The following is a 54,999-nucleotide window of genomic DNA, read 5'->3' as shown; positions in this document are numbered from 1 at the left end:
CGGCCAGATCACCCGCTCCGGCGAGGTCGGCTACCTCCCGCAGGACCCGCGCACCGGGGACCTCGACGTCCTCGCCCGCGACCGCGTCCTGTCCGCGCGCGGCCTGGACGTCCTGATCCGCAAGATGCGCGAGAACGAGCAGCGCATCGCGAACGGCAAGGGCAGCACCCGCGAGAAGGCCCTCAAGCAGTACGAGCGCCAGGAGACGGAGTTCCTCACCAAGGGCGGGTACGCCGCCGAGGCCGAGGCCGCCACCATCGCCGCCGCGCTCAACCTGCCCGACCGGGTGCTCGGCCAGCCGCTGCACACCCTCTCCGGCGGTCAGCGCCGCCGTATCGAACTGGCCCGCATCCTCTTCTCGGACGCGGACACGCTGCTGCTCGACGAGCCCACCAACCACCTCGACGCGGACTCGATCATCTGGCTGCGGGACTACCTGAAGACGTACCGCGGCGGCTTCATCGTGATCTCCCACGACGTCGACCTGGTCGAGACGGTCGTGAACAAGGTGTTCTACCTGGACGCCAACCGCGCCCAGATCGACATCTACAACATGGGCTGGAAGCTCTACCAGCAGCAGCGCGAGGCCGACGAGAAGCGCCGCCGGCGCGAGCGGGCCAACGCCGAGAAGAAGGCCGCCGCACTGCATTCGCAGGCCGACAAGATGCGCGCCAAGGCCACCAAGACCGTCGCCGCGCAGAACATGGCGCGCCGCGCCGACAAGCTGCTCGCCGGTCTGGAGGCCGTCCGCCAGTCGGACAAGGTCGCCAAGCTGCGCTTCCCGGAGCCCGCGCCCTGCGGCAAGACCCCGCTGATGGCCGAGGGCCTGTCGAAGTCGTACGGCTCGCTGGAGATCTTCACCGACGTCGACCTGGCCATCGACAAGGGGTCGCGCGTCGTCATCCTCGGCCTCAACGGCGCGGGAAAGACGACCCTGTTGAGGCTCCTCGCGGGCGTCGAGCAGCCGGACACCGGCGCGGTCGTCCCCGGCCACGGCCTCAAGCTCGGCTACTACGCGCAGGAGCACGAGACCCTGGACCCCGACCGCACGGTCCTGGAGAACATGCGCTCGTCCGCCCCCGACATGGACCTCGTCGAGGTCCGCAAGGTCCTCGGCTCGTTCCTGTTCTCCGGCGACGACGTCGACAAGCCGGCCGGGGTCCTCTCCGGCGGCGAGAAGACCCGGCTGGCGCTCGCGACCCTCGTCGTCTCCGCCGCGAACGTCCTGCTGCTCGACGAGCCCACCAACAACCTCGACCCGGCCAGCCGTGAGGAGATCCTCGGTGCCCTGCGCACGTACCGGGGCGCGGTCGTTCTCGTCACCCACGACGAGGGTGCCGTCGAGGCGCTGCAGCCGGAGCGGATCATTCTGCTTCCGGACGGTGTCGAGGACCTGTGGGGCTCGGACTACGCGGATCTCGTCGCCCTGGCTTGATCGAAAGCGTGATCCACAGCGTATGGATCATTCGGCCCACAGGTGATCCATCATCTGTGTGAGATCTCCTCGTACCGAGGTGTGTCCTACAACGAATACGCGGCCGGGCCCTTTGTCCGCGAGGGCCTCGCCGGCGTACGCCGCTGACCTGCCACTTCGCGGAACAACCCGTTCGGCGGTACGAACGGCGCCGCGTGGAATTCCGGATTCCTCTTGTGGGGATGCGCTCCTGTCGTCACATCCCTGTCTCGCGGACCTTGCCGAATGGGTGGCCATGAAGCCCCGGAGGGGTGATCATGAGGAGACCAGAGCGCACTTCCCATGAGGAGGCACGGGTGGCCGAGACTCTGAAGAAGGGCAGCCGGGTTACCGGCGCCGCGCGCGACAAGCTCGCGGCAGACCTGAAGAAGAAGTACGACTCCGGTGCGAGCATTCGGGCACTGGCCGAGGAAACCGGCCGCTCGTATGGCTTCGTACACCGGATGCTCAGCGAATCGGGCGTCACGCTCCGTGGGCGTGGCGGGGCTACGCGGGGAAAGAAGGCCGCAGGCTGACCCCGGGCGGCCCCTCGGCTCCGATGGTGGCCACCCGGTCGGTCGGACGATCGGCCGGGTGGTTACTGTGCAGTCACTTAGCTCTGCTCTGCTGACCGCACTCATCGGAGGCGCCCCATGGCCACGCCCGCCAAGGACCTCGGTCCCGTACTCGACAAGGACGGCGTACGGCTCACCGTCGACGACGCCATCGCCACGGTGACGCTGACCAACCCGGCCAAGCGCAATGCGCAGAGCCCCGCGATGTGGCGGACGCTCGCCGAGGCCGGGCGGGTCCTGCCGGGGTCGGTCCGCGTCGTCGTGCTGCGTGCCGAGGGCCAGTCGTTCTCGGCCGGCCTCGACCGGCAGATGTTCACGCCCGAAGGCATCGAGGGCGAGCCGACGTTCATCGATCTCGCACGCAGCAGCGACGGTGAACTCGACGCCGCCATCGCCACCTTCCAGGACGGCTTCACCTGGTGGCGGCGCAGCGACCTCGTGTCCATCGCCGCCGTGCAGGGGCACGCCATCGGAGCGGGCTTCCAGCTCGCCCTCGCCTGTGACCTGCGCGTCGTCGCCGACGACGTGCAGTTCGCCATGCGCGAGACCAGCCTCGGGCTGGTGCCGGACCTGACGGGCACGCACCCGCTCGTCGGGCTCGTGGGCTACGCCCGCGCCCTGGAGATCTGCGTCACCGGCCGCTCCGTCCAGGCCGAGGAGGCCGTCAGCACGGGCCTCGCCAACCTCGCGGTCCCGGCCGACCAGCTCGACGGCGCCGTGCACGACCTGGCGTCCGCGATCCTGGCCGCGCCCCGCGACGCCGTCATCGAGACGAAGGCCCTGATCCGCGGAGCGCACGGCCGCTCCTACGACGACCAGCGCGCCGCCGAACGATCGGCCCAGTCCCGCCGCCTGCGCGACCTCGCGGGCCTCGGCGAGTAGCCCCGAGGCGGCCTCCGGGCAGGGCTCGCCGCCACGGTGGTGGTGCGGCCCGGCAGGCAGTCACCCGCCGGGCCGCGTCAGCCGGCGGCGGTCACCAGTACCGCCACCGTCGGGCGGTCCGGCAGGGCGTTGCGGACCGCCGTGCGGACCTGAAGGGCCACGTCCGAGGCGCGGTGGTCCGCGGCCACCGCGAGCTCCACGCGCGCATGGCGGCGGGGCAGGGCGTTCGCGGCGGGGCGCTCCGCCAGCTGGACCGCCCGGCCCAGGCCGGCCGTGAGATGGGCGACTCCCGGGACGGCCAGGGCGGCGGCCGCCGCGCGCCCCTCGTCGTCCGGCCCGGGCTCCGTGGCGCGCGGCGGGTCGGGCTGCCGTACGGGCAGGGGTTCCGGCTCCTCGTCCAGGAGGGCCGTGACCCGCAGGTCCACCTCCGCCACCTCAAGGCCGAGCCGCTCCCGTGCCGCGGCCGTCAGCGTCGTGCGCACCAGGACGGCCGTCGCCGGCAGCGGCACGGCGGCCGTCGCCGCGAACTCCACCGTCACCCGCAGCGGTCCGGGCGGCAGGGCGCTCGGCGGAGGCGGTACCGCCGGATCGCGCGCGTCCTCCGGGTCGGCGAGGGCGATCCGCAGGACGTCCAGCCGTACCCCCGGCATCTTCCCGGCCGCACGGCGCAGTGCCGCCTCGGCCGCCTCCTCCGAGATCCACGCACCGTCGCGCGGGCCGCCCAGGGGCAGCAGTCTGCCCAGACCCACCTGGCGCCGCACCGTCTGCGCCCATCGTTCCGCCGTCATTGCTCCAGCCTGCCGCATCCCTGGCGCGCGGGAGCGCAACCCCACATACGGTGGACTGAGGAGGCCGAACCGAAGGGACCTACGGCGATGACCGACATGACGGAGCAGAACCGGACCAGGACCCCCGGAGGAGACAAGGAGATGCCGGACAACCCCGCGACGGCGCGCAAGACGACGCGGCGCGGCGGCGGTGACCCGGCCACCCGGGGACGGACGACGATCGCCGACGGCGTCGTCGAGAAGATCGCGGGGCTCGCCGCACGGGACGTGGTCGGCGTGCACGCCCTGGGCAGCGGCCTCAGCCGCACCTTCGGGGCCGTGCGCGACCGCGTCCCCGGCGGCTCGAAGTCCGTGACGCGAGGTGTCAAGGCCGAGGTCGGCGAGGTGCAGACGGCGCTCGACCTGGAGATCGTCGTCGACTACGGGGTCTCCATCTCCGACGTCGCCCGCGCCGTGCGCGAGAACGTCATCGCGGCGGTGGAACGCATGGCCGGCCTCGAGGTCGTCGAGGTCAACATCGCGGTGAGCGACGTCAAGCTGCCGGACGAGGAGGACGAGGAGCCGGAGCCCCGGATCCAGTGACGCGCCGGCGACCTGACAACAGCACCGCTGAGGGGAGCGCACGATGAGCATGGCCGTGGTCGGCATGATCGCCGGCATGGCACTGGGCTTCGCCGGATACTTCGGCGGGTTCGGGGCCTTCCTGCTGGTGGCCGCGCTGGGCGCCATCGGTTTCGTGGTCGGCCGGTTCGTGGAGGGGGATCTGGAGGTCGGCGACTTCTTCCGTACGCGTGACGACCGTCGGCGGTGACATCGGTGAGTGAGAGCGTCGGCGAGCTGCGCAGACCCCCGGCCGCCGTCACGCCGGGCGAACGCGGGGCCACCCGGATCGCCGACCGGGTGGTCTCGAAGGTCGCCGCCCAGGCGGCCCGCGAGAAGCTCACCGACCAGTCGGCGGCCGCGGCGCACCCGCGCGCCACGGTGGTCGTGCACCACGCGTCCGCGCACGTCCGCGTCCACATCGAGCTCGACTATCCCTGCGACATCGGTACGCGCTGCGCCGAGGTGCGTCGACATGTCGCTTTGCGGGTACGCGCGTTGGTGGGCATGGAAGTGCCGGAGGTCGCCGTCCACGTGGAGCGGCTGCATCTGACCCCGGCACACGGCGCGGCACAGGGGAGGACGCGATGAGCGAGCCCCAGGGCTCCGAGGGCAGCACGCAGCGGCTGCCGGTCATCGAGAAGCAGTTCGACGACGACCTCGGCGGGGGCGCACCACCCCCGCCGGCCGACGGGGGCGCCCGCGAGGGCCGCTTCTGGTCCGCGCGCCGCGTCCCGGCGGCCGTCGTCGCCGTCCTCGTCCTCGCCGTGGCGGGCCTCTTCCTCTACGACATCGCCGCCGTCCGCGCCGACCGGCCGGCGATGGGCTGGCGCCGCGAGCTCGCCCGGCAGCTCGCCGAGCGCCCCCTCGACGACATCTGGGTGCTCGTCGGCGCCGCGGTCGCCGCGGCCCTCGGCCTCTGGCTGATCGGGCTCGCCCTCACGCCGGGCCTGCGCGAGGTGCTGCCGATGCGGCGCCCGCAGCCCGACGTACGCGCCGGACTGCACCGCGACGCGGCCGCCCTGGTGCTGCGCGACCGCGCCATGGAGGTGGCCGGCGTCCAGTCCGTGCGGGTGCGGATGCGCCGCCGGCGCGCCGACGTCTTCGCCCTCGCGCACTTCCGCGAACTGGACGACGTGCAGGCGGATCTGGACGCCACGCTCGGCGAGGCCGTCAGCGGCATGGGGCTCGCCCGGCCGCCCGCGCTGACGGTGCGCGTACGGCGTCCCGGACGGAAGGGGTGAGGACGGTGCTCAGGACCGTCAACCGCGTGCTGACCGCCCTCGTGGGCCTGGTGCTGCTGGTGCTGGGCGGCGCCGTCCTGGCCGTCGGGCTGGGCGTGCGGCCGCCCTCCTGGTGGATCCACGCCGGCCGGCACGACGTGCTGCTCAGCGATGCCGAACGCACCCACTGGCGGGACGCCGGCTGGTGGTGGCCGACCGTGATCGCCGCACTGGCCGTGCTGGTCCTGGCCGCCCTGTGGTGGCTGACCGCGGTGCTGCGCCGGCGCCGGCTCGCCGAGGTCCTGGTCGACACCGGCGACGGCGAGGGCGCGCTGCTGCGGGGCCGGGCCCTGGAGAACGTCCTGGCGGGCGAGGCGGGCCGGCTGGAGGGCGTGGCGCACGCCCGCGCCCGGCTGACCGGCGGCCGGACCGCCCCGGAGTCGCGCCTCCAGCTCGAACTGGAACCGCACGTGGACCCGGGAACGGCCCTGTACCGCCTGACCACCGAGGCACTGGCGCACGCCCGCCGCTCGGCCGGTCTCGCGGCCTTTCCCGCGGAGGTGCGGATGAAGGCGGTCAAGCACCGGGCGGAGAGGGTGAGTTGAGCGCCGGCCGTCAGAAGCCGTGCCGCATGCCGCCGTCCACCGGGACCATGATCCCCGTCAGGTACGAGGCGGCCGGGGACAGCAGGAACGCCGCCGTACGCCCGAACTCGTCCGGCGTGCCGTAGCGGCGCAGCGGGATACGGGACTCGTTGGCCGCCCGCGTCGCCTCGGGATCGGCGGACAGCCCGTCCAGCTCGCGCACGCGGTCCGTGTCGATCCGGGCCGGGAGCAGTCCGACCACCCGGATGCCCCGCGGCCCCAGCTCGTCCGCGATCGACTTGGCGAAGCCGGCCAGGCCCGGCCGCAGGCCGTTGGAGACGGTCAGCGCGGGGATCGGCTCGTGCACCGAACCGGACAGCACGAACCCGATCACGCCCCCGGCCTCCAGCTCCGCGGCCGCCGCCCGGGCGAGCCGGACCGCGCCCAGGAACACCGACTCGAACGCCGTACGCCACTGCTCGTCCGTGTTGTCCGCGAGGAACCCGGCCGGCGGCCCGCCGACGCTGACGAGGATGCCGTCGAAGCCGCCGAACCGCTGCCGCGCGGCCTCGATGAGCCGTTCCGGCGCGTTCGGGGCGGAGTTGTCCATGGCGATCCCGGCGGCGTTCGGTCCCAGCTCGGCCGCCGCGTCGGCGGCCCGCTTCTCGTCCCGTCCGGTGACGATCACCTTCGCGCCGTCCGCGACGAGCTCGCGCGCGGCGGCGTTGCCGAGGCCGCGCGTGGCCCCGGTGACGACGTACACCCGGTCCTTCAGTCCAAGATCCATGGCCCCTATCCTGCCTTCTCGCCCCCGAACAGGGCGAGGGCGGTGTTCACCAGGCCGACATGGCTGAAGGCCTGCGGGAAGTTCCCGAGCTGCCGGTTCTCCACGGGGTCGTACTCCTCGGACAGCAGCCCCACGTCGTTGGCGAGGCCCACCAGCCGTTCGAACAGCTCACGCGCCTCCTTCCCGCGGCCCGTCAGGTGCAGGGCGTCCGCCAGCCAGAACGAGCACACCAGGAAGGTGCCCTCGTCGCCGGGCAGCCCGTCGACCGCCGTCCCGTTCGTGCTGTAGCGGCGCAGCAGGCCGCCCTGGCCCAGCTCCGCGCGGACCGCGTCGACGGTGCCGAGCACACGCGGGTCGTCGGGCGGCAGGAAGCCGACGCGGGGGATGAGCAGGACCGCGGCGTCGAGTTCGCGCGAGCCGTAGTACTGCGTGAAGGTGTTGCGCCGCGGGTCGAAGCCCTTCTCGCACACCTCGCGGTGCACCTCGTCGCGCATGGTGCGCCAGCCGTCGAGGTCGCCGCTCAGGTCCGGGTTCTCCTCCAGCGTCCGCACCGCGCGGTCGGCGGCCACCCACACCATGACCTTGGAGTGGACGAAGTGGCGTCGGCCGCCGCGGACCTCCCACAGCCCCTCGTCTGGCTGCCGCCACTGATCCCGCAGCCACTCCATCAGGGCGGCCTGGATGTCCCACATGTGCGGCCTGGTGGGCAGGCCCTCGCGCCGGGCCAGATAGAGGGAGTCCATGACCTCGCCGTACACGTCCAGCTGGAGCTGGTCGACGGCCTCGTTGCCGATGCGCACCGGCCGCGAGCCGGCGAAGCCGGACAGCCATGGCAGTTCGACCTCCGGCAGCCGCCGCTCGCCGCCGAGGCCGTACATGATCTGCAGGTCGGCCGGGTCGCCCGCGACCGCGCGCAGCAGCCAGTTCCGCCAGGCCTCGGCCTCCTCGCGGTAGCCCGCCGACAGTCCCACGTTCAGGGTCAGGGTGGAGTCGCGCAGCCAGCAGTAGCGGTAGTCCCAGTTGCGCACGCCGCCGGGCCGCTCGGGCAGCGAGGTGGTGGGGGCGGCGACGATGCCGCCGGTCGGCCGGTAGGTGAGGGCCTTGAGCGTGATCAGGGAGCGGACGACGGTGTCCCGATAGGGGCCGTCGTAGCGGCAGTGCCGTGCCCACTTCCGCCAGTCGTGGACGCTGTGGCGCAGCGCCTCGTACGGGTCGACGAGCCGCGGGCGCGGCTCGTGCGAGGGGTGCCAGGTCAGCACGAACGCGACCTTCTCGCCCTTCTTCACCGTGAACTCCGAGTGCGTGGCGCGGTCCTTGCCCCACGTCTCGACCTGCGGTTCGCTGCGCAGCCACACCGAGTCGGGGCCTGCGACGGCCACCCGGTGGCCGCCGGACCTGCGCATCCAGGGGACGATCGAGCCGTAGTCGAAGCGGATCCGCACGGTGCTGCGCACGGTGACGTGACCGCGCAGACCCTCCACGACGCGTACGAGCTCGGGCGCGTGGTCGCGCTGGGGCATCAGGTCGGTGACCCGGATCGCGCCCTGGTCGGTCTCCCACTCCGTGTCCAGCACGAGGGTGTCGGGGCGGTAGGCGCGGCGGGTGCAGCGTCCCGGGGCGTCCCGGGGCGCGATCCGCCAGTGGCCGTTGTCCTCGTCGCCGAGCAGCCGGGCGAAGCAGGCCCCGGAGTCGAACCGGGGCAGGCACAGCCAGTCCACGGAGCCGTCCCGGCCGACCAGGGCGGCGGTCTGTTCGTCGCCGATGAGGGCGTAGTCCTCGATGTGGTGGGGATGCACGCAGTTGCGGGTTCCCGGCCCGGGCGCCGGGCAATCAGGGCCAGGTCCGGGGGAGTGACACCCGAACGGGGCGGGACGCGCGGGGTCAGACGGTGGCCGGTTCCGCCTCCGCGGACCGTGCCCCGGCCGCCGCCTCCTCGCGGTCGCGGCGCTCGCGCCGCACCAGGACCCACCAGCCCACCGGCACGGCGGCGGCGAACAGCCACCACTGGATCATGTACGCGTAGTTCAGGGGGGCGTCCTCGCGGCCGGGGTCGGAGATCTGCTCGGGGCTGCCGCCCTTCGCCTCCGGCGCCGTCTGCTCGACGTAGCCGCCGAGGACCGTGGCCCCGAGACGGCGCGCCTGCTGCTCGCTGTTGATCAGCATGACCTGCCGGGGAGGCAGTCCCCTGACCTCCTTGATGCCGCTCGCCGCGGTCGTCTCGTCGGCCTTCAGGCGGCCTTTGACGGTGACCTGGCCGGCCGGGGGCGCGGGGATCTTCGGGAAGGCGGTCTGCGCGCCGTTCGCCGGGATCCAGCCGCGGTTGACCAGCAGCACCTTGCCGTCGGTGAGGACCAGGGGGGTCAGGACGTGGAAGCCGACCTCGCCGTCGGAGTTCGTGCGGCGCCGTACGACGACCTCGTGGGCGGTGTCGAAGGTGCCCGTCGCGGTGACGGTGCGGTACTTCTCGGCGGTGGTCACCGCGTGTCCGGGCGAGCTGAGCCGCTCCACGGGTACCGGCTTGGCGTGCAGCGCCGAGGAGACCAGGTCGTTGCGGGCGGTCCGCGTCTCGTAGCGGTGCTTCTGCCAGATGCCCAGCCTGATCATGGTGGGGATCAGCACGAGGGCGACGAGGGTGAGGATCACCCACTGCCGGGACAACAGGAAGCGGTACACCCCACGACCGTACCTCTCGGCCGTGGGGCGCCGGCGCGTGGGGTGCCGCGGGGCGGGCGGGGGTCACACCTTGTCGACGATCCCCGCCCTGCCCTCCTCGCGGGCGCAGTGCCCGCCGCAGTACCAGTGGCCCTCGGCCTCCACGCCCTGGCCGATGATCGGCACCCGGCAGTGCTCGCACTGGGGTGCCATGCGGTGGATCGCGCAGGAGAAGCAGTCGAAGACGTGCACCGCTCCCTGAGCATGCACCTCGAAGGACATTCCGTAGTCATTGCCACATACTTCACAGGTCGCCATGCGCCACAGGGTGGGCCCTCGCCGTCGCACGGGCGAGGGGGCGGCGGGCGAGTCGCGCGGCAATCACCCGTCCGTACGGGTCACCCGTCGAAGGGCTCCACGTCCCTCAGCAGCTGGCCGAACGCCGCCTCGTCCACCACCGGCGTGCCGAACTGCCGGGCCTTGACCACCTTCGAGGTACCCGAGTCCGGATCGTTCGTGACGAGCAGGCTGGTCAGCCGGGACAGGCTCGTCGCGACATGCAGCCCCGCCTCGGTCGCGCGGTCCTCCAGCAGCTCCCGCTCCACGGAGGTGTCGCCGGAGAAGGCGACCCGCATGCCCTGCTTGAGCGGCCGGCCGTCCTCGTAGCGGCCCGGGTTGGGGTAGGGGCACGCGGGCCGCTTGCGGGAGGGGCGCCAACTGGTCGGCCGGTAACCGCCGTAGCCGGCGGACTGGCGCGGCACGGGCCGGTCGGTCCACTCCGTCAGCGGCCGGCACTCCAGCAGCGGCAGCCGCACGTCCCGCCGCGCCGCCGCCCTGAGACTCGGCCGGAACGCCTCGGCCAGCACGCGCGCGTCGTCCAGCGCGTGGTGCGCGCGCTGCTGCACCACGCCGAAGTGCGCGGCCAGCGACTCCAGCTTGTGGTTGGGCAGCGGCAGGCCGAGCTCCTTGGACAGCGCGATGGTGCACAGCCGCTGCCGCACCGGCGCCTCGCGCCGCACGCGCGCGTACTCCCGGGCGATCATCTGCCAGTCGAAGACCGCGTTGTGCGCGACGAGGACCCGGTCCCGCAGCCGGGCCGCGAACTCCTCGGCGATGTCCTGGAAGAGGGGCGCGCCCTCAAGCATCTCGCTCGTCAGTCCGTGGATCCACACCGGCCCCGGGTCCCGCTCGGGGTTGACCGTCGTGTACCAGTGGTCCTCGACCTCGCCGCGCGCGTCCAGCCGGTAGACGGCCGCCGAGATGATCCGGTCGTCCCGGGCCAGGCCGGTGGTCTCCACGTCAACGACCGCGTATCCCTGGGGATACGCGGCCGGCCACGCTGCGGGGGAGGACGCTGCGGTCGTGCGGTCTTCGAGCATGGTCCCTGAGGATACGGGCCGCCACCGACAGTCCTGACCGTCAGGTGGCCTTCCGCGCCACGCCGTTCACGTGCCGCGCTCGGCGCGAAATGTCTGGGCCCGTGGCTATGGACCTTTTCGGTCCCCGGTGCGACCGTGCTGCCCGCCCGGCGTGTGACCCCCGGCGGAAGGACGGTACGGCGTATGGCACGCGTACGGTACGGCGCACGGACCGAGGCGGAGATCGCCGCCGCGCGCACGGCGAGCGCACGGCTTCGCGACATCTGGTCCACCGGGGTCGTGGCCCGGTGGGAGACCGACCCGGACGCACTCGCCGCGGTCCTGCCACCGCCGCTCGAACCCACCGGCAGGCCACTGGTCCGGGTGAACATCAGCACGGTCGAGCTGACCGGACACCCCCTCGGAGCGGGCTCGTTCGCGGTCGCCGCGCGCCACGCGGGCGTGGACGGCTGGTATCCGCTCGTCATGCCGATGACCCACGAGCGGGCCCTGACCGGCGGCCGCGAGGTCTTCGGGGAGCCGAAGAAGCTGGGCGAGGTGGCGGTCGAGCGGGACGGGCCCGTCGTGCACGCGTGGATGGCCCGGCACGGCATCTCCTTCGTCGAGGTGCGCGGCGCGGTGGACGGCGAACTGCCGCTGCCGGGACCGAGCCGCAAGACCGACTTCTACTTCAAGTTCCTGCCCGCGGTGGACGGTTCGGGCTTCGACGCCGACCCGGTGCTCGTGCACTGTCTGCGCCACGAGAGGGTGCGCAGGCTGGAGCGCGTCACCGGGGACGTCGTCCTGCGCGAGTCCGGGTACGACCCGGTCGCCGACCTCCCGGTCCGCCGGCTGGTCGACATCACCGTCGGCGAGAAGACCGGCGACCAGCGGGGCAGGGTCGTCGAACGGGTCGGCGCCGAGGCCCTGCTGCCCTACGTCCACCAGCGCTACGACGATCCGCGGCAGGTCCACGACGCACCGCCCGAGGGGAGCGCCTGATGGAGCTGCGGGCCGGGCAGGTCGCCGTCGTCACCGGCGCCGCGAGCGGGATCGGGCTCGCGATGGCCCGGCGGTTCGCGGCCGAGGGGCTGAAGGTCGTCCTCGCGGACGTCGAGCGGGACGCACTGGACAAGGCCGCCTCCGGCCTGCGCGCCGAGGGCGCCGACGTGCACACGCGCGTGGTGGACGTCGGGGAGCGCCAACAGGTCCTGGATCTCGCCGAGTCGGCGTACGACACCTACGGCGCCGTCCATGTCCTGTGCAACAACGCCGGGGTCGGCTCGGGCGCCGAGGGCCGGATGTGGGAGCACGAGCCGAACGACTGGAAGTGGGCGTTCTCCGTCAACGTGTGGGGTGTCTTCCACGGTGTCCAGGCGTTCGTGCCACGGATGATCGGGTCGGGTCAACCCGGTCATGTCGTCAACACGTCCTCCGGCGACGGCGGCATCGCCCCGCTGCCCACCGCCTCCGTCTACGCCGTCACCAAGGCGGCCGTCGTGACGATGACCGAGTCCCTCTACGCCCATCTGCGGGCCGAGCACGCGCGCGTGGGCGCGTCCGTGCTCTTTCCCGGACCGCACATGCTGCGCACCGGCCTGTGGGAGTCGCACCGCAACCGGCCCGCGCGCTACGCCAAGGAACGGCCGCGCCGGACGCCGTACCGCAGCCTCGGCCAGTGGGAGAGCGCGATGCGCGAGGCGGGGCGGGAGGTGCGCTTCACGCCCGTGGAGGAGGTCGCGGACCTCGTCGTCGAGGGCGTCCGCGCCGGCCGCTTCTGGCTGCTGCCGCCGAGCGAGCACAGCGACGCCCAGATCCGCGCGCGGGCCCGCTCGATGCTCGACCGCACCAACCCGTCGTATCTCGAGAGCTTCATCCTGGACTGACAGGGGGATCGCGTGACCGGCCAGGACCCGCAGGACCCGTACCTGATCATCTCCTCCGACTGCCACGCCGGGCTGCCCACCGAGGAGTACCGGCCCTATCTGGACGCGCGCTTCCACCGGGACTTCGACGACTTCCTCGCCGGCCGCGACCGCCGCCGCGAGGAGATGACACGGCTCGGCATCCGCAACGAGGCGTTCGCGGCGAAGTGGTTCCAGGACAACGAGGAAGGGCTGCGCGGGGGCTGGGACGCGGCGCAGCGGCTCAAGGAGCTCGACGGCGACGGGGTCGCGGCCGAGGTGGTCTTCCCCGACGCGGACGCCGTCGACAGCCGGACCGCCGCTCCCTTCGGGGTCGGCCTCGGCCTGTCCGGCGACCAGGACCCGGAGCTGGGCATGGCGGGCGCGCAGGCGCACAACCGCTGGCTGGCGGACTTCGTCTCGCAGCACCCCGAACGGCACTGCGGGGTCGCCCTGCTGCCGGTCACGGCCGACACGGACCGCGTCGTCGCCGAGGTGCACCGCGCCAGGGAGTCCGGACTGGGCGCCTTGATGATCCCGTCCATGTGGGTCGACAAGGAGCCCTACCACGACCGCCGCTACGAGCCGGTGTGGGCGGCGGCCGCCGAGTGCGCGCTGCCGGTGGTGACGCACTCGGGCGCCGCCCCGCGCCACGAGTACGGCGACCACCTGGGCATCTACGTCTCCGAGGTCACCTGGTGGCCCGCGCGTCCGCTCTGGTTCCTCCTGTGGTCCGGCGTCCTCGAGCGCCATCCGGGCCTCAAGTTCGGTGTGGCGGAGTCGGGTTGCTGGTGGCTGCCGAACCTGCTGTGGTTCATGGACCGCCTCTACCTGGGCGCGCACGGCGGCAAGAAGCTCTCCCCGTTCCAGGAGCTCAGGCGCCCGCCGCACGAGTACCTGGACCGCCAGATCTTCATCTGCGCGACCAACACCAAGCGCCGCGAACTGGCCCAGCGCTACGAGATCGGCGTCGGCAACATCCTCTGGGGCAGCGACTTCCCGCACCCCGAGGGCACCTGGCCCGACACACGCGCGTGGCTGCGGCGCACCTTCCACGACATCCCCGTGGCCGAGACCCGCCGCATCCTGGGCACGGCGGCCGCGGAGGTCTTCGGCTTCGACGTGGACAGGCTGGGCCCGCTGGCCCGCCGTATCGGACCCACCCCGGCCGACCTCGGCCAGCCCGACGACCAGGCGGCCGTGGCGGCGTCCTGGGCGCGCTCGCGCGAGGTGGGCCGGCACTGGCTGACCGGCCACGACTTCCCGACGCTGGGGGTGACGCGGTGAGCGACCGCTACACGGTCGTCTCGGCCGACTGCCACGCCGGAGCCGACCTGCTGGACTACCGGCCGTACCTGGAGAAGCGGTACCACGACGACTTCGACGTCTGGGCGGCGACGTACGTCAATCCGTACGAGGACCTGCTCGCCGACACGGCCGACAAGAACTGGAACTCCGGGCGCCGGGTGGCGGAGCTGGAGGAGGACGGCATCGTCGCGGAGGTCGTGTTCCCGAACACGATCCCGCCGTTCTTCCCCTCCGGCTCCCTGATGGCGCCCGCCCCCACCGCCGGGGAGTTCGCGCGCCGCTGGGCGGGCCTGCGCGCCCACAACCGCTGGCTCGCGGACTTCTGCGCGGCGGCACCGGGCCGCCGGGCGGGCGTCTTCCAGATCCTGCTCAACGACGTGGACGCGGCGGTCGAGGAGATCAGGTGGGCGGCCGGCGCGGGCCTCAAGGGCGGCCTGATGCTGCCCGGCACACCCCCCGGCTGCGGCCTGCCCGAGCTCCACTCGCAGGTGTACGACCCCATCTGGGCGGTCTGCGAGGAGCTGGACGTCCCGGTGAACCACCACGCGGGCTCGGCCTCCCCGCCGCTGGGCGACGAACCGGCGGCCCGCGCCGTCTTCATGGTCGAGACGACCTGGTTCTCCCACCGCGCCCTGTGGCACCTGGTCTTCGGCGGCGCGTTCCGCCGCCACCCCGGCCTGAAGCTGGTGCTGACCGAGCAGGGCTCGGGCTGGATCCCCGGGGTGCTCGACATGCTGGACTACTACCACGGGCGCCTGGTGGCGGCCGCGACCCGGGCGACCACCGCCGAGTCCAGGTTCGGGGCGGGCCTGGCCGCCGGCATGGGCAGGCCGCCGTCCGAGGTGTGGCACGAGAACTGCTTCGTCGGCGCCAGCTTCATGCGCCCTCACGAGGTGCCCCTGCGCGACCGCATCGGCGTCGGCCGGATCATGTGGGGCAGCGACTACCCGCACGACGAGGGGACCTACCCGTACTCCAGGGAGGGCCTGCGCGCCGCCTACGCGGGCGTGCCGCGCGACGAGGTCGCCGCCATGATCGGCGGGAACGCGGCCCGCGTCTACGGCTTCGACCTGGACCTGCTGGACCCGATCGCGGCCAAGGTGGGCCCGACGGTGGCGGAGGTCGCGCGTCCGCTGGAGAGGCCGCCGGCGGACGCGACCAGCCCGGCGTTCGCACGGGGAGCGTCGGTGCGGGTCTGGTGACGCCCGCGGTGGCATCCTCCCGGGTGTGACGGAACCTACGCACGACGAGGCACACGGTGGCGCGCTGGGGCAGCGCCTCAACTGGCTGCGGGCGGCCGTGCTCGGCGCGAACGACGGCATCGTCTCCACGGCGGGCCTCGTCGTGGGCGTGGCGGGCGCGACCGACGACCGGTCCGCGCTGCTCACCGCCGGGCTCGCCGGTCTGCTGGCCGGCTCGATGTCGATGGCCGCGGGCGAGTACGTGTCCGTCTCCACCCAGCGGGACTCGGAGCGGGCCGCACTCGCCCTGGAGCGGCGGGAGCTGCGCGAGGAGCCGGAGGCCGAGCTGGAGGAACTGACCGGACTGCTCGAACAGCGGGGGATGTCGCGCGAGGTGGCGCGCGAGGCGGCCGAGCAGCTGACGGAACGGGACGCGCTCAGGGCGCACGCGCGCGTGGAGCTCGGCATCGATCCCGACGAGCTGACCAACCCCTGGCACGCGGCGTGGGCGAGCTTCCTGTCCTTCACCGTGGGGGCGCTGCTGCCGCTGCTGGCGATCGTGCTGCCGCCACCGGGCCTGCGGCTCGCGGTCACGGTGGTGTCGGTGCTGGCGGCCCTCGCCCTCACGGGCTGGAGCAGCGCACGCCTGGGCGCCGCGAAGCCGCGGCCGGCCATCGTGCGCAACGCGGTCGGCGGAGCCCTCGCCATGGGCGTCACGTACGCGGCCGGAGCCCTGCTGGGGGCCGTAGGCGTCTAGGCGTACGGCTCTGCGTGGTCCTGGCCGTTCTACGTCCCGCTGATCGCCGCCGGCGTGCACCCGGCCGCCCTCGCGTTCTGCTCCTCGGTGAACCTCGTCTACCAGTTCTGGATCCACACCGAGCGGATCGACAAGATGCCGCGCTGGTTCGAGTTCGCCCTCAACACGCCGTCCCACCACCGCGTCCACCACGCCTCCCAGGGCGGCTACCTGGACCGCAACTTCGGCGGCATCCTCATCGTCTGGGACCGGGTGTTCGGCTCGTTCGCGGCCGAGGATGAGCGGCCCGTCTACGGGTTGACCAAGAACATCAACACGTTCAATCCGATCACGGTGGCCACCCACGAGTACGTATCCATCGTCAACGATGTACGGGCGGCAGGGAGTTGGGGCGAGCGGGCCGGACGGGTCCTGCGCGGACCGGGCTGGCGGCCGGCACCGGTGACGCGGCCGGCCGCGGTCGCGGAGCCGTCCGCCGCCGGGGGAACCGCCGCCGCGTGACGAGCCGGCCCGCTGCCTCCGCGGGACCGGGCCCGCACCCGCCGCGCCACGGTTCCCGCAGGTCCGGGCGCCCTCGCCGCGCGGCCCGCACGGGCGGCGGCGTACGGTGAAGTGCGCTCGCCACCCCTGAGCGCGCCCATGAACACAGCACGAGAAGGACCCTCGCCATGCGCGCCACCACCATCCACGCCCCCTACGACATGCGCGTGGAGGACGTGCCCGAGCCCGTGGCGCAGCTGCCCACCGACGCCGTGGTGCGGGTGCTGCGCGCCTGCATCTGCGGCAGCGACCTGTGGGCGTACCGGGGCGAGGCGGCCCGGCAGCCGGGCCAGCGGATCGGGCACGAGTTCCTCGGGGTCGTCGAGGAGACCGGCTCCGAGGTGGGCACGGTGCGCCGCGGCGACCTCGTCGTCGCGCCCTTCATGTGGTCCGACGGCGTCTGCGACTACTGCCGCGAGGGCCTGACCACCTCCTGCGAGCACGGCGGCTTCTGGGGGTCCGTGGGACACGACGGCGGCCAGGGCGAGGCCGTGCGCGTGCCCTTCGCCGACGGCACCCTCGTACGGCTCCCCAAGGAGGCCGCGTCCGACGATCACCTGCTGTCCTCCCTGCTGACCCTCTCCGACGTCCTCGGCACCGGCCACCACGCCGCCCTCGGCGCGGGAACGCGCCCGGGTGCCACGGTCGCCGTCGTCGGTGACGGAGCGGTCGGCCTGTGCGCGGTGCTCGCCGCCCGGCGGCTCGGCGCGGAGCGGATCATCGCCCTCGGCCGTCACCAGGTCCGTACGGACATCGCGCGCCGCTTCGGCGCCACGGACGTCGTCGCCGAGCGCGGGGACGCGGCCGTCGCGGCCGTGCGGGAACTCACCCGCGGACAGGGTGCGCACGCGGTCGTCGAGGCCGTCGGCACCGAGCAGTCCATGCGTACGGCGGTCGGCATCACCCGCGACGGCGGAGCGATCGGCTTCGTCGGCGTGCCGCACGGCAGCGGCACCGGTCTCGATCTCAGCGTCATGTTCGACCGGAACATCGCGCTGCGCGGCGGCGTCGCCCCGGTCCGCGCCTACATCCCGGAACTGCTGCCGGACGTCCTGGACGGCACGGTCGACGCCTCGCCGGTCTTCGACATGACGGTCGCTCTGGAAGGCGTCCCGGACGGCTACAAGGCGATGGACGAGCGCACCGCGCTCAAGGTGCTGGTGACCAGCTGACGCTCACCATCTGATCGGCAGCGGCAGCGCCGTCAGCAGCCCCGACACCGTGACCACCACGCCCAGCACGGCGACCTCCGCGCGCGCGGGGGAGCAGGCGGTCAGCGGGTCGGCGGCCCGGCGCAGGCGCACGCGCGCCCACAGGGCGAGCAGGGCGACGCCGGCCACGAGGATCACCTTGGCGAGCAGGACGCGCCCGTACGCCGTCCCCGTCAGCTGGTCGAGGACGGTGTGCGCCGGCATCCGGCGCAGCGAACTCCACACCCCCGTCGCGGTGATGGCGCCGAGCAGCACGGCCGCCGCGCGCGCGTAGAGCCCCAGCAGGGCGGCTCCCGCCTCCGATGGGCCCCAGCGGCGGAGGGTCCGCAGCACGTGCAGCAGGCCGCCCGTCCACAGGGCGGCACACGTCAGGTGGACCAGCGTCAGCCCCGACCCGAGGAGCGGGGCGTGCTCGGGGGCGGCGTGCGCGCGCAGCGCCTCCGCCACGATCACCGCGGCCAGGGGCCACACCTGGGTCGCCGGGCGGCGCGAGCGGGCGCACAGGCCGGCCGCGAGGAAGGCGTTCACCTCGACCAGCGCCAGCTTGCCGTCCCGGGAGTCGTACAGGCCGCCGACGTCGACCTGGGCGAGGCTGTGCGGCACCAGGTTGCCGGTGGACACGACCGAGGCCAGCCCCAGTGCCGCCAGCACACCGGCGCCGGCCGCGTACGGCGCCCAGCTGCGGGGCGCCGGGGCGCCGGGCAGCGTCCGGGCCAGGCGGTCGACGAACAGCTCGCCCACCGGGACGCACAGCGCGGCGAACAGCACCGCCCGCAGCAGCGCGATGCCGCCCACGCCGGGTGCGGCGGCCTCGCCGGTGCCGTGCAGGGCGGCGGACGGGGCGAGCAGGGGGATCAGCGCCGCCAGCGCCACCAGGACGAGGACGGCCACGGCCCGGACGGTTCCGGGACGCCGTATCGGCCCGCTCGCGCCGGCCGCCCCGGCCGTGGGTCTGGTCAACGTCACCTCGAGATCTTCACCGGCCGTCGCGGAACCGGGCAAGTGAACCAGAACAACTGGCGGTCCGGCATTCCGCCCACGGGTCTGTTTTCGGTCGCGCCGCGACTCGGCGGCCCCGGGCGGCCCATCGGTCCCGGGCGGCTCGTCGGCGACGGCGGCCGGGCCGCTACGGCGGATCGGCGGGCCCGGTTCGGCGCCATCGCGCGGAATCCGTGCCCCAGACGACCGGCGGCCGCGCCCAGTCGGCGGGCCCGCCCGCGAAGGACACCGGCGGCAGGGCGTACCGCAACCGTCCCAGCGCGCTGTCCCGTTCGGCCAGCCAGGGACCGGGACCGTCGTACGCGGCATCCCCGGGGCTCGCCGTCCCGGCGTCGAGGCCGCCGACGAGCCACTGGGCCGTCCGCGCCAGCGCCAGCCGCACGAGCCTGCTGCCGCCGTCGTACGACTGCTCGGTGACCGCTCGCAGCACGGCGGCGGCCAGCAGGTAGCCCGTGCCGTGGTCGAGCGCCTGCGCGGGCAGCGCACCCGGCCGCTCCGCCGAGCCCTCGGTGACGGCGATCCCCGAGGCCACCTGCACCAGGCTGTCGAAGCCCCGCCGGTCACCCCACGGCCCGTACCCGCCCCAGGCCGACACCTGGGCCACCACCAGGCCGGGCCGCCGCTCGGCGAGCGCCCGCGGCGACAGCCCGAACCGGTCCAGCGCGCCGGGCCGATAGCCGGTGACGAGCACGTCCGCGCTCTCCAGGAGGTCCTCGAAGGTGCGCCCGGCGACCGTGAGGTCGACGGTCGCGGAGCGCTTCCCGAACCCCGTGTCGGCGTGCTGGTCGGGCAGTTCGGGCAGGTGCGGCGGGTCCACGCGCAGCACGTCCGCGCCCAGCAGGGCGAGCGTGCGGGTGGCGACCGGGCCCGCGAGCACCCGCGTGAGGTCCAGGACCCGAAGGCCCGCGGCGGGCAGCCGCGGAGTGCCGTCGAGAGGCGCGAGGACGCGCGCGGGCGCGGCGTCCAGCCGCTCGCGCTCCACCAGGGGCCGCGCGGCCACGGCGAGCGCCTGCTCGTGCGAGGCCCACTCCTCGGGTGTCCGCAACGCCACGGCCAGCCCGCCGGCCGCGTACACGGCCTCCTCGATCTCCCGAGAGGACCGCTCGGCCAGGGCCGCCTCGACGGCGGTCACGTCCTCGGGCACGCCCAGCACGTCCAGCAACCGGGCGCGGTGGTGCGGGTAGTTGGCGTGGGTCCGTACCCACCCGTCGGCCGTCCGCCACAGCCGCGACAACGGCGCGAAGGTGACCGGCTGCCGCCCGTCCACCAGCAGGTTCCGCTCACTGTGGAAGGCCGTGGCGACGGCACCGTCGTCCACCAGCACCCCGGGCACCTCGGCGAGCCCGTCCCGCCGCACCGCCAGCTCGGCGGCGGCCAGCGCACAGGCTCCGACACACGCCCGCGCCAGCTCCCGCACGGGAAGGCGTGATTCGAGTGCTCCCCGGCGGGCGACGGTGGAGGCCCGCGCGGCCAGGGCGGGATCGCCGCCCAGCTCCGTCCATGCCGTCTTGATTTCCATCATGACAGCACGATGCATTATTGATTCAATCAATATGTGGAGAGGTGTGAACCATGCTGAGCCGGACGGGGCGACCGACACGACGGGGCCGGACGGATGTGCTCCGTCCGGCCCCTCGCCTCACCGGTGCGGTCCGTGCCGCGCCCTCTACCGCACCGCGCGCAACGCGTTCACGATGCCGAATCCGTAGAAGCCGTTGACGCGCTTGCCGCCCACGCAGGTCGCGTCGACGACGCCGTCGCCGTTGCCGTCGTACGGGGCCGTCGGGCAGCCCGGGTTGTCGGCCTGCGCCTTGAGGAGCACCTGCAGCTGCGCCGGGGTGGCGTGCGGGTGCCTCGACTTCAGCAGCGCCGCGACGGCCGCGACGTGCGGCGAGGCCATCGAGGTGCCCTGCAGGAAGCCGTACTGGTTGTTCGGCAGCGTGGACAGGATGCGGCCGTTCTGCGACGGGGTGTCCGGCACCTGGTACTTGTCGCCGCCGGGCGCCGCGACGTCGATGACGTGGTCGCCGTAGCTGGAGTAGTACGACTTGGCCTTCGTGACGCCCGTCGCGCTGACCGTGACGACACCTGGCAGCTGGGTCGGCACGTCGAAGCACTCGTGCGGGTCGACCGTCCGGGTCACCGCCGTCGAGTCGTCGGGGCTGGAGGCGTCGACGAGGGCGTGCGAGTCGAGGTCGTCGTTGGAGTTGCCCGCCGAGGCGACATTGAGCGTGCCCTTGCGCTGGGCGTACAACTGGGCCCTGTTGACCGCGTCCACGATGGCGCGTTGATCGGGGTCGTCCATGCAGTTGTACAGCCACGGGTCGACGTAGTAGCTGTTGTTGGTGACCTCGATGCCGTGATCGGCGGCGAACACGAAGGCGCACACGACGCTCTCCGGGTAGAACAGCTGGTTCGCGTCCGGCTGCGCCACCGTGATGCTCGCGACCTTCACGCCCGGGGCGACGCCCGCGACACCGATGCCGTTGCGGGCCGCGGCGATCTCGCCCGCCACATGCGTGCCGTGGTAGTGGTCGGCGTCCACCGGCCGCCAGGCGCCGTACGTCGTGTCGGCCTTGCCGCTCACGCAGTTCGCGGACTGCGAGGCGGAGAAGTTGGGCGCGATGTCCGGGTGGGTGTCGTCCACGCCGGTGTCGATGACGCCGACGGTCACCCTCCTGCTGCCCGGGTCGATCCGCGACGCCTTGTCGGCGCCGATCGCCCTGAGGTCCCACTGGTCGGCCTCGAGCGGCTCCTGGCCGGTCGCCGACGTCCCGGTGAGCTTCGCGGCCTCGGCCTTGGAGAGGTACTGGACCGCTCCCTCGTCCGTCGTCCCGGCCGCGGTCACCGGCGAGGTGCGCGAGGCGCCCGCCGACTGCACGCCGCGTACCTTGCGTATCTTCGCGGCGAAATCGGGGTTCGCCGAATGCGCGACGATGACGCCGATCTTCTCGTACGCGACGACGACGCTGCCGCCGTCGGCCGCGATCGCCTTCTTCACCGACGCGATGGTGTGACGGTCCGTCCTCGTGTTGACGAGGTACGCGTAGGTTCCCGCGTCTGCCGCCTGTGCCGTGGACTCCACGTACGGGGCGGCCTGCGCCGCCGCCGGCAGGAAGCCGAGCGAGGCCGTCAGGGACAGCACGACCGGTACGGCGAGGGCGAGCCGGCGTCTGGAACGCAGATGAGCCATGGGGTCTCCACATCATCCGGAAACGGAACCGCCCGAGACACGGTGGCATTCGGGCAGGTACATGACGGGCGGTGCAGGCCAGAAACTAACCCCCGAAGGCGCTGGTCAGCAATGAGCTGCCCAAGACGAGTTCGAAAACTGGTCAAGCGAGTTGAACCCGCCATCGCGTGGCGCCGTGACCTTGAGCAGGGAGCACATGGACACTCGCCCCCGATCCCCGTCACCACCGCACCCGCAACGCGAGGAGACTCCGTGGCCACCGAGACACCGCCCCCCTCGAAAACCCAAGCCCGGCTACCTTCCACCGAGGAGTTCGTCGCGGAGCAGGAGGGCGCGGAGTTCGGTGAACTGCGCCGCTCCTACCGCTCCTTCGCCTTCCCGCTGACCATCGCCTTCATCGCCTGGTACCTGCTCTACGTCCTGTTGTCGAACTACGCGGGCGACTTCATGGGCACCAAGCTGTTCGGCAACGTCAACGTCGCCCTCGTGCTGGGCCTCGCCCAGTTCCTCACCACGTTCCTCATCGCCTGGTGGTACTCGCGGCACGCCGCCGCGAAGCTCGACCCCAAGGCCGAGGCCGTCAAGTCCCGTATGGAGGGCGGCGCATGAGCCCCGTTCAGAGCACCCTGCTGGCGGCCGGAGAAGCGAGCGAGCACCGGCCGCTGATCATCACCCTGTTCTCGGTGTTCGTCGTCGCGACCCTCGTCATCACCGTGTGGGCCGGCCGCCAGACCAAGGACGCGGCCGACTTCTACGCCGGCGGACGGCAGTTCACCGCCTTCCAGAACGGCCTCGCGGTCTCCGGCGACTACATGTCCGCGGCGTCCTTCCTCGGCATCGCCGGCGCGATCGCGCTCGCCGGGTACGACGGCTTCCTGTACTCCATCGGCTTCCTGGTCGCCTGGCTGGTGGCCCTGCTCCTGGTCGCCGAGCCACTGCGCAACTCGGGCCGCTACACGATGGGCGACGTCCTCGCCTACCGGATGCGCCAGCGCCCCGTCCGCACGGCGGCCGGCACCTCCACGATCGTCGTGTCGATCTTCTACCTGCTCGCGCAGATGGCGGGCGCCGGCGTCCTGGTCTCGCTGCTGCTGGGCATCACCAGCGACGGCGGCAAGATCGGCATCGTGGCCCTGGTCGGCGTCCTGATGATCGTCTACGTCACCATCGGCGGCATGAAGGGCACCACCTGGGTCCAGATGGTCAAGGCCGTCCTGCTGATCGTCGGCGCCCTGCTGCTGACCTTCCTGGTGCTGCTGAAGTTCCACTTCAACATCTCCGACCTGCTCGGCTCGGCCGCCGACAACAGCGGCAAGGGATCGGCGTTCCTGGAGCCCGGCCTGAAGTACGGCCTGACCTCGACCTCGAAACTTGACTTCATCTCCCTGGGCATCGCCCTGGTCCTCGGCACCGCGGGCCTGCCGCACATCCTGATCCGCTTCTACACCGTGCCCACGGCCAAGGCCGCCCGTAAGTCCGTCAACTGGGCGATCGGCCTCATCGGCGCCTTCTACCTGATGACGCTGGCGCTGGGCTTCGGCGCAGCGGCGCTCATCAAGCCGGACGAGATCATCGGCTCCAACAAGGCGGGCAACACGGCCGCCCCTCTGCTGGCGCTGCATCTGGGCGGCGTCGACTCCAACTGGGGCGCGATCCTGCTCGCCTCCATCTCCGCGGTCGCCTTCGCCACGATCCTCGCGGTCGTCGCCGGACTGACCCTGGCCTCGTCCTCGTCGTTCGCCCACGACATCTACGTGAACGTCATCAAGAAGGGCGAGGCGAGCGAGAAGCAGGAGCTGCGGGCGGCCCGCTGGGCCACGGTCGGCATCGGCGCCGTCTCCATCGTGCTCGGCGCCCTGGCCCGCGACCTGAACGTGGCCGGACTGGTCGCCCTCGCGTTCGCGGTCGCCGCCTCCGCCAACCTGCCGACCATCCTCTACAGCCTCTTCTGGAAGCGGTTCACCACCTCCGGAGCGCTGTGGTCGATCTACGGCGGCCTGGTCACCGCGGTCGGCCTGGTGCTGTTCTCGACGGTGGTCTCCGGCAAGGAGACGTCGATGTTCCCCGACGTCGACTTCCACTGGTTCCCGCTGGAGAACCCCGGCATCGTCTCCATCCCGGTCGGCTTCCTGCTGGGCGTCATCGGCACCTACCTGTCCAAGGAGGAGCCGGACGCCGGCAAGTACGCGGAGCTGGAGGTCCGGTCCCTGACCGGCACCGGCGCCCACTGACCACCAGCCGGAAACGTCCCCCGAGCGGCCGCGTCGTAGATCTCTACGACGCGGCCGTGGCGTACCTCGTCGGATCGGGCCGATGTCGTTGTCAGTCGTGTCACGTAGGCTCACACGTGACGGGAAATGATTGCCGGGTATCGATCCGCTACGAGGGAGGGGCCACGTGCTTATCGACACCTACGGCCGAGTGGCCACCGACCTGAGGGTCTCGCTGACCGACCGGTGCAACCTGCGGTGCACGTACTGCATGCCGGAAGAGGGGCTGCAGTGGCTGGCCAAGCCGGACCTGCTCACCGACGACGAGATCGTCCGCCTGATCGGCATCGCCGTCACCTCGCTGGGCATCAAGGAGGTCCGCTTCACCGGCGGCGAGCCCCTGCTCCGCCCGGGCCTGGTCGGCATCGTCGAGCGGGTCGCCGGGCTGGAGAACCGGCCCCGGATGTCCCTGACGACCAACGGCATCGGCCTCAAGCGCACGGCGGCGGCGCTGAAGGCGGCCGGCCTGGACCGGGTGAACGTCTCGCTGGACACCCTGCGCCCGGACGTCTTCAAGACCCTCACCCGCCGGGACCGGCACAAGGACGTCCTCGACGGTCTCGAGGCGGCCCGCGCCGCGGAGCTGACCCCGGTCAAGGTCAACTCCGTCCTGATGCCGGGGCTGAACGAGGACGAGGCCCCCGACCTCCTCGCCTGGGCCGTGGAGCACGACTACGAACTGCGCTTCATCGAGCAGATGCCCCTGGACGCGCAGCACGGCTGGAAGCGCGAGGGCATGGTCACCGCGGGCGACATCCTCGCCAGCCTGCGCACCCGCTTCGAGCTGGCCCCGGAGGGCTCCCAGGAGCGTGGCTCGGCCCCCGCCGAGCGCTGGATCGTGGACGGCGGCCCGCACCGCGTCGGCGTCATCGCCTCCGTCACCCGCCCGTTCTGCGCGGCCTGCGACCGCACCCGCCTCACCGCGGACGGCCAGATACGCACCTGCCTGTTCGCGACGGAGGAGACGGACCTGCGCGCCGCCCTGCGCTCCGACGCCCCCGACGAGGAGATCGCCCGCATCTGGCGTCTGGCCATGTGGGGCAAGAAGGCCGGTTCGGGCCTGGACGACCCCTCGTTCCTCCAGCCGGACCGCCCCATGTCGGCGATCGGCGGCTGAGGACTCGCGCAGCAGGGCCTAGGACCCCGCGGAGGACTCCCACTCCCTCAGCAGGACGACGTCCTTCAGGAACCCACGGACCCCGAGGAACTGCGACAGATGCTCCCGGTGCTCGTCGCAGGCCAGCCACGTCTTCCGCCGCTCCGGCGTGTGGATCTTGGGATTGTTCCAGGCCAGTACCCAGACAGCATCGGCACGGCAGCCCTTGGCGGAACAGATGGGGGTTTCGTCACTCACGGATTTCGTCTCACACGTACGGCAGACAAGGCGACGCCGAGCAGCCACGGGGGGAGCTGCCCGGCGTCGGTCTGTCGCTCCGACGGGGGATGCGGAGCGCTTAGGAAGTATGTCACGGGTAGCCCGTCGCCCGGCACTGGAACAACATGATTGATCTGAGCATTTCTTGAGCTTGCCGCGGGGCCCGCGCGTGTCTGCGCGGCGCCCCCCGTGATCACGCCCGGTCGCGCGGCTCGCTCCCGACCCCCGGCGCGGGCTCGGACACGACATCGTCCGCGACCGGTTCCGAGGCACGGTCGTCCGCCCGCGGCGGCGCAATCATCGGACGCGTGGGGACGCCGAGGAACGACGACGGCAGCGACGGCGCGTTCTCCCGTCCCGCGTTCGCGATCACCACGGCGACGTAGGGGAGGACCAGCCCGAGCACCAACGCCACGACCGCCACATACCGTTCGATGTTCCACAGCGAGGCCGCGAGGATCACCGCCAGCGTACGGATGGACATCGAGATCACGTACCTGCGCTGGCGCCCGCGTACGTCCTCGTCCAGGCTCGTCCGGGCGCCGGTGATCCGGAACACCTGGCCGTTGCCGTCGCCATGCTGCTTCCGCATCAGATTCCACCATCCGCCCGCATCGGACTCTCCCCGTCCCCGTACCCGGTCCGCCCCCGGTCGAGGGACGACTTCGGACACGTCCCACGGTACGCCGCGCCTGCGCCGCCTACGAGACCGGGGCATCTCCTGCCTGGGCGGACGCTCTCAGCCGTAGCGCGTACGGCCGCACCCGACATGCGCCGTACGGTGCACGGGCCGACACTGGGCGTAGTGCTCACGTCGAGCCGTACGAGGAGGCAGCCATGGGCTGGTTGTGGGCGATCATCGTGGGATTCGTACTGGGGCTGATCGCCAAGGCGATCATTCCCGGCAAGCAGCACAGCCCCCTCTGGCTCACCACCATCTGCGGCATGCTCGGCGCGATCGTGGGCAACGCGATCGCCCGCGCCGTCGGCGTCGAGTCGACCCCGGGCATCGACTGGAGCCGGCACGCCTTCCAGCTGGTGGCCGCGGTCGTCATCGTCTTCGTGGTCGACATGATGTACATGGCGACGCTGGGCAAGCGCAAACAGCAACGCGCCTGAGCACCGGAAAGGGTGCGGACCCGCGTCGACACGCGGTCCCGCACCCATGAGGCCGCTTTGTGGCGCCTACGCCCCGGTCACCTCGACCGCGGCCAGGTTCTTCTTGCCCCGGCGCAGCACCAGCCACCGCCCGTGCAGCAGCTCCTCCTTGGCGGGCACGGCGTCCTCGGCGGCGACCTTCGCGTTGTTCACGTAGGCCCCGCCCTCCTTCACGGTCCGCCGCGCGGCCGACTTGCTGGCCACCAGCCCGACCTCGGCGAACAGGTCGACGACCGGGCCCAGCTCGGTGACCTGGACGTGCGGCAGCTCGGACAGGGACGCGGCCAGCGTCTTCTCGTCCAGCTCCGCCAGCTCGCCCTGACCGAACAGCGCCTTGGACGCGGCGACGACGGCGGCCGTCTGGCCGGCGCCGTGCACCAGCGTGGTCAGCTCCTCCGCCAGCGCGCGCTGCGCGGCACGGGCCTGCGGACGCTCCGCGGTCTGCTGCTCCAGCTCCTCGATCTCCGCGTGGGACCGGAAGCTGAAGATGCGCAGGAACTTGGAGACGTCCCGGTCGTCCGCGTTCAGCCAGAACTGGTAGAAGGCGTACGGCGTGGTCATCTCGGGGTCGAGCCAGACCGTGCCGGACTCCGTCTTGCCGAACTTGGTGCCGTCGGCCTTGGTGATCAGCGGTGTGCCCAGCGCGTGCACCACCGCGTCGGGCTCGACCTTGTGGATCAGGTCGGTGCCCGAGGTGAGGTTGCCCCACTGGTCGCTGCCGCCGGTCTGCAGGGTGCAGCCGTACCGCCGGTACAGCTGCAGGAAGTCCATGCCCTGCAGGATCTGGTAGCTGAACTCGGTGTAGCTGATGCCCTCCTGGGACTCCAGGCGCCGGGCGACGGCCTCCTTCGCGATCATCTTGTTCACGCGGAAGTGCTTGCCGACGTCCCGCAGGAACTCGATGGCCGACAGGCCCTGCGTCCAGTCCAGGTTGTTCACCATGACCGCGGCGTTCGGACCCTCGAAGTCCAGCAGCGGGGCGATCTGCCCCCGCAGCCGCTCGACCCACTGGGCCACGACCTCGGGGGCGTTGAGCGTGCGCTCGGAGTTGGGCTTGGGGTCACCGATCAGGCCGGTGGCGCCCCCGACCAGGCCCAGCGGCCGGTTCCCGGCCTGCTGGATGCGGCGCATCGTCAGGATCTGCACGAGGTTGCCGAGGTGCAGGCTGGGCGCGGTCGGGTCGAAGCCGCAATAGAACGTGACGGGACCGTCCGCGAACGCCTTGCGCAATGCGTCCTCGTCAGTGGAGAGGGCGATCAGCCCGCGCCACTTCAGTTCGTCGACGATGTCCGTCACGGTTCTCGTATCTCCTTGATGATCTTCGGGTGGTCGCGCGACCACCGGCTACGAGGTTATACGCCCCGACTGACAGAGCTCATGTTGAAGTCGGGCACCCGTAGCGCGGGCATCGCAGCCCTAGTGAACCAGTCGCCCCATTCCCGCGGCAGCGTCTTTTCCGTGCGCCCGGCCTCGTTCGCCCGTCCGAGCAGGTCGACCGGCGACTCGTTGAAGCGGAAGTTGTTGACCTCACCGGTCACCTCGCCGTTCTCGACGAGGTACACGCCGTCCCGGGTCAGGCCCGTCAGCAGCAGCGTCGCCGGGTCGACCTCGCGGATGTACCACAGGCAGGTCAGCAGCAGCCCGCGTTCGGTGTTCGCGACCATCTCGTCGAGGGAGCGGTCCTCGCCGCCGGTCAGGACGAGGTTGTCGATCGCGGGGGCGACGGGCAGACCGGTCAGGCCGGCGCTGTGCCGGCTGGTGGTCAGGTGCGTCAGCTCGCCCTCGCGCACCCAGTCGGTGGCCGCGAGCGGCAGGCCGTTGTCGAAGACCGACTGGTCGCCGCCCGAGGAGTGCGCGATCACGAAGGGCGCCGACTCCAGGCCCGGCTCGTTCGGGTCGCTGCGCAGGGTCAGCGGCAGCTCGCTGAGCCGGTCGCCCACGCGCGTGCCGCCGCCCGGCCGGGAGAACACCGTGCGCCCCTCGGCCGCGTCCCGGCCCGACGCCGACCACAGCTGGTAGATCAGCAGGTCCGCGACGGCCGTCGGCGGCAGCAGCGTCTCGTACCGCCCGGCCGGCAGGTCGATGTGCCGCTCGGCCCAGCCCAGGCGCACCGCGAGCTCCGCGTCGAGCGCCGCGGGGTCGACGTCCTTGAAGTCCCGCGTGGAGCGACCCGCCCACGCCGAACGGGTGCGGTCCGGCGACTTGGCGTTCAGTTCCAGCGTCCCGTTGGGCTGGTCGTGGCGCAGCCGCAGCCCTGTCGACGTCCCCACGTAGCTCGTCACCAGCTCGTGGTTGGCGAAGCCGTACAGCTCGCGGCCGCCCGCACGCGCGCGTGCGAACGCCTCGCCGAGCGCCGGGGCGAAGTCGGCGAACACGGCGGAGCTGGTCTCGGCGGGCGCGTCGGTGAAGTCCGGCGCCTGCGCCACGCCCGTCACCAGGGGCTGCGCGTCCTCGGCGGGACCCGCTCCGCGCGCGGCGGCCTCGGCGGCGCGGACCAGGGGCTCCAGCTCCTCCATGGTCACGGCCGAGCGTGAGACGACACCGGAGGCCGTGCCCTGCGCGCCGTCGACGGTCGCGACGACCGTGAGCGTACGCCCGCGGGTGACGCCGTTCGTGGTGAGCGTGTTGCCGGCCCAGCGCAGGTTGGCGGTGGACTGCTCGTCGGCGATGACGACGCAGCCGTCGGCGGTGGACAGCTCCAGGGCCCGCTCGACGACCTCGTGCGGCCTGCTGCTACGCGCGCTCATCGACCGGCCTCCTGCGTGGTGTTGAGACTGTGCTGTTCCGGGGGACAACCCCCGGACCCCCGGCCGAGTCCTGCACTGACGCTCATCGGCCGGCCTCCTGCGTGGTGTTGAGGATGTTGACGCCCTTGAAGAGCGCGGCGGGGCAGCCGTGCGAGACGGCGGCGACCTGGCCCGGCTGGGCCTTGCCGCAGTTGAAGGCGCCCCCGAGGACATAGGTCTGCGGGCCGCCGACCGCGGCCATCGAGCCCCAGAAGTCGGTGGTCGTCGCCTGGTACGCGACGTCCCGCAGCTGCCCGGTGATCCGGCCGTTCTCGATCCGGAAGAAGCGCTGGCCGGTGAACTGGAAGTTGTAGCGCTGCATGTCGATGGACCAGGAGCGGTCCCCGACGACGTAGATGCCGCGGTCGACCCCGCCGATCAGGTCCTCGGTCGACAGGCCCGCCGGATCCGGCTGGAGCGACACGTTGGCCATGCGCTGCACGGGGACGTGACCGGGGGAGTCCGCGAAGGCGCAGCCGTTGGAGCGCTCGAAGCCGGTCAGTCTCGCGATCCGCCGGTCCAGCTGGTAGCCGACGAGCGTGCCGTCCTTCACCAGGTCCCAGGACTGGCCCGCGACGCCCTCGTCGTCGTAGCCGACCGTCGCGAGGCCGTGCTCGGCGGTGCGGTCACCCGTGACGTTCATCAGCTCCGAGCCGTACCGCAGCTTGCCGAGCTGGTCGAAGGTGGCGAAGGAGGTGCCGGCGTAGGCGGCCTCGTAGCCGAGCGCGCGGTCCAGCTCGGTGGCGTGCCCGATGGACTCGTGGATGGTCAGCCACAGGTTGGACGGGTCGACGACCAGGTCGTACAGGCCCGACTCGACGCTGGGCGCCCGCATCTTCTCGGCGAGCAGCTCCGGGATCCGCTCCAGCTCGCCCTCCCAGTCCCAGCCGGTGCCGGTGAGGTACTCCCAGCCGCGCCCGGCCGGCGGCGCGATCGTCCGCATCGAGTCGAACTCGCCGCTGGACTCGTCGACCGACACGGCCGTCAGCTGCGGGTGCAGCCGTACCCGCTGCTGCGTCGTCACGGTCCCCGCGGTGTCGGCATAGAACTTGTTCTCGTGCACGGTGAGCAGCGAGGCGTCGACGTGGTCCACGCCGTTCGCTGCGAGCAGCCGCGCGCTCCAGTCCGCCAGCAGCGCCGACTTCTCCTCGTCGGGCACGGTGAACGGATCGATCTCGTACGACGAGATCCAGGTCCGGTCGGCGTGCACGGGCTCGGCGGCGAGCTCCACCCGCTCGTCCGATCCGGCCGCCTTGATCACCTGGGCGGAGAGCCTGGCCATCGCCACCGCCTGCGAGGCGACCTTGGCGGCGGCGTCGAGGCTCAGGTCCACGCCCGACGCGAAGCCCCAGGTGCCGCCGTGCACGACCCGCACCGCGTACCCGAGGTCGGTGGTGTCCGACGAACCGGCGGGCTTGGCGTCCCGGAACCGCCAGGAGGCGTTGCGCACCCGCTCGAAGCGGAAGTCCGCGTGCTCGGCGCCCAGCGCACGCGCGCGTGCCAGCGCCGCGTCGGCGAGGGCGCGTAGAGGAAGCGCCGTGAAGGCTTCGTCGATGGAATGAGGCACCGAGGTCTCTCCTTGCTGTCGTGACCCGTCGTGACCTGTGGCTGCTCCGATCATGTCGTGCGGCCGCCCGGCGGACCACAGGTTTCGGTCCGGTACGGCGAACTTTCTGTAGGGACCCGACAGCGAGTCCCGTACGCCACTGTCGGTGCCCGATTGTCCGCACGACGTCCCGGACCGATAGGTTTTCGAGGAAGCCGCCTGTCATCCAGGTGTTCGGGCGGAGGCATCAGACCGCTATCGAAAGGGTGATCCGTTGAGCCGCTCGGTTCTCGTCACCGGAGGCAACCGGGGCATCGGCCTCGCCATCGCCCGCGCATTCGCCGACGCCGGCGACAAGGTCGCCATCACATACCGCTCGGGAGAGCCGCCGGCCGGCTTCCTCTCGGTCAAGTGCGACATCACCGACACCGAGCAGGTGGAGCAGGCCTACAAGGAGATCGAGGCCGAGCACGGCCCGGTCGAGGTCCTGATCGCCAACGCGGGCATCACCAAGGACCAGCTCCTGATGCGTATGTCCGAGGAGGACTTCACGTCCGTCCTCGACACCAACCTCACCGGCACCTTCCGGGTGGTCAAGCGCGCCAATCGCGGCATGCTGCGCGCCAAGAAGGGCCGCGTCGTGCTCATCTCGTCGGTCGTCGGGCTGTTCGGCGGCCCCGGCCAGGCCAACTACGCCGCGTCCAAGGCCGGTCTCGTCGGCTTCGCGCGCTCCCTCGCCCGCGAGCTGGGCTCGCGCAACATCACCTTCAACGTCGTCGCGCCGGGCTTCGTCGACACCGACATGACCAAGGTGCTGACCGACGAGCAGCGCGCCAACATCGTGTCGCAGGTGCCGCTCGGCCGGTACGCGCAGCCCGAGGAGGTGGCCGCGACGGTGCGGTTCCTCGCCTCCGACGACGCCTCGTACATCACTGGAGCCGTCATCCCCGTAGACGGCGGACTGGGAATGGGTCACTGATCACCATGAGCGGAATCCTCGAGGGCAAGCGCGTCCTGATCACCGGTGTGCTGATGGAGTCCTCCATCGCCTTCCACGCCGCCAAGCTGGCCCAGGAGCAGGGCGCCGAGATCATCCTGACCGCGTTCCCGCGGCCCACGCTGACCGAGCGCATCGCCAAGAAGCTCCCCAGGCCCACCAAGGTCGTCGAGCTCGACGTCACCGACGACGAGCACCTCGGCCGCCTGGCCGACATCGTCGGCGAGGAGCTCGGCGGCCTCGACGGCGTCGTGCACTCCATCGGCTTCGCGCCGCAGGACGCGCTCGGCGGCAACTTCCTGAACACGCCGTTCGAGTCGGTCGCCACGGCCATGCACGTCTCGGCGTACTCCCTGAAGTCGCTCACCATGGCCTGCCTGCCGCTGATGCAGAACGGCGGCTCGGTCGTGGGCCTCACCTTCGACGCCCAGTACGCCTGGCCGCAGTACGACTGGATGGGCCCGGCCAAGGCCGCCCTGGAGGCCACGAGCCGCTACCTCGCCCGTGACCTGGGCAAGCAGAACATCCGCTGCAACCTCGTCTCGGCGGGCCCGATCGGCTCGATGGCCGCCAAGTCCATCCCGGGCTTCAGCGACCTGGCCGCGGTGTGGGACAGCCGCTCCCCGCTGGAGTGGGACCTCAAGGACCCGGAGCCGGCCGGCAAGGGCATCGTCGCGCTGCTGAGCGACTGGTTCCCGAAGACCACCGGCGAGATCGTCCACGTGGACGGCGGTCTGCACGCCATCGGCGCCTGATCCCGGACACCGCCGTACGACGGCGATCGAGGGCGCGCGTCCCGTGGGGTGCGCGCCCTCGGCGTATCACCCGTTCGGCCTACCCGGCCGGGCGGGGCGAGGTCTCAACCGGGCACTCTGGACGAGGTGTTCCGCACGTGATTCCCTCCCGAGCACGGCCGAGGAGGTCCCCTTGTGCGTCTGTTCCGCAGCCTGGCCTCAGCGACCGTTGCCGTAGCCCTCGTGATGCCCCTGCCGTACGAGGCGGTGCCCCACACGCGCGTGCAGCCCGGGAAGCCGCCCTCCCCGCAGCTCTTCGGGGCGGAGTGCCGCACCAGGATCACCGGCTCGCACGTGACCGCGTACTGCCACAATCCCTATCCGCAGACGGACGCCGTCAGCCTGCATGTCGAGTGCGCGCGGTGGTGGGACCTCGACACCGACGGCACGCCGGTCGACACCGGGCCCGCGATGACCGTACGGCTCACCGGGCGGTGCTGGCAGGAGGTCCGCTCGGTGTGGATCAGTCACCGGAGACGGTGAACCGCCCGGGACGGCACAGGAACGGATAGCTGGCCGCCGCCCCGCCCGCCGCCTCGGCGTCGCCCGTGCGGATCGCGTCGACCAGGCGCGTGTGCTCCATGTACGTCTCCGGCGTCAGCGCCTCGCCCACGTCCTCGCGCAGCCAGTCGCGCAGCACCTCGCCGAGGTCCGCGTACATCGCGGTCATCACGTCGTTGTGGGACGCCGCCACGACCGCCAGGTGGAAGGTCGCGTCCGCCGTGACGAACGCCTCCGTGTCGCCCGACTCCCAGGCCTCCTCGCGCCGCACCAGCAGCGCGTCCAGCTGCTTGAGGTCCTTCTCGGTGCGCCGCCCGGCGGCCAGCCTGGCTGCGGCCGACTCCAGCGTGGAGCGCAGCTCGGCGATGTGCCGCGGATCCGCCTCGGCGAAGCGGCGGTGCATCACGCCCGCCAGCTCACTGGTCGCCACGATGTACGTGCCCGAGCCCTGGCGGATGTCCAGCAGGCCGTTGTGCGCGAGCGCGCGGACGGCCTCACGCACCGTGTTCCGGGCGACGCCGAGCTGCTCGACCAGTTCCGGCTCGGTGGGGATGCGCGAGCCGACGGGCCACTCGCCCGAGGTGATCTCATGCCGCAGCGCGGCGATGACCTGCTCGGACAGCGCGGAGCGACGGGGGTGGCTCAAGGGCATGGCACACCTTCGCACGGGGGTACCCGGCACGGACGGACCGGGGATGGACAACCAATCATCCCATGATTCTATGATGGGCGGCATGGCACGCGAGGAATCCAGGACGATCACGTCCCAGCAGATACGCACCCCACAGGCGCCGACGACCGCGGGGCCCGCCACGCGCGCGTGGGCGACGCGCCTGCTCGTGGTCGGCATCGTCCTCACCGCCCTGAACCTCCGCCCCGCCATCACCAGCCTGGGCGCGCTCCTGGAGGAGGTCCGCGACGGGCTCGGCATGAGCGGCAGCGTGGCCGGGCTGCTCACCTCCGTGCCCCCGCTCTGCTTCGCCGTCTTCGGCGTCACGGCCCCGCGTCTGGCACGCCGCTTCGGTCCGGCCGCCGTGGTCTGCGTGGGCACCGTCGCCATCGGCGCGGGCCTGCTGGTACGGCCGTACACGCACAGCACGGCCGGATTCCTGGCCGCCAGCGCGCTCACCCTGATGGGCATCGCGGTCAGCAACGTCCTGATGCCGGTCATCGTCAAGCGCTGGTTCCCGGACCGGGTCGGCTCCATGACCGGCCTCTACTCGATGGCCCTCGCCCTCGGCACCGCGGCCGCGGCGGCGGTGACCGTGCCCATGACCGAGGCACTGGGCGGCAGTTGGCAGTCCGGCCTCGCGATCTGGTCGGTCCTCGCGGCGGTGGCCGTCCTGCCGTGGATCCCCTTCGTCAGGCAGCGGGAGGCCGGACCCGCCCCCGCTGCGGAGGAGACCGCGCCGCCCCGGCACGCGCGCGTGCAGACGCCCGCGCTGCGGATCACCCGCAGCCGCACCGCCTGGGCGCTTGCCGTCTACTTCGGGCTCCAGGCCACCGGCGCCTACATCACGATGGGCTGGATGGCGCAGATCTTCCGGGACGCGGGTGTTCCCGCGGGCACGGCCGGGCTGCTGCTGGCCGTCACGATGGTGATGGGTGTGCCGCTGGCCTTCGTCATCCCGCGCCTCGCCACCAGGCTGCCCCACCAGGGGCCGATCGTGGTCGCGCTCGGGGCCTGCGGCCTCGCGGGCTACGGCGGTCTCTACTTCGCCCCCGCGGCCGGCTCCTGGGCGTGGGCCGTACTGCTCGGCATCTCCAACTGCTCGTTCCCGCTGGCACTGACGATGGTCGGCATGCGGGCCCGGACCAGCGCGGGCGTGGCCCAGCTGTCCGGCTTCGCGCAGAGCACCGGCTACCTGCTCTCCATCCCCGGCCCGCTCCTGGTGGGCGTCCTGTACCAGCACAGCGGCGGCTGGAGCCTGCCGATCGCCCTCATGACCGCCCTGCTGATCCCGCAGATGCTGGTCGGCGTCCTGGCGGGGCGCAACCGCACCGTGGAGGACGAGGCGGCCGCCTGAGCCCCCGGACGTGCGGCGGTGCGCGTCGCTCACCCCCGCCGCACCGCCACGCACGCGGGGTGGGAGACTTGCCGCATGCCAGTGCTCGACCCGAACCCGCAGAACGGCCAGAAGAAGATGCTGCTCGTCTTCGGCTCGTTCCTCGCCATCTTCGTGATCATCGCCGTCATCGCGACGATCGCCTCGCCCTGACGCCCGCCGTTTGGCCACGAGGCCGTGACACCCGATGGTGGGGATATCCCCCCATCCCCTAGGGGGCGGGTGTCAGGGTCAAGTGGGTGGATCTCCGGATGGGTTGGGGGCCGCCGGATCCGTACCTTCGAACCGTGACCGCGAGAAGCGGGCCACGGACCGTTCGAAGACCAGCGGAGGTATCCATGTCGGGCCGCACGCACACCCTGTCCCACCCGGCGACCAAGGGTGGCGTCGACATCCGGCTGCCCTGGTGGGCCCTCGCCCTGCCGGCGCTCGCCTTCATCGTGCTCCTGGCCCTGATGCTGAACCCGACCGACGCCCACGCCGCGTCGGGCGACCCGGCGATAGCCCACCTCTTCGAGCGCCTGCAGCAGCTGATGACCCGCTGAGCACCGTTCCGGCCGCCGGTCAACTACCTGCGCCCATTGGCCTGTTTCATGCGAAGCTGGATTCCATGAGCGTCGCTGAACTCCGCAGGATCGTCCTCTTCCGGCATGCGAAAGCCGACTGGCCGCAGGTGACCGACCACGAGCGCCCCCTCGCTGAGCGGGGGCGGACGGACGCCGCAGTCGCCGGACGCAAGCTGGCCGACACCGGCACCCCCTTCGACCTGGCCCTGTGCTCCACCTCGGTCCGGACCCGCGAGACCTGGAAGCTCGCGGTCCACGAGTTCCCGCAGCGGCCGAAAACCACCTACGAGGAGCGGATCTACGAGGCCTCGCCCGGCGAGCTGATCACGCTGCTCAACGAAACCCCGGACGACGTGCGGAACGCCGTACTCATCGGCCACAACCCAGGCGTGCAGGGCCTCACCGACATCCTGGCCGGCTCGGCCGAGGGCGACGCCCGCGAGCGGATGGAACGCCGTGGTTTCCCGGCCGCCGCCTTCGCCGTCCTGTCCTTCGAGGGCTCCTGGAAGACCCTGGAGCCGTCCGTGGCCACGCTGCTCGACTACTGGGCGCCGTCCGAGTAGCCGGCACCCCGCGCCAGGGGCCCGGCACCACCGCGGTGCCGGGCCCCTCGGCGTGCGCGGCGGCCCGCCTCCGCGGACGATCTGCGTACGCGGAGGTCTACTCCTCGTCGTGCGTGTCCGCCGCCTCGACCTCTTCGCGGGTCACACCCAGCAGATACAGGACGGTGTCCAGGAAGGGGACGTTCACCGCGGTGTGCGCGGCCTCGCGGACGACCGGCTTGGCGTTGAAGGCGACGCCGAGGCCGGCCGCGTTGAGCATGTCCAGGTCGTTGGCGCCGTCGCCGATCGCCACGGTCTGGGCCAGCGGTACGCCCGCCTCGGCGGCGAACCGGCGCAGCAGCCGCGCCTTGCCCGCGCGGTCGACGATCTCGCCGGTGACCTTGCCGGTGAGCCGCCCGTCGACGATCTCCAGGGTGTTGGCCTGGGCGAAGTCCAGCCCGAGCCGCTCCTTGAGGTCGTCGGTGACCTGGGTGAACCCGCCGGAGACCACGCCCACTTGGTAGCCGAGCCGCTTCAGCGTGCGGATCAGGGTGCGGGCACCGGGTGTCAGCCGCACCTCGCTGCGCACCTTGTCCACCACGGAGGCGTCGAGTCCCTCCAGGAGCGCCACGCGCGCGTGCAGCGACTGCTCGAAGTCCAGCTCGCCCCGCATCGCGGCCGCGGTCACCTCGGCGACCTTGTCCTCGCAGCCCGCGTGCGCCGCGAAGAGCTCGATCACCTCGTCCTGGATGAGCGTGGAGTCGACGTCCATGACCACCAGCCGCTGCGCCCGCCGGTGCAGGCCCGCCGCGACGACCGCAACGTCGACACCGAGTGCCGCCGCGTCCGTCACCAGGGCGGTGCGCAGCGGCTCGGTCTCCACGCCGGACACCGCGAACTCGACCGCCGTCACGGGGTACTTGGCGAGGCGGAAGATGCGGTCGATGTTGCCGCCGGCCTTGGCGATCTTGGCGGCGATCCTGGCGGTCGCCTCCGAGGTGAGGGGATGTCCGAGAACGGTGACCAGCGAGCGCCCGAGGCCGCGTGGCCGGTTGTCGCCGCGGCCGGAGATGATCTCCGCCTGCATCTTCATCGACTCGGCCCAGCTGTGCACGGTCGCGCGCAGGTCACCCTCGAGTCCGGCCGGCGGCTGGGTCACGAGCGCGCACAGCACCATTCGGCCACGGGTGACGACCTGCTCGATGTCGACCACGTCGAGGGAGTAGGCGGCGAGGGTGTCGAAGAGGCCGGCCGTGATGCCGGGCCGGTCCTTGCCGAAGATCTTGACAAGGAGTGTGGGAACGTCGGAGGTCGAGGTCTGCTCAGCGCTCATGGTGGCTCCACCGTATCCGGCACCCAGTGCCTACCGCCGCCGCGGTCCGCCTAGCGGACACGGAACAGTGGGTGTCGCGCGGATGACGACGGATTGAAGGGTCAACCACGGCTGCAGCACAAGCTTCGCAGACATCACCGGGCGCGGCCATGGCGAAGCCCACGTCAGCCCCGGCAGCGACCGCGGCCCCGGCAGCCGTGAGCCCCGAACGGCCCGTCACTCACCCCAGCGGCAGCCGGTCCCCGTGTTCCCGGCCGCCGTGTCGGCTCACGGGCGGCCCTTGGGGCGCCTCGGTGGGGGAGGGGGCGGAGGAGGCGGAGGGGGGCCGTCGTCCCGTGACGGCGGGGACCCCTCACCGGGCCGGGGACGGCGGCGCGGGGGCCGCGGAGGCGGGTCTCCGGCCTGCCAGGCGACCGTGGGAGCTCCGTACATGCCGCCGTCACCGCCGTCACCGCCCTCCCCGCCCGCGGGCGGGGGCGCCGCGCCGGGGCCGTGCGCGGGGGCGGACGGCGGCCGTGCGTCGTCCGGCTCGCGGAGTTCGTCCGGCAGCTGCAGATAGGGGTTCGTGGCCGGGTTCGGTGCCCGGTACGGCGTGCCGGGCGTGTACGGCCCCGCCGCAGCCCCGCCCCTGCCCGGCTCGCCGGCGGGCACCCCGGCCTCGCGCACGTCCTGCGGATGCGCGGCCCCGGCCGGTGGCCCCTCCGCCGCGGCCCCCAGCGCGAGCGGCGCCGCCCGCCTCCCCGCCGACCCCGTCGACCAGGCCAGCAGTGCCCCGACGGCCCCCGCACCCGCGCCCCACAGGGCGCCCAGGAGCAGCGCCAGACCGAGATGGCCCTGCAGGGTGATCCCGGCACCGAACGCGTCGAAGCCCAGCACCGACAGCGAGGCGTTCACCGACACCTCCGTCAGCCAGGCGAGCAGCGGCAGCGTCAGCGCCGTGACGATCCCGAGCCGCACCGCGCAGCGCCCCGCGAACCCGAGGGCGCCCGGCCTCCGTACGCCCTCGACGCCGGCCGGTGTCCGTACCGCCGTCAGCACCCCGGCCAGCAGCATCGTCACGGCAGCCGCCACGGCCAGCAGCCACACGCGGCCGTCCAGGTCCGCCAGCCGCCCCAGCGTCACCGACTGATCGGTCCTGGCCGTGAGCAGGTCGTTCAGCGGATGGGGCAGCAGCTTGGCCAGTTCACCGGTCGCCCTGCCGTCGTAGGGCACGAAGAGGCCGACCGGGATGGCCAGCCAGGTGCCGTTGGGCGCGCCCAGCAGCGCGGCGCCGAAGATCCGCCGGGGGTGGTCGTCGCCGATCGCGGCGTACGTCGCGGCCGCCAGGCCCGCCACCACCGACAGCACCGTCACCATGACGATCGCCGACACCGCCGGCCGCACCACCCGGTGCACGGCCTCCCAGCCGCGCGGCAGGGGCGTGCGGCGCGAGGCGAGCAGGGCGATCAGCAGGACGCCCGCGGACCAGCCGAGGCCGCCGAGCAGCGTCGCCGCGGTGTCGACCGTGAAGCCGACCGCCGCCTTCGCGTGGATGAGGTTGCCGATGTTGTCGGGCAGCAGCCCGCCGATGTTCCCGATGTCGCCGAGCCCGGGGATGCTGACGCCGCCGCCCCCGCCTCCGACGCCCGGCAGCTTGTTCAGGCCCAGCGAGCCGCCGTCGATCGTGATGACATCGTGTCCTGCCCAGGCGAGCCCGCCCAGCGTCGCCACGAACAGCGCGACCACCGCGCCCGCGCGCGCGACGAGTTCGGCCGGTGCGACGACAACTCCCGCCGTGCGCAAGGACCTCAGAAAGAACCAGGACAACAGCAGTGCCCCGACCAGGCCCACACCCAGGGGCGTGATCGTGACGGCCGTATGCGCTTCCGCGCCTTTCAGTCCGAATGCGGACACATCGCCGGACGGGGTGACCGAACCGCCCGCCCCGAGCGCCACGACCGCCGCGGTCATCGGCCCGAGCGAGGCCGTCGCGTCCGCCCCCAGCAGGTGCAGACCCAGCGCGGCCGTGCCCGCCATTCCTATCAACGCCCAGCTCACGGAGGCGATCGCGGACAGCGCGACGTCTCCCCACGGCACCCTGGCGCCGCTCCGTACGGACTCGACACTCGACGACACGCTCATGGCAGACCCCCCGATCCGCGACACGGCACGGCCACCGCGCCTGTCCCCCCTCGCGTGGATTACCACTCTCCGGGTCGGTTTCAACCCCGTCAACGGAACCATCCGATGCGCGCCCGCGTGGTCGTCTGCACAAGGCCCGGCTTTCGGTCAGGGGGGCGAGCCTGAAATAGTTCCCGACGATGTTCGACATCCCTAGACTCCCTGTGATGGGGGCAACTCGGGGGACTACTCATGGGGCATGGAGTGCCTGAACTCGTACTGGAATTGAATGGACGTACCTGGACGCTCGATCCGTCCAGGCCGTACGCACTCGGACGCGATCCGCAGGGCGACATCGTGATCGACGACGCCAGGGTGTCCTGGCGTCACGCCACGATCAGCTGGAACGGCCGCAGTTGGGTCATCGACGACCACGGCAGCACCAACGGCACGTTCGTGCAGGGGCAGCGGATCCATCAGATGGAGGTCGGGCCGGGTGCCGCCGTGCACCTCGGCAACGCGACCGACGGTCCGCTGGTGACGGTGACCGGCGCGGCGGCCGCCGTCGCCCAGCCCCGGCAGCAGCCGTACGCCGCCCAGGGCGCGGGCCCCGGCTGGGCGCAGCAGGCGCCGCAGCAGCAGGCCCCGCAGGCCGGCCGGCCGCAGCAGTCCGCGTCTCAGCAGAGCGCGGCGCAGGTGCCGGCGCAGCAGGGTCCCGGTGGCGGCGCGGGGGCGCCGCCGGTCTACGGCGACCGCAGCCCGACCACCTTCCACCAGTTCTCCCTCGGCCGCGTCATGCGCATCGGCCGTGCGCTGGAGAACGAACTGGTCGTCTCGGACCTGCAGGTCTCCCGCCACCACGCCGAGTTCCACGCGACGCCGGACGGCCGCTTCGAGATCCGCGACCTGGGCTCGCACAACGGCACCTACGTCAACGGCCAGCCGATCGCCAAGGGCGGCTCGCAGCTCCTCGGCCCGAACGACATCGTCGGTGTCGGCCACTCGACGTTCCGCCTGGTCGGCGACCGCCTCGAGGAGTTCGTCGACACCGGTGAGGTCTCCTTCTCGGCCCGCCATCTGACCGTCACGGTCGACGGCGGAAAGCAGATCCTGAAGGACGTCTCCTTCGGCGTCCCGGAGAAGTCGCTGATCGCGGTCATCGGCCCGTCCGGCTCCGGAAAGTCGACCCTGCTCAAGGCGCTCACCGGCTACCGGCCCGCCAACCAGGGCGACGTCCTCTACGACAACCGGAACCTCTACAAGCAGTTCGCCGAGCTGCGCCAGCGCATCGGTCTGGTCCCGCAGGACGACATCCTGCACAAGGAGCTGACCGTCAACAGAGCCCTCAAGTACGCGGCCAAGCTCCGCTTCCCGGCCGACACCACGGCCGCCGAGCGCGAGGCCCGTATCGACGAGGTGCTGCGCGAGCTGAAGCTGGACATCCACAAGGAGAAGAAGGTCACCTCCCTCTCCGGCGGCCAGCGCAAGCGTGTCTCGGTGGCCCTGGAGCTGCTCACCAAGCCGTCGCTGATCTTCCTCGACGAGCCCACCTCGGGCCTCGACCCGGGCATGGACCGCGACGTCATGCAGCTGCTGCGCGGCCTCGCCGACGACGGCCGCACGGTCCTCGTCGTCACCCACTCCGTGGCCGAGCTGGCGATCTGCGACAAGCTCCTGGTGATGGCCCCGGGCGGCTCGGTGGCCTACTTCGGCCCGCCGGAGGAGGCGCTGAACTTCTTCGGCTACGACACCTGGGCCGACGTCTTCTCCGCCTTCGAGAACTACCGCGACTACGACTGGGCGGGCCGCTGGAAGGGCTCGCAGCACTACCAGATGTACGCCGCGGACATCGACGCCGTTGCGCCGCAGTCCGTACAGATGCCGCCGATGCAGGCGATGAAGCCGCCGAAGCCGCAGGGCTGGATGTCGCAGTGGGTCACGCTGGTGCGCCGCTACGTCTCGGTCATCGCCTCCGACAAGGGCTTCCTGGCGCTGACGGTGATCCTGCCGCTCGTCCTCGGCGCGGTGAGCCTGCTCATCGACTCCGGCAAGGGCCTGCTGCCCAACCCGACGATCAACCGCGCCACCGGCCAGCCCGTCCCGAACGGCACGGCCACCACCGTCCTGCTGATCCTCGCGGTGGGCGCCTGCTTCGCGGGTGCCGCGAACTCCGTCCGTGAGCTGATCAAGGAACGGGTCATCTACGAGCGGGAACGCGCGACCGGCCTGTCCCGCTCGGCCTATCTGATGTCCAAGGTCTTCGTGCTCGGTGTGGTCACCGCGGTGCAGGGCCTGATGGTCGGCGTCATCGGCTTCGCCAGCCGCGAGATCCCCAAGGAGGGACTCGTCCTCGGCCACGCCACGCTGCTCGAGCTGACCCTGCCGATCATGGGCCTGGGCTTCACCTCGATGATGTTCGGCCTGGTCATGTCCGCACTGGTGAAGACGGCCGAGAAGACCATGCCGCTGCTGGTCATGTTCGCGATCATCCAGGTCGTGTTCACCGGCTGCCTGTTCGCCCTGAACGGCTCGATCGGCGCCAACCAGATCTCGTACCTGATGCCGTCCCGCTGGGCGGTCGCCGCGGCCGGCGCCACGCTGGACTTCAACAAGATCAGCCCGCCCGGCAAGGGCAAGAGCAACGACCCGCTGTGGGAGCACACGGTCGGTGCCTGGGGCATGGACATGCTCGCCCTGATCGTCCTGGGCGTCATCTGCGGCTTCTTCGTGGCCCGCTTCCTGCGCCGCCACGAGCCGGAGGTCATGCGCAAGTAGCCGCTGCGCGGCGACGTGCGAAGGGCGGCACCCGTGAGGGGTGCCGCCCTTCGGCGTTCACGTGAAGAGGTCCGCGCCGACCTCAGTACGCGCTGTTGACGTTGTCGATCGAGCCGTACTTGTCGGCCGCGTAGTTGGCGGCGGCGGTGATGTTGGCGACCGGGTCGTAGATGTTCCACGACGTGCCGTTCACGTGGTACGCGTTGAAGGTCGGCGGGATGACCTGCAGCAGACCCTTCGACGGGATGCCGTTGATGGCGTTGATGTCCCAGCCGTTGATCGCGTTCGGGTTGCCCGAGGACTCCCGCATGATGTTGCGGTACAGGCCGTTGTAGCTGCCCGGGATGCCCTTCTTGTGCATGATGTCGAGGGCGTGGTTGATCCAGCCGTTGAGGTTGTTCGTGTAGACCTTGGGCGCGGCCTTCTTGACGGTGGGCCGCTTGGCGGACCGGCTCGCGGCCGCCTTGGCCTTGCGTGCGGCCTCGGCCTTCCTGGCGGCGGCAGCGGCGGCGGCCTTCTTCTTGGCGGCGGCCTTCCTGGCGGCGGCCTTCTTCGCGGCGGCCTCGGCGGCGGCCTTCTTCTCGGCGGCCGCCTTCTTCTTGGCGGCGGCCTTCTTCGCGATGGCCTCGGCCTTCAGGTGCTGGCCGGCGAGCTGGTCGGTCACGCTGGCCTTGACGTCCTTGATGGGCTTGTTGCTGTACTCCACCTTGGCCGTGGGGACGGCGGCCGCGTCGGTGGTCGTGTCGGCGCTGCTGGGGACGGCGGAGAACGCGAGGGCGGCGGCACCGAGGGCGGCGACACCGGCTATCGCGATCTTCTGGTGGCGGTCGAGCGAGCGACTGAGTCGGCGAATCTGGATGTTCTTGGGCATGGCAGACGGACCTCTTCGAATAGCGCGGAGGTCGCTCCGAGCGGCGGGGGACATGGGGCCCTTCCCGCGCAAAAGCCGCGGGGGTGAACCCGCGGCGCTGAGCGACGGAAGCAATTCTTAGCGGCCGCAAAATGCCGAGGCAAAGATGTGACGTACGATCCTGGATAGTGGATGAGGGATGGGCAAAACGGGGCAGACTGGACCGTCTGCCCCGCTCAAATGGGGACGCTATCTCTCCTATCGGGCTTCGTACGTGATGTGGACCCTATGCGCGGGCTCACATCAGGGGGGTGACGGCCTCACCGGCAGTTGCTGGAGCAATGCGCAGTGTGAGGGTTTTCCTCCGGCAGGATGAGGTGGACGTCCCCGAACTCGTGCCACAGGTAGTGCCCGCGCAGCGCCGCGTCGTAGCTGCGGTCGACCGCGCTCCGTCCGGCGATCGCCTCCAGCATCAGCAGGTGGGAGGCCTCCGGCTCGTGCAGCCCGGTCAGCAGCCCGTCCACCACCCGCACCCCCCGCTCCGGGGTCACCACGAGGTCCGTCCACCCTTCACGCGCGCGTACGGACCCGTCGGGGCCGGCGGCCGACTCCACGGCCCGCACGGCGGTCGTCCCGACGGCGACGACGCGGCGGCCGCCCGCCTTCGCGGCGTCGATCAGCCGCGCCGAGGCCTCCGGCACCGAGAACCGCTCCGGATACGGCGGCTCGTGCGCCTCCACGGAGGCCACCCCGGTGTGCAGCGTCACCGGCGCGAACTGCACGCCCCGGCTCACCAGCTCCGCCAGCAGCCGCGGGGTGAAGGGCCGCGCGGCACTCGGCATCTCCGCGCTGCCCGTCCCGTCGGGGGAGGGGAGCGCGAACACCGTCTGGTAGACCGACAGCGGCTGGTCCCGCTCCGTGTACGCGTACCGGATGGGCCGCCCGTGCTCCCGCAGCATCCCGAGCACCGCCCCGGACACGCGGGCCCACCACAGCCGGTCCGCACGCACGCTCAGCGGTTCCTCCAGAACCAGCCGCACACCGCCGGGCAGCCGCACCTCCGTACCCGCGGGCCCGCCCGCCCGCGCGCGCGTGGTCCCCTTCCCGTCGGGATCCCGCAGTTCGACCGCCCAGCGTCCGTCGTCGCCGCGCGTGGAGAAGTGCACCACCACGTGCGCGTGACCGGTCCGTCCGTCCACCGCGGCGGCCAGCGTGGGCGAGGTGTTCACCACGAGCAGGTCCCCGGCCCGCAGCAGCCGCGGCAGCTCCCGGAAGGAGTGGTGCGACACCTGCGTACCGTGCGACACGAGCAGCCGTACGGCGTCCCGGCCGAGCCCCGCCCCGCGCTGCTCGACCGGGATCCGCGCCGACAGCTCCTCCGGCACGCGCCCCCACCCTCCAACAGGCTCCAACGGCGCAATCCCCGTCGCCGTCGTCATCGCCGCCCTCCCAGCAGCGCCGGAGCCGCGTAGCGGCCGCTCGCCGGACGCTCGTCCAGCAGTCTCAGGAAGGCCGGCACCACACTCGCGGGCGCCGGCCGCGGGTCCCCGTCGTCCGGAACCGCCGCCGCGTACAGGTCGGTGGCCATGTCGCCCGGGTCGACCGCCCAGACCCGCAGCCCCGGCTCCTCCGCGCCGAGCACCGCGGCGAGGTGGTCCAGGGCCGCCTTCGACGCCCCGTACCCGCCCCAGGTCTCGTAGGCCTCGGCGGCCGCGTCCGAGCTGATCGCGATCACCGCGCCCGTGCCCGACGCCCGCAGCAGCCCCAGCGCCTCCTGGACCAGGCCCAGCGCGGCCACCACGTTCACCTCCAGCGCCCGCCGCAGCCCGTCCGGATCGAGTGCCTCCAGTCGCACGAGCGGCTCGGCGCCCAGCGCGCTCGCGTTGCTCACCAGCAGATCGAGCCCGCCCAGCTTCCCGGCGGCCGCCACCAGCGCGGCCCGGTGACCGGCGTCGGTGACGTCCCCGGGCAGGGCCGTCACGCGCGTGCCGTGCCGTTCGAGCCGGCCCGCCGTCTCCTGGAGCACCGCGGCCGTCCTGGCGTCCAGCACCAGATCCCAGCCGCGCGCGGCCAGCGCTTCGGCGAGCGCCCGCCCCAGCCCCTTCGAGGCCCCCGTGATGATCGCTACCGGCATGACACGTCCCCTCGTCTCGCCCGCCTCCTGATCGGCGGTGCCCTCAACGTAGGAACCGGGCCGCCCGCCCCGCCTCGGACGCGGGCCGCAACGTGCCGGGGCCCTTCGCCCTAAGCCGCAGGTCCGGGGTGCTGGGCCTAGGCCGCCGGACCTAGGCCCACCGGCGCAGTCCGGGCCCCCACAGGTCCGATCCGCGCTGTCGCACCCCGCCGGTACCGTGAGGACATGAGTCGAGGACCGAGGACATGAGCCAAGGACCCCGGTCGGGCCTGACCGCGGTGAGCTCCGCGCTGCTCGCCATGAGCCGGCATCTCGAGGTGCGCGACGTCCTCAAGACGATCGTCGCCTCGGCCCGCGAACTGCTCGGCGCGCAGTACGCCGCGCTCGGGGTCCCCGACGACCACGGCGGCTTCGCCCAGTTCGTGGTCGACGGCGTCAGCGACGCCCAGTGGAAGGCCATCGGCCCGCTCCCGCGGCAGCACGGCATCCTCGCGTCGATGCTCCGGGAGGCGAAGACCGAGCGTCTCGCCGACCTGCGCGAGGACCCCCGCTTCGAGGGCTGGCCCGCCGCCCACCCCGACATGTCCGACTTCCTCGGCCTGCCCGTCAAGGACGGCGACGAGATCATCGGCGCGCTCTTCCTCGCCAACAAGGACTGCCCCAAGCCGGAGGGCGGCTGCGGCTTCACCGAGGACGACGCGGACCTGCTGGAGATCCTCGCCCAGCACGCCGCCATCGCCCTCACCAACGCCCGGCTGTACGAGCGCAGCCGCGAGCTGACGATCGCCGAGGAGCGCTCGCGCCTCGCCCACGAACTGCACGACGCGGTCAGCCAGAAGCTCTTCTCCCTGCGCCTGACGGCCCAGGCCGCCGCCGCCCTCGTCGACCGCGACCCGTCCCGCGCCAAGGGCGAACTGCAGCAGGTCGCCGTCCTCGCCGCCGAGGCCGCCGACGAACTGCGCGCCGCCGTGGTGGAGCTGCGCCCCGCAGCCCTCGACGAGGACGGCCTCGTCGCCACCCTGCGCACCCAGATCCAGGTGCTCGACCGCGCCCACACCGCGCGCGTGACCTTCGACAGCTGCGGCGTGCGGGCGCTGCCCTCCGCCCAGGAGGAGGCCGTCCTGCGCGTCGCCCAGGAGGCCCTGCACAACGCCCTGCGGCACGCCGGCGCGGAGCGCGTGGACGTCACCCTGACCCGGCGCGGCGGCGCCGCGGTCCTGCGCGTGTCGGACGACGGCGGCGGCTTCGACCCGACGGCGATACGGCAGGCGGGGCGCCACCTGGGCCTGGTGTCCATGCGCGACCGCGCGAGCGGGGTCGGCGGCACGCTGACCGTGGAGTCGGCGCCCGGCAAGGGCACCATGATCGAGATGGAGGTCCCCGGTGGCTGACGCAATCAAGGTGCTGCTCGTCGACGACCACCAGGTGGTCCGCCGCGGCCTGCGCACCTTCCTGGAGGTGCAGGACGACATCGAGGTCGTGGGCGAGGCGGCCGACGGCGCCGAAGGAGTCGCCCGCGCCGAGGAGCTGCGGCCGGACGTCGTCCTGATGGACGTCAAGATGCCGGTCATGGACGGCGTGGACGCCCTGCGCAAGCTCCGTGAGCTGGAGAACCCCGCGCGCGTGCTGATCGTCACCAGCTTCACCGAGCAGCGCACGGTGGTCCCGGCCCTGCGCGCGGGCGCCGCCGGCTACGTCTACAAGGACGTGGACCCGGACGCCCTCGCCGGCGCCATCCGCTCCGTGCACGCCGGGCACATCCTGCTCCAACCCGAGGTCGCGGGCGCCCTCCTGTCCCAGGAGGAGGCCAACTCGGGCCAGGGCAGAGGCGGTTCGCTCACGGACCGGGAGCGCGAGGTCCTCGGCCTGATAGCGGACGGCCGCTCCAACCGCGAGATCGCGCGCGCCCTGGTCCTCTCCGAGAAGACCGTCAAGACCCACGTCTCGAACATCCTCATGAAGCTCGACCTCGCCGACCGCACCCAGGCCGCGCTCTGGGCCGTACGCCACGGCGTGACGGGCTGAGACGCGCCGTGCGCGCCGGTGCTCCCGACGGCAATGCGGATGGTTGCATTCCGGGCTGAGATTCATACCGTCGTGGGAATGTCCCCCGGATGGCGCATCCTCTGTGGATCTCCGCCGTTCTCCAGTGCGTGCTGCGGCGAACGTCGCGGCAGTCGCTAGGGAGGGCTCAGAAAGTGAAGAACCTGAAGAAGGCAGCGGCCGTGACGATGGTGGCCGGTGGACTGATCGCCGCCGGCGCCGGAATGGCCTCCGCCACCGACGCCCACGCCGACGGCACCGCCGCGGGCTCGCCCGGTGTCATCTCGGGCAACCTCGTCCAGGCCCCCGTCCACATCCCGGTGAACGCGGTGGGCAACAGCGTGAACGTCGTGGGCGTCCTCAACCCCGCCTTCGGCAACCTGGGCGTCAACCGCTGACACCCTCCACACCACAGCGGTGACCACCGGCCTCCCGGCAACCCGGGAGGCCGGTCAGTTGCTTTCCAAGCCCGTCCGGCGCCCGAGGGCGAGGCCGTCCAGGCCGAAAGGGGATCTCGGGGCGAAGCCCCCAGGTACGACGTCACGAACCGCCGGCGCCAACAGAGGCGACGCTCACCGCATCCCCCGCTCCCGCTCCTCCACGACGGAGTTGTACGCCGCGACCTGAGCCCGCCTTCCCACCCGTTCCACGGGCCGCAGGGCCTCCGCCCGGGCCGCCATCTCGGCGGAGCTCACCGCACCCCCGTGCCCGTTCTCCCGCGCGAGCGAGACCAGGAGCCCGACCCGCTGCGCCAGCTCCAGCACCCGCACGGCACGCGGCGGATACCCCGGAGCCAGCACCTCCTGACCCTGCCCCCGCTCGGCCCGCGCCCGGTAGGCGTCGATCGCCGCCTCCGCCACCGGTCCCGACGCGGCGACGTCCAGCCGGCTCAGCACCTGCGTGGCCTCCCGCAGCGCCTCCGCCAGCTCCCGCTCGGCCTCGCCCAGCGAGGGCACGTCGGCCGGCGGCGCGTCCCGCACCGGCAGGCAGTGCCAGACGACCTCGACATGGACATCACCGTCGGGCCCGGCCTCGTACACCTCGGGCACCAGCCCGAAGGCGGCGCCGTGGCAGACGACCGCCTCCGCGGCCTCCATCGCCCGCGCGTTGAACTCCGGCGGGCCGCTCAGCCCCAGCGGATGTCCCGGCGCCGGCAGCGCGAGCCGCAGGCCGGTCACCCCGAGGGCGCGCAGCCGCCCGAGCGCGAGCGTGAGCCCGACGGGGCCCGACTCGCCGGGCAGCCCCTCCATCCGGTGCACGGCGTCGTCCCCGACGATGGTGACCACGGCGTCGTCGGGTGAGACAAGTCCGGCGAAAAGGGCATTTCCCCATGCCGCAAGGCGTCCTGAACGCGGTTCCGAGAGCATGCCTCCACCCTAAGGACCGGACCGATGGAATGGTCGGGCCGACCGGTGGCGTAGATTTCGTCGAGGGCAGCGCCCACAACGCGCACGCACAGCCGAGACGCCGAGACGGTCACACTGCAAGGGGAGACAACGCGCTCATGAGCGATGTTCTGGAGCTTCAGGACGTATCCGTGGTCCGGGAGGGCCGGGCTCTGGTGGACCAGGTCTCCTGGTCGGTCAAGGAGGGCGAGCGCTGGGTCATCCTCGGACCCAACGGCGCCGGCAAGACCACCCTGCTCAACGTCGCGTCCAGCTACCTCTACCCCAGCAAGGGCACCGCGACCATCCTCGGCGAGACCCTCGGCAGGCCCGGTACCGACGTCTTCGAGCTGCGCCCGCGCATCGGCATGGCCGGCATCGCGATGGCCGACAAGCTCCCCAAGCGCCAGACCGTCCTGCAGACCGTGCTGACCGCCGCGTACGGCATGACGGCCGGCTGGCAGGAGGAGTACGAGGACGTCGACGAGCAGCGCGCCCGCGCCTTCCTCGACCGCCTCGGCATGACCGAGTACGTGGACCGCAGGTTCGGCACCCTGTCCGAGGGCGAGCGCAAGCGCACCCTCATCGCCCGCGCCCTGATGACCGACCCCGAACTGCTCCTCCTCGACGAACCCGCCGCGGGCCTCGACCTCGGCGGCCGCGAGGACCTGGTCCGCCGCCTCGGCCGGCTCGCCCGCGACCCCATCGCCCCCTCGATGATCATGGTCACCCACCATGTCGAGGAGATCGCCCCCGGCTTCACCCACGTCCTGATGATCCGTCAGGGCAAGGTGCTCGCCGCCGGCCCGCTGGAGCTCGAACTCACCTCCCGCAACCTCTCCCTCTGCTTCGGCCTCCCGCTCGTCGTCGAACAGGTGGGTGACCGCTGGACCGCTCAGGGCCTGCCGCTGTCCTGAACCACGTCCCGACCCTGTGAAGTACCCGCGAAAACAAGGGCAAGAAGGCCCTCCTTCCCCATCGCGCCCTGTCCGAGGCGGGACCCGCGGACCTACCATGACGATGTGAACGACATCGACGCATGGGTGTGGTGGCTCGTCGGCGCGGCTGCGCTCGGAATCCCGCTCGTGGTCACGGCGATGCCGGAGTTCGGCATGCTCGCGGTGGGCGCCGTCGCCGCCGCGGTCGTGGCCGGGCTCGGGTTCGGTGCCGTGGCCCAGGTCATCGCCTTCGTCGTCGTCTCCGTCGCCCTCATCGCCGTGGTGCGGCCCATCGCGGCCAGGCACAGTGCACAGCGCCCTCAACTCGCCACAGGCGTGGATGCGTTGAAGGGGAAGCAGGCCGTCGTCCTGGAGCGCGTCGACGGCTCCGGAGGCCGGATCAAACTGGCCGGCGAGATCTGGTCCGCACGTTCGCTCGACGCCGGCAGTGCCTACGAGGTGGGCCAGGAAGTCGACGTCGTGGAGATCGAAGGAGCCACCGCGATCGTCATCTGACCTCGCAGGACTCAACTGAAGCGAACAGCCCCCGAGTTGTGCGACGGTCTGACAGACTCGACCAGCAAGATCTTCAACAGCCCATAAGATCTTCCGAAAGTGCCGAGGCGGAGAAGGGGTACGGGGAACGACGATGGAACCGGTCATCATCGTCCTGATCATTCTGGTGGTGTTGGTCTTCATCGCCCTGATCAGGACGATCCAAGTCATCCCGCAGGCCAGCGCCGCCATCGTCGAGCGCTTCGGCCGCTATACGCGGACTCTCAACGCGGGCCTCAACATCGTCGTCCCGTTCATCGACACGATCCGCAACCGCATCGACCTGCGTGAGCAGGTCGTGCCGTTCCCGCCGCAACCGGTGATCACCCAGGACAACCTGGTCGTCAACATCGACACAGTCATCTACTACCAGGTGACCGACGCCCGGGCCGCGACGTACGAAGTGGCCAGCTACATCCAGGCGATCGAGCAGCTCACCGTCACCACGCTCCGCAACATCATCGGTGGCATGGACCTCGAGCGGACCCTGACCTCCCGCGAGGAGATCAACGCGGCCCTGCGCGGCGTCCTCGACGAGGCCACCGGCAAGTGGGGCATCCGCGTCAACCGCGTCGAGCTCAAGGCGATCGAACCGCCCACCTCCATCCAGGACTCGATGGAGAAGCAGATGCGCGCCGACCGTGACAAGCGCGCCGCGATCCTCACCGCCGAAGGTACGCGCCAGGCCGCCATCCTCACCGCCGAGGGCGAGAAGCAGTCCCAGATCCTGCGGGCCGAAGGCGAGGCGAAGGCCGCCGCCCTGCGCGCCGAGGGTGAAGCCCAGGCGATCCGCACGGTCTTCGAGTCCATCCACGCCGGCGACCCCGACCAGAAGCTGCTCAGCTACCAGTACCTCCAGATGCTCCCGAAGATCGCCGAGGGCGACGCCAACAAGCTCTGGATCGTCCCCAGCGAGATCGGCGACGCGCTCAAGGGCCTGTCCGGCGCGATGGGCAACTTCGGCCTCGGCGGCCCTCCCGGCGGCGCCCCCACCCCCGCCCCCGGCAAGGCGACGGAACGCCGCGAGACGCCGTCCATAGACTGAGCCGCCGCGACAGACAACAGGGGCCCGCCTTCCCGGGAAGGCGGGCCCACATCTCGTCAGGGGCGCGCGCAACCGCGCGACCGGCGACAGGACACCCGCCCCCGCCGTACGGCCGAAAGCCCTACGGTCAGGCGGCGTCCCGTGCAAGCCAGGAAGGCAGCGCCCGAAACTCCTCCGCCCCCAGCGTCAGCAGCATCGCGTCCTGCGGAGTCGGCTCGAACGGCTCCCGCAGCAGCGGCATCCCCGCCTGCTCCGGAGTCCGGTCGGCCTTGCGGTGATTGTCCTCCGCGCACGAGGCGACCGTGTTGAGCCACGCGTCCTGACCGCCCTGCGACCGCGGCACCACGTGGTCCACGGTCGTCGCCCGCCGTCCGCAGTACGCGCACCGGTGCCGGTCCCTGACCAGCACACCCCGCCTCGACCAGGGCGCTCGTCTTCGGAACGGCACCTTCACGTACCTGCACAGCCGGATCACCCGGGGCACGGGTATGTCGAGCGCGGCTCCGCGCATGCGCAGCTCGGGGTGGGCCTGCTCGACGACGGCCTTGTCCTGCAGCACCAGAACGACGGCTCGGTTCAACGTCACCGTCGACAGCGGCTCGAAGCTCGCGTTCAGCACCAGCGTGTCCCGCATCCAGCCCACCTCCCATGCGCACCGGCCCACCCACTGGCGGGCTTGGATCAACTCTGGCCGGGCACGCCGAGATGGACAACGCAATAAAAAGTGCCCGCCCTCGATCACTTCCATGACCGGGGACGGGCAAACGTTCCATGAACGTCAGGCTTCCGCGGGCACCTCGTACTCACCGATCAACTGGGCACGCGCGATCGCGTGGAACCGCAGATTGAAGCCGACGAAGGCCGGACTGGCGTCCGCGTCCGGGCCGAGCTTCTCCTGGTCCACGGCGTACACCGTGAACACGTACCGGTGCGGCCCGTCCCCGGGGGGCGGGGCGGCGCCACCGAAGTCCCTGGACCCGTAGTCGTTGCGAGCCTGCACCGCGCCCTCGGGAAGCCCCTCGAACGTGCCGGTGCCCGCGCCGACCGGAAGCTCGGTCATGGAAGCCGGGATGTCGAACAGCACCCAGTGCCAGAACCCGCTGCCCGTCGGGGCGTCGGGGTCGTAGCACGTCACGGCGAAGCTCTTGGTCCCGGCCGGGAAACCCTCCCACCGCAGCTGCGGCGAGGTGTTGCCGGCCGCGTAGACCTGAGCGTCCTTGAGCGTGGCGCCCTCCTGGACGTCCTCACTCGTCACCGTGAAGGCCGGCACGGGCGGATGGAAGTCGTGGGGGAGCGGCCGCCGCTTGAGCTCGGTCACCTCGGTACCTCCTGATCGATTACGGAATCAGCAGTTCCGAGCCTAGAACCAGTTCCGCTTGCTGCCGACCTCGGACAGCCAATGGTTCAGATACCCCGCCCAGTCGGTCCCGTGGAAGTCGTGCTGACCCACCTGGAACGACCGGTAGGTGTCGCTGCCCTCGCTGAACAGTCCGGACTTCTTGTCCATCTCCAGGACGACGTCCATGGCGTGCTCGTCGGCCACGAAGCTCAACTCGACCTGGTTGAGGCCCCGGTACTGCGACGGTGGGTAGAACTCGATCTCCTGGTAGAACGGCAGCGTCTGGCGCGTCCCCCGGATGTGCCCGCGCTCCATGTCCGCGCTCTTGAAGCGGAAGCCCAGCTGGATGAACGCGTCCAGGATCGCCTTCTGCGCCGGCAGCGGGTGCACGTTGATCGGGTCCAGGTCGCCGGAGTCGATGGCGCGGGCGATCGCCAGCTCGGTGGTCACACCGATGTTCATACCGCGCAGTGCCTGGCCGTCGATCATGGTGACCGGTGTCTCCCACGGGATCTCGATCCCGAACGGCACGGCGTGCACGGCCCCGGCCTGGAGCTCGAAGGCCCCGCCGAGGCGCACCTTCGTGAACTCGATGTTCTGCTTGTACTCCTGGTCGCCGCTCTCGACCTCGACCTTCGCCTGAAGTCCCACGGACAGGCCTTCGATGTCCTGGTTGACGGACCCGCCCTGGATCCGCACCTCACCCTGGACGACGCCACCCGGAACGACGTTGACCTCGGTCAGCACCGTCTCGACCGAGGCCCCGCCGGCCCCCAGACTCGCGAGCAGCTTCTTGAACGCCATGACTCTCCCTTTACGTATGGATCCTTGATCCCTACCAACGCGATCCGGGTCCACCCGGTTCCGCGCCCTCACCCTGGCAAGCAGACGAATCCTTGACCAGCCCTTGGCTCCGACGGTCTGGACTAGGCTCGGGCCGCATGATCACGCCCCCGGACCGTACGCCACTCCCCAGGGAGTTCTTCGATCGCCCTGTCCTGGACGTCGCCCCGGATCTGCTGGGCCGCATCCTCGTGCGCACGACCCCCGACGGTCCGGTCGCCCTGCGCCTCACGGAGGTCGAGGCCTACGACGGCATGAACGACCCCGGCTCCCATGCCTATCGCGGCCGTACCGCCCGCAACGGAGTGATGTTCGGTCCGCCCGGTCACGTGTACGTCTACTTCACCTACGGCATGTGGTTCTGCATGAACCTCGTATGCGGTCCCGAGGACCGGGCGAGCGCGGTCCTGCTCCGCGCCGGTGAGGTGCTCGAAGGCGTCGAGCAGGCGCGTAAACGTCGACTCTCGGCCCGAAACGACAAGGAACTGGCCAAAGGCCCCGCGCGCCTGGCCACGGCCCTGGACGTGGATCGTGCCCTGGACGGTACGGACGCATGCGCCCCCGGGGAGACCCCGTTGCGCATCCTGACGGGCACCCCTATCGCATCCGACCAGGTACTCAACGGTCCGCGCACCGGGGTGGCCGGCGACGGAGCCGTGCACCCGTGGCGCTTCTGGGCCGCCAACGACCCGACCGTGAGCCCTTATCGGGCGCACGTCCCCAGGCGCCGCCGAAGTTGACGCACCCTTGCAAGGTGCGTAACGTAGCCCGAGCCGCTTGAACCGGGTACGGCGATCGCCAGCAGCCGGAAGCGGCCAAACCACTACCTACGGTCACCCTCAGCGAGGGCGAATTCGGCGTGTCCGCATGCCTGAATTCAATTGCGCGGAACTCGATTATGAGTTGCAGAGGGAATCGGCTAACGTAGTGAATGTCGAAAGGCCCCGCCGACCGGGAATCAGACGCCGAAAGGATCTGATAGAGTCGGAAACACCGAAGGGAAGCGCCCGGAGGAAAGCCCGAGAGGGTGAGTACGAAGGAAGCGTCCGTTCCTTGAGAACTC

Annotated in this window: 57 protein-coding genes and 1 pseudogene (1 of these 58 only partly in view); 34 read left to right on the top strand and 24 right to left on the bottom strand. The window is 71.8% G+C overall.

The window, feature by feature from the left end; genetic code table 11:
* From abc-f to ACIRPX_RS31440, 3 genes are all read left to right on the top strand, one after another.
* On the top strand, positions 1-1,435 hold the 3' portion of the coding sequence (gene abc-f / locus ACIRPX_RS31450; protein WP_404201568.1) for a ribosomal protection-like ABC-F family protein. The gene continues 164 nt to the left of window position 1, outside the view; 1,435 of the gene's 1,599 nt are visible here — the last part of the coding sequence; the start codon falls outside the window, past its left edge; its stop codon occupies positions 1,433-1,435.
* A gap of 335 nt (positions 1,436-1,770) precedes the next feature.
* Entirely contained in the window at positions 1,771-1,989 is a 219-nt protein-coding gene (locus ACIRPX_RS31445) for a helix-turn-helix domain-containing protein (protein WP_019758351.1), read from the top strand.
* A gap of 117 nt (positions 1,990-2,106) precedes the next feature.
* Positions 2,107-2,910: an enoyl-CoA hydratase/isomerase family protein gene (locus ACIRPX_RS31440; protein ID WP_404201565.1), complete on the top strand. Its 804-nt coding sequence runs from the start codon at positions 2,107-2,109 to the stop codon at positions 2,908-2,910.
* 77 nt (positions 2,911-2,987) lie between these two features.
* On the opposite strand, the gene ACIRPX_RS31435 is transcribed toward ACIRPX_RS31440, so the two are convergent.
* Positions 2,988-3,698 carry a nucleopolyhedrovirus P10 family protein gene (locus ACIRPX_RS31435; RefSeq protein WP_404201563.1) on the bottom strand — a complete coding sequence of 237 codons (711 nt, stop codon included), beginning with the start codon at positions 3,696-3,698 and terminating at the stop codon, positions 2,988-2,990.
* A gap of 87 nt (positions 3,699-3,785) precedes the next feature.
* On the opposite strand from ACIRPX_RS31435, the gene ACIRPX_RS31430 reads away from it, so the two are divergent.
* The 5 genes from ACIRPX_RS31430 to amaP are packed head-to-tail and all read left to right on the top strand — an operon-like array spanning position 3,786 to position 6,126.
* Complete coding sequence (locus ACIRPX_RS31430) at positions 3,786-4,280, top strand: Asp23/Gls24 family envelope stress response protein (RefSeq protein ID WP_404201561.1); 495 nt, start codon at positions 3,786-3,788, stop codon at positions 4,278-4,280.
* A gap of 43 nt (positions 4,281-4,323) precedes the next feature.
* Positions 4,324-4,509 carry a hypothetical protein gene (locus tag ACIRPX_RS31425; RefSeq protein WP_016436250.1) on the top strand — a complete coding sequence of 62 codons (186 nt, stop codon included), beginning with the start codon at positions 4,324-4,326 and terminating at the stop codon, positions 4,507-4,509.
* Positions 4,506-4,889 (top strand): Asp23/Gls24 family envelope stress response protein, encoded by a 384-nt coding sequence (locus ACIRPX_RS31420; RefSeq protein ID WP_404201558.1) that lies wholly within the window; start codon positions 4,506-4,508, stop codon positions 4,887-4,889. Before ACIRPX_RS31425 ends, ACIRPX_RS31420 begins: the two co-directional genes overlap by 4 nt.
* Entirely contained in the window at positions 4,886-5,542 is a 657-nt protein-coding gene (locus tag ACIRPX_RS31415) for a DUF6286 domain-containing protein (RefSeq protein ID WP_404201556.1), read from the top strand. Before ACIRPX_RS31420 ends, ACIRPX_RS31415 begins: the two co-directional genes overlap by 4 nt.
* A gap of 5 nt (positions 5,543-5,547) precedes the next feature.
* Positions 5,548-6,126, top strand: coding sequence for an alkaline shock response membrane anchor protein AmaP (gene amaP / locus ACIRPX_RS31410; RefSeq protein WP_404201554.1), 579 nt, complete (start codon positions 5,548-5,550; stop codon positions 6,124-6,126).
* Between the two features lie 10 nt (positions 6,127-6,136).
* On the opposite strand, the gene ACIRPX_RS31405 is transcribed toward amaP, so the two are convergent.
* The 5 genes from ACIRPX_RS31405 to ACIRPX_RS31385 form a co-directional block, all read right to left on the bottom strand.
* Entirely contained in the window at positions 6,137-6,892 is a 756-nt protein-coding gene (locus ACIRPX_RS31405; protein ID WP_404201552.1) for an SDR family oxidoreductase, read from the bottom strand.
* Positions 6,893-6,897: 5 nt separating this feature from the next.
* On the bottom strand, positions 6,898-8,688 hold the full coding sequence (locus ACIRPX_RS31400; protein WP_404201550.1) for a glycoside hydrolase family 15 protein: 1,791 nt from the start codon (positions 8,686-8,688) through the stop codon (positions 6,898-6,900).
* A gap of 85 nt (positions 8,689-8,773) precedes the next feature.
* Positions 8,774-9,565 (bottom strand): SURF1 family protein, encoded by a 792-nt coding sequence (locus ACIRPX_RS31395; RefSeq protein WP_404201548.1) that lies wholly within the window; start codon positions 9,563-9,565, stop codon positions 8,774-8,776.
* Positions 9,566-9,628: 63 nt separating this feature from the next.
* The gene (locus ACIRPX_RS31390; RefSeq protein ID WP_404201546.1) at positions 9,629-9,862 is read right to left on the bottom strand and encodes a hypothetical protein; all 234 of its coding nucleotides are present in this window, start codon (positions 9,860-9,862) and stop codon (positions 9,629-9,631) included.
* 80 nt (positions 9,863-9,942) lie between these two features.
* Complete coding sequence (locus ACIRPX_RS31385; protein ID WP_404201544.1) at positions 9,943-10,923, bottom strand: DEDDh family exonuclease; 981 nt, start codon at positions 10,921-10,923, stop codon at positions 9,943-9,945.
* Between the two features lie 183 nt (positions 10,924-11,106).
* Here ACIRPX_RS31385 and ACIRPX_RS31380 point away from each other — a divergent pair, with 183 nt between their 5' ends.
* From ACIRPX_RS31380 to ACIRPX_RS31350, 7 genes and pseudogenes are all read left to right on the top strand, one after another.
* Positions 11,107-11,904 (top strand): acetoacetate decarboxylase family protein, encoded by a 798-nt coding sequence (locus ACIRPX_RS31380; RefSeq protein WP_404201542.1) that lies wholly within the window; start codon positions 11,107-11,109, stop codon positions 11,902-11,904.
* On the top strand, positions 11,904-12,788 hold the full coding sequence (locus ACIRPX_RS31375; protein ID WP_404201540.1) for an SDR family NAD(P)-dependent oxidoreductase: 885 nt from the start codon (positions 11,904-11,906) through the stop codon (positions 12,786-12,788). The genes ACIRPX_RS31380 and ACIRPX_RS31375 overlap by 1 nt, the downstream gene beginning before the upstream one ends.
* 12 nt (positions 12,789-12,800) lie before the next feature.
* Complete coding sequence (locus tag ACIRPX_RS31370; RefSeq protein ID WP_404201538.1) at positions 12,801-14,093, top strand: amidohydrolase family protein; 1,293 nt, start codon at positions 12,801-12,803, stop codon at positions 14,091-14,093.
* On the top strand, positions 14,090-15,316 hold the full coding sequence (locus ACIRPX_RS31365) for an amidohydrolase family protein (protein ID WP_404201536.1): 1,227 nt from the start codon (positions 14,090-14,092) through the stop codon (positions 15,314-15,316). The genes ACIRPX_RS31370 and ACIRPX_RS31365 overlap by 4 nt, the downstream gene beginning before the upstream one ends.
* A gap of 25 nt (positions 15,317-15,341) precedes the next feature.
* The gene (locus ACIRPX_RS31360) at positions 15,342-16,052 is read left to right on the top strand and encodes a VIT family protein (RefSeq protein ID WP_404201534.1); all 711 of its coding nucleotides are present in this window, start codon (positions 15,342-15,344) and stop codon (positions 16,050-16,052) included.
* A gap of 21 nt (positions 16,053-16,073) precedes the next feature.
* Positions 16,074-16,553, top strand: a pseudogene (locus tag ACIRPX_RS31355) (sterol desaturase family protein); the annotation flags it as partial.
* A 167-nt stretch (positions 16,554-16,720) separates the two neighbouring features.
* Entirely contained in the window at positions 16,721-17,764 is a 1,044-nt protein-coding gene (locus ACIRPX_RS31350; RefSeq protein WP_404201532.1) for a zinc-dependent alcohol dehydrogenase family protein, read from the top strand.
* Positions 17,765-17,767: 3 nt separating this feature from the next.
* On the opposite strand, the gene ACIRPX_RS31345 is transcribed toward ACIRPX_RS31350, so the two are convergent.
* From ACIRPX_RS31345 to ACIRPX_RS31335, 3 genes are all read right to left on the bottom strand, one after another.
* Entirely contained in the window at positions 17,768-18,769 is a 1,002-nt protein-coding gene (locus ACIRPX_RS31345; RefSeq protein WP_404201530.1) for a CopD family protein, read from the bottom strand.
* Between the two features lie 160 nt (positions 18,770-18,929).
* Positions 18,930-20,324 (bottom strand): CoA transferase, encoded by a 1,395-nt coding sequence (locus ACIRPX_RS31340; protein WP_404201528.1) that lies wholly within the window; start codon positions 20,322-20,324, stop codon positions 18,930-18,932.
* Between the two features lie 144 nt (positions 20,325-20,468).
* Positions 20,469-21,995, bottom strand: coding sequence for a S8 family peptidase (locus ACIRPX_RS31335; RefSeq protein WP_404201526.1), 1,527 nt, complete (start codon positions 21,993-21,995; stop codon positions 20,469-20,471).
* 252 nt (positions 21,996-22,247) lie between these two features.
* Between ACIRPX_RS31335 and ACIRPX_RS31330 the strand changes: the two genes are divergently transcribed.
* From ACIRPX_RS31330 to moaA, 3 genes are all read left to right on the top strand, one after another.
* Positions 22,248-22,604 carry a DUF485 domain-containing protein gene (locus tag ACIRPX_RS31330; RefSeq protein ID WP_404201524.1) on the top strand — a complete coding sequence of 119 codons (357 nt, stop codon included), beginning with the start codon at positions 22,248-22,250 and terminating at the stop codon, positions 22,602-22,604.
* A complete protein-coding gene (locus ACIRPX_RS31325) occupies positions 22,601-24,226 on the top strand; it encodes a cation acetate symporter (RefSeq protein WP_404201522.1) in 1,626 nt (541 codons plus the stop codon). Before ACIRPX_RS31330 ends, ACIRPX_RS31325 begins: the two co-directional genes overlap by 4 nt.
* Positions 24,227-24,392: 166 nt before the next feature.
* Positions 24,393-25,382: a GTP 3',8-cyclase MoaA gene (gene moaA / locus ACIRPX_RS31320; RefSeq protein ID WP_404201520.1), complete on the top strand. Its 990-nt coding sequence runs from the start codon at positions 24,393-24,395 to the stop codon at positions 25,380-25,382.
* Positions 25,383-25,400: 18 nt separating this feature from the next.
* Here the strand turns inward: moaA and ACIRPX_RS31315 are convergent, their stop codons facing one another.
* Positions 25,401-25,619, bottom strand: coding sequence for a hypothetical protein (locus tag ACIRPX_RS31315; RefSeq protein ID WP_404201518.1), 219 nt, complete (start codon positions 25,617-25,619; stop codon positions 25,401-25,403).
* Between the two features lie 214 nt (positions 25,620-25,833).
* A complete protein-coding gene (locus ACIRPX_RS31310; RefSeq protein ID WP_404201516.1) occupies positions 25,834-26,232 on the bottom strand; it encodes a DUF3099 domain-containing protein in 399 nt (132 codons plus the stop codon).
* A gap of 245 nt (positions 26,233-26,477) precedes the next feature.
* Between ACIRPX_RS31310 and ACIRPX_RS31305 the strand changes: the two genes are divergently transcribed.
* On the top strand, positions 26,478-26,759 hold the full coding sequence (locus ACIRPX_RS31305; RefSeq protein ID WP_404201514.1) for a GlsB/YeaQ/YmgE family stress response membrane protein: 282 nt from the start codon (positions 26,478-26,480) through the stop codon (positions 26,757-26,759).
* A 66-nt stretch (positions 26,760-26,825) separates the two neighbouring features.
* Here ACIRPX_RS31305 and tyrS read toward each other — a convergent pair whose 3' ends face one another.
* From tyrS to ACIRPX_RS31290, 3 genes are all read right to left on the bottom strand, one after another.
* Complete coding sequence (gene tyrS / locus ACIRPX_RS31300) at positions 26,826-28,094, bottom strand: tyrosine--tRNA ligase (protein ID WP_404201512.1); 1,269 nt, start codon at positions 28,092-28,094, stop codon at positions 26,826-26,828.
* 56 nt (positions 28,095-28,150) lie between these two features.
* Entirely contained in the window at positions 28,151-29,545 is a 1,395-nt protein-coding gene (locus ACIRPX_RS31295; protein WP_404201510.1) for a metallopeptidase TldD-related protein, read from the bottom strand.
* Positions 29,546-29,627: 82 nt separating this feature from the next.
* The gene (locus ACIRPX_RS31290; RefSeq protein WP_404201508.1) at positions 29,628-31,151 is read right to left on the bottom strand and encodes a TldD/PmbA family protein; all 1,524 of its coding nucleotides are present in this window, start codon (positions 31,149-31,151) and stop codon (positions 29,628-29,630) included.
* A 253-nt stretch (positions 31,152-31,404) separates the two neighbouring features.
* Between ACIRPX_RS31290 and fabG the strand changes: the two genes are divergently transcribed.
* From fabG to ACIRPX_RS31275, 3 genes are all read left to right on the top strand, one after another.
* Positions 31,405-32,109 (top strand): 3-oxoacyl-[acyl-carrier-protein] reductase, encoded by a 705-nt coding sequence (gene fabG / locus ACIRPX_RS31285; protein WP_384266368.1) that lies wholly within the window; start codon positions 31,405-31,407, stop codon positions 32,107-32,109.
* A gap of 5 nt (positions 32,110-32,114) precedes the next feature.
* A complete protein-coding gene (gene fabI, locus ACIRPX_RS31280; protein WP_404201506.1) occupies positions 32,115-32,882 on the top strand; it encodes an enoyl-ACP reductase FabI in 768 nt (255 codons plus the stop codon).
* Between the two features lie 174 nt (positions 32,883-33,056).
* Positions 33,057-33,404: a hypothetical protein gene (locus ACIRPX_RS31275; RefSeq protein ID WP_404201504.1), complete on the top strand. Its 348-nt coding sequence runs from the start codon at positions 33,057-33,059 to the stop codon at positions 33,402-33,404.
* Here the strand turns inward: ACIRPX_RS31275 and ACIRPX_RS31270 are convergent.
* On the bottom strand, positions 33,385-34,074 hold the full coding sequence (locus tag ACIRPX_RS31270) for a FadR/GntR family transcriptional regulator (protein ID WP_404201502.1): 690 nt from the start codon (positions 34,072-34,074) through the stop codon (positions 33,385-33,387). The two genes, ACIRPX_RS31275 and ACIRPX_RS31270, sit on opposite strands and share 20 nt — an antisense overlap.
* A 70-nt stretch (positions 34,075-34,144) precedes the next feature.
* On the opposite strand from ACIRPX_RS31270, the gene ACIRPX_RS31265 reads away from it, so the two are divergent.
* The 4 genes from ACIRPX_RS31265 (at position 34,145) to ACIRPX_RS31250 (ending at position 36,617) form a co-directional block, all read left to right on the top strand.
* Entirely contained in the window at positions 34,145-35,449 is a 1,305-nt protein-coding gene (locus ACIRPX_RS31265) for a CynX/NimT family MFS transporter (protein WP_404201500.1), read from the top strand.
* Positions 35,450-35,524: 75 nt separating this feature from the next.
* Positions 35,525-35,641 carry an SGM_5486 family transporter-associated protein gene (locus ACIRPX_RS31260; RefSeq protein WP_097262240.1) on the top strand — a complete coding sequence of 39 codons (117 nt, stop codon included), beginning with the start codon at positions 35,525-35,527 and terminating at the stop codon, positions 35,639-35,641.
* A 185-nt stretch (positions 35,642-35,826) separates the two neighbouring features.
* Positions 35,827-36,033 (top strand): hypothetical protein, encoded by a 207-nt coding sequence (locus tag ACIRPX_RS31255; protein WP_404201498.1) that lies wholly within the window; start codon positions 35,827-35,829, stop codon positions 36,031-36,033.
* Between the two features lie 65 nt (positions 36,034-36,098).
* Positions 36,099-36,617: a SixA phosphatase family protein gene (locus tag ACIRPX_RS31250; protein WP_404201496.1), complete on the top strand. Its 519-nt coding sequence runs from the start codon at positions 36,099-36,101 to the stop codon at positions 36,615-36,617.
* A 97-nt stretch (positions 36,618-36,714) separates the two neighbouring features.
* Here ACIRPX_RS31250 and serB read toward each other — a convergent pair whose 3' ends face one another.
* Together serB and ACIRPX_RS31240 are read right to left on the bottom strand one after the other, a co-directional pair.
* The gene (gene serB / locus ACIRPX_RS31245) at positions 36,715-37,929 is read right to left on the bottom strand and encodes a phosphoserine phosphatase SerB (protein ID WP_404201494.1); all 1,215 of its coding nucleotides are present in this window, start codon (positions 37,927-37,929) and stop codon (positions 36,715-36,717) included.
* A 267-nt stretch (positions 37,930-38,196) separates the two neighbouring features.
* Positions 38,197-40,050, bottom strand: a complete 1,854-nt coding sequence (locus ACIRPX_RS31240; RefSeq protein ID WP_404201492.1) for a streptophobe family protein — start codon at positions 40,048-40,050, stop codon at positions 38,197-38,199.
* 243 nt (positions 40,051-40,293) lie between these two features.
* Between ACIRPX_RS31240 and ACIRPX_RS31235 the strand changes: the two genes are divergently transcribed.
* The gene (locus ACIRPX_RS31235; RefSeq protein ID WP_404201490.1) at positions 40,294-42,804 is read left to right on the top strand and encodes an FHA domain-containing protein; all 2,511 of its coding nucleotides are present in this window, start codon (positions 40,294-40,296) and stop codon (positions 42,802-42,804) included.
* 82 nt (positions 42,805-42,886) lie between these two features.
* On the opposite strand, the gene ACIRPX_RS31230 is transcribed toward ACIRPX_RS31235, so the two are convergent.
* The 3 genes from ACIRPX_RS31230 to ACIRPX_RS31220 form a co-directional block, all read right to left on the bottom strand.
* Complete coding sequence (locus ACIRPX_RS31230; protein WP_404201488.1) at positions 42,887-43,675, bottom strand: transglycosylase SLT domain-containing protein; 789 nt, start codon at positions 43,673-43,675, stop codon at positions 42,887-42,889.
* A gap of 299 nt (positions 43,676-43,974) precedes the next feature.
* Positions 43,975-45,093, bottom strand: a complete 1,119-nt coding sequence (locus ACIRPX_RS31225) for an S-adenosylmethionine:tRNA ribosyltransferase-isomerase (protein ID WP_404201486.1) — start codon at positions 45,091-45,093, stop codon at positions 43,975-43,977.
* Positions 45,090-45,788, bottom strand: coding sequence for an SDR family NAD(P)-dependent oxidoreductase (locus ACIRPX_RS31220; protein WP_404201484.1), 699 nt, complete (start codon positions 45,786-45,788; stop codon positions 45,090-45,092). The genes ACIRPX_RS31225 and ACIRPX_RS31220 overlap by 4 nt, the downstream gene beginning before the upstream one ends.
* Positions 45,789-46,033: 245 nt before the next feature.
* Between ACIRPX_RS31220 and ACIRPX_RS31215 the strand changes: the two genes are divergently transcribed.
* The 3 genes from ACIRPX_RS31215 (at position 46,034) to chpE (ending at position 48,229) form a co-directional block, all read left to right on the top strand.
* Entirely contained in the window at positions 46,034-47,179 is a 1,146-nt protein-coding gene (locus ACIRPX_RS31215; protein ID WP_404201482.1) for a GAF domain-containing sensor histidine kinase, read from the top strand.
* On the top strand, positions 47,172-47,813 hold the full coding sequence (locus ACIRPX_RS31210) for a response regulator (protein WP_404201480.1): 642 nt from the start codon (positions 47,172-47,174) through the stop codon (positions 47,811-47,813). The genes ACIRPX_RS31215 and ACIRPX_RS31210 overlap by 8 nt, the downstream gene beginning before the upstream one ends.
* 173 nt (positions 47,814-47,986) lie before the next feature.
* Positions 47,987-48,229, top strand: coding sequence for a chaplin ChpE (chpE, locus tag ACIRPX_RS31205; RefSeq protein ID WP_404201478.1), 243 nt, complete (start codon positions 47,987-47,989; stop codon positions 48,227-48,229).
* A 174-nt stretch (positions 48,230-48,403) separates the two neighbouring features.
* On the opposite strand, the gene ACIRPX_RS31200 is transcribed toward chpE, so the two are convergent.
* On the bottom strand, positions 48,404-49,198 hold the full coding sequence (locus ACIRPX_RS31200) for a hypothetical protein (protein WP_404201477.1): 795 nt from the start codon (positions 49,196-49,198) through the stop codon (positions 48,404-48,406).
* Positions 49,199-49,335: 137 nt separating this feature from the next.
* Here ACIRPX_RS31200 and ACIRPX_RS31195 point away from each other — a divergent pair, with 137 nt between their 5' ends.
* The 3 genes from ACIRPX_RS31195 to ACIRPX_RS31185 all read left to right on the top strand — a co-directional run bounded on the left by ACIRPX_RS31195 (position 49,336) and on the right by ACIRPX_RS31185 (position 51,754).
* A complete protein-coding gene (locus ACIRPX_RS31195; RefSeq protein WP_404201475.1) occupies positions 49,336-50,133 on the top strand; it encodes an ABC transporter ATP-binding protein in 798 nt (265 codons plus the stop codon).
* Positions 50,134-50,238: 105 nt separating this feature from the next.
* The gene (locus ACIRPX_RS31190) at positions 50,239-50,670 is read left to right on the top strand and encodes an NfeD family protein (RefSeq protein ID WP_404201473.1); all 432 of its coding nucleotides are present in this window, start codon (positions 50,239-50,241) and stop codon (positions 50,668-50,670) included.
* A gap of 133 nt (positions 50,671-50,803) precedes the next feature.
* Positions 50,804-51,754 (top strand): SPFH domain-containing protein, encoded by a 951-nt coding sequence (locus ACIRPX_RS31185; protein WP_404201471.1) that lies wholly within the window; start codon positions 50,804-50,806, stop codon positions 51,752-51,754.
* A gap of 127 nt (positions 51,755-51,881) precedes the next feature.
* Here the strand turns inward: ACIRPX_RS31185 and ACIRPX_RS31180 are convergent, their stop codons facing one another.
* From ACIRPX_RS31180 to ACIRPX_RS31170, 3 genes are all read right to left on the bottom strand, one after another.
* Positions 51,882-52,388: an HNH endonuclease gene (locus ACIRPX_RS31180; protein WP_404201469.1), complete on the bottom strand. Its 507-nt coding sequence runs from the start codon at positions 52,386-52,388 to the stop codon at positions 51,882-51,884.
* 144 nt (positions 52,389-52,532) lie between these two features.
* Entirely contained in the window at positions 52,533-53,072 is a 540-nt protein-coding gene (locus ACIRPX_RS31175) for a YbhB/YbcL family Raf kinase inhibitor-like protein (protein WP_404201467.1), read from the bottom strand.
* 42 nt (positions 53,073-53,114) lie between these two features.
* Complete coding sequence (locus tag ACIRPX_RS31170) at positions 53,115-53,897, bottom strand: sporulation protein (RefSeq protein WP_404201465.1); 783 nt, start codon at positions 53,895-53,897, stop codon at positions 53,115-53,117.
* Positions 53,898-54,034: 137 nt separating this feature from the next.
* Here ACIRPX_RS31170 and ACIRPX_RS31165 point away from each other — a divergent pair, with 137 nt between their 5' ends.
* Positions 54,035-54,676: a DNA-3-methyladenine glycosylase gene (locus ACIRPX_RS31165; protein ID WP_404201463.1), complete on the top strand. Its 642-nt coding sequence runs from the start codon at positions 54,035-54,037 to the stop codon at positions 54,674-54,676.
* Positions 54,677-54,999 lie beyond the last annotated feature (323 nt).

It is taken from the genome of Streptomyces sp. NPDC101225 (assembly GCF_044767585.1).
Taxonomy (GTDB): Bacteria; Actinomycetota; Actinomycetes; order Streptomycetales; family Streptomycetaceae; genus Streptomyces.
This window is presented reverse-complemented; position numbering and strand designations above follow the sequence as displayed.

What these genes read in the sequence shown, in the direction of transcription:
- ACIRPX_RS31440 (WP_404201565.1), top strand. Translation starts at nt 2,107, where the DNA reads ATGGCCACGCCCGCCAAGGACCTCGGTCCCGTACTCGACAAGGACGGC.
- ACIRPX_RS31435 (WP_404201563.1), bottom strand. Translation starts at nt 3,698, where the DNA reads ATGACGGCGGAACGATGGGCGCAGACGGTGCGGCGCCAGGTGGGTCTG.
- ACIRPX_RS31430 (WP_404201561.1), top strand. Translation starts at nt 3,786, where the DNA reads ATGACCGACATGACGGAGCAGAACCGGACCAGGACCCCCGGAGGAGAC.
- ACIRPX_RS31425 (WP_016436250.1), top strand. Translation starts at nt 4,324, where the DNA reads ATGAGCATGGCCGTGGTCGGCATGATCGCCGGCATGGCACTGGGCTTC.
- ACIRPX_RS31415 (WP_404201556.1), top strand. Translation starts at nt 4,886, where the DNA reads ATGAGCGAGCCCCAGGGCTCCGAGGGCAGCACGCAGCGGCTGCCGGTC.
- ACIRPX_RS31405 (WP_404201552.1), bottom strand. Translation starts at nt 6,892, where the DNA reads ATGGATCTTGGACTGAAGGACCGGGTGTACGTCGTCACCGGGGCCACG.
- ACIRPX_RS31390 (WP_404201546.1), bottom strand. Translation starts at nt 9,862, where the DNA reads ATGGCGACCTGTGAAGTATGTGGCAATGACTACGGAATGTCCTTCGAG.
- ACIRPX_RS31385 (WP_404201544.1), bottom strand. Translation starts at nt 10,923, where the DNA reads ATGCTCGAAGACCGCACGACCGCAGCGTCCTCCCCCGCAGCGTGGCCG.
- ACIRPX_RS31380 (WP_404201542.1), top strand. Translation starts at nt 11,107, where the DNA reads ATGGCACGCGTACGGTACGGCGCACGGACCGAGGCGGAGATCGCCGCC.
- ACIRPX_RS31375 (WP_404201540.1), top strand. Translation starts at nt 11,904, where the DNA reads ATGGAGCTGCGGGCCGGGCAGGTCGCCGTCGTCACCGGCGCCGCGAGC.
- ACIRPX_RS31350 (WP_404201532.1), top strand. Translation starts at nt 16,721, where the DNA reads ATGCGCGCCACCACCATCCACGCCCCCTACGACATGCGCGTGGAGGAC.
- ACIRPX_RS31340 (WP_404201528.1), bottom strand. Translation starts at nt 20,324, where the DNA reads ATGATGGAAATCAAGACGGCATGGACGGAGCTGGGCGGCGATCCCGCC.
- ACIRPX_RS31335 (WP_404201526.1), bottom strand. Translation starts at nt 21,995, where the DNA reads ATGGCTCATCTGCGTTCCAGACGCCGGCTCGCCCTCGCCGTACCGGTC.
- ACIRPX_RS31325 (WP_404201522.1), top strand. Translation starts at nt 22,601, where the DNA reads ATGAGCCCCGTTCAGAGCACCCTGCTGGCGGCCGGAGAAGCGAGCGAG.
- ACIRPX_RS31310 (WP_404201516.1), bottom strand. Translation starts at nt 26,232, where the DNA reads ATGCGGAAGCAGCATGGCGACGGCAACGGCCAGGTGTTCCGGATCACC.
- ACIRPX_RS31305 (WP_404201514.1), top strand. Translation starts at nt 26,478, where the DNA reads ATGGGCTGGTTGTGGGCGATCATCGTGGGATTCGTACTGGGGCTGATC.
- ACIRPX_RS31295 (WP_404201510.1), bottom strand. Translation starts at nt 29,545, where the DNA reads ATGAGCGCGCGTAGCAGCAGGCCGCACGAGGTCGTCGAGCGGGCCCTG.
- fabI (WP_404201506.1), top strand. Translation starts at nt 32,115, where the DNA reads ATGAGCGGAATCCTCGAGGGCAAGCGCGTCCTGATCACCGGTGTGCTG.
- ACIRPX_RS31270 (WP_404201502.1), bottom strand. Translation starts at nt 34,074, where the DNA reads ATGCCCTTGAGCCACCCCCGTCGCTCCGCGCTGTCCGAGCAGGTCATC.
- ACIRPX_RS31265 (WP_404201500.1), top strand. Translation starts at nt 34,145, where the DNA reads ATGATGGGCGGCATGGCACGCGAGGAATCCAGGACGATCACGTCCCAG.
- ACIRPX_RS31260 (WP_097262240.1), top strand. Translation starts at nt 35,525, where the DNA reads ATGCCAGTGCTCGACCCGAACCCGCAGAACGGCCAGAAGAAGATGCTG.
- ACIRPX_RS31255 (WP_404201498.1), top strand. Translation starts at nt 35,827, where the DNA reads ATGTCGGGCCGCACGCACACCCTGTCCCACCCGGCGACCAAGGGTGGC.
- ACIRPX_RS31250 (WP_404201496.1), top strand. Translation starts at nt 36,099, where the DNA reads ATGAGCGTCGCTGAACTCCGCAGGATCGTCCTCTTCCGGCATGCGAAA.
- serB (WP_404201494.1), bottom strand. Translation starts at nt 37,929, where the DNA reads ATGAGCGCTGAGCAGACCTCGACCTCCGACGTTCCCACACTCCTTGTC.
- ACIRPX_RS31240 (WP_404201492.1), bottom strand. Translation starts at nt 40,050, where the DNA reads ATGAGCGTGTCGTCGAGTGTCGAGTCCGTACGGAGCGGCGCCAGGGTG.
- ACIRPX_RS31230 (WP_404201488.1), bottom strand. Translation starts at nt 43,675, where the DNA reads ATGCCCAAGAACATCCAGATTCGCCGACTCAGTCGCTCGCTCGACCGC.
- ACIRPX_RS31225 (WP_404201486.1), bottom strand. Translation starts at nt 45,093, where the DNA reads ATGACGACGGCGACGGGGATTGCGCCGTTGGAGCCTGTTGGAGGGTGG.
- ACIRPX_RS31220 (WP_404201484.1), bottom strand. Translation starts at nt 45,788, where the DNA reads ATGCCGGTAGCGATCATCACGGGGGCCTCGAAGGGGCTGGGGCGGGCG.
- ACIRPX_RS31215 (WP_404201482.1), top strand. Translation starts at nt 46,034, where the DNA reads ATGAGCCAAGGACCCCGGTCGGGCCTGACCGCGGTGAGCTCCGCGCTG.
- ACIRPX_RS31200 (WP_404201477.1), bottom strand. Translation starts at nt 49,198, where the DNA reads ATGCTCTCGGAACCGCGTTCAGGACGCCTTGCGGCATGGGGAAATGCC.
- ACIRPX_RS31195 (WP_404201475.1), top strand. Translation starts at nt 49,336, where the DNA reads ATGAGCGATGTTCTGGAGCTTCAGGACGTATCCGTGGTCCGGGAGGGC.
- ACIRPX_RS31185 (WP_404201471.1), top strand. Translation starts at nt 50,804, where the DNA reads ATGGAACCGGTCATCATCGTCCTGATCATTCTGGTGGTGTTGGTCTTC.
- ACIRPX_RS31180 (WP_404201469.1), bottom strand. Translation starts at nt 52,388, where the DNA reads ATGCGGGACACGCTGGTGCTGAACGCGAGCTTCGAGCCGCTGTCGACG.
- ACIRPX_RS31170 (WP_404201465.1), bottom strand. Translation starts at nt 53,897, where the DNA reads ATGGCGTTCAAGAAGCTGCTCGCGAGTCTGGGGGCCGGCGGGGCCTCG.
- ACIRPX_RS31165 (WP_404201463.1), top strand. Translation starts at nt 54,035, where the DNA reads ATGATCACGCCCCCGGACCGTACGCCACTCCCCAGGGAGTTCTTCGAT.